This is a genomic window from Mycobacterium gordonae, assembly GCF_001417955.2.
GTDB classification, from domain to species: Bacteria; Actinomycetota; Actinomycetes; order Mycobacteriales; family Mycobacteriaceae; genus Mycobacterium; species Mycobacterium gordonae_B.
In genome coordinates this window covers 1-57,671 of record NZ_LKTM01000339.1, presented here as the reverse complement: position 1 = coordinate 57,671, position 57,671 = coordinate 1, and the positions used below count along the sequence as shown (strand labels likewise).

General features: G+C 66.8%; 50 protein-coding genes and 1 pseudogene (1 of these 51 running past the window's edge). 28 read left to right on the top strand and 23 right to left on the bottom strand.

Features of this window, described 5'->3' with window-relative positions:
• From AO501_RS23700 to AO501_RS23690, 3 genes are all read left to right on the top strand, one after another.
• Positions 1-454, top strand: partial view of an FAD-dependent monooxygenase gene (locus AO501_RS23700; RefSeq protein ID WP_055580114.1) — the 3' portion only. The gene continues 1,082 nt to the left of window position 1, outside the view; 454 of the gene's 1,536 nt are visible here — the last part of the coding sequence; the start codon falls outside the window, past its left edge; the stop codon is at positions 452-454.
• A 30-nt stretch (positions 455-484) separates the two neighbouring features.
• On the top strand, positions 485-1,888 hold the full coding sequence (locus AO501_RS23695) for a WS/DGAT/MGAT family O-acyltransferase (protein ID WP_055580022.1): 1,404 nt from the start codon (positions 485-487) through the stop codon (positions 1,886-1,888).
• A gap of 108 nt (positions 1,889-1,996) precedes the next feature.
• A complete protein-coding gene (locus AO501_RS23690; protein WP_055580021.1) occupies positions 1,997-3,469 on the top strand; it encodes an adenylate/guanylate cyclase domain-containing protein in 1,473 nt (490 codons plus the stop codon).
• Between the two features lie 19 nt (positions 3,470-3,488).
• Here AO501_RS23690 and AO501_RS23685 read toward each other — a convergent pair whose 3' ends face one another.
• The 4 genes from AO501_RS23685 to AO501_RS23670 are packed head-to-tail and all read right to left on the bottom strand — an operon-like array spanning position 3,489 to position 6,087.
• Complete coding sequence (locus tag AO501_RS23685; protein WP_055580020.1) at positions 3,489-3,872, bottom strand: DUF5073 family protein; 384 nt, start codon at positions 3,870-3,872, stop codon at positions 3,489-3,491.
• On the bottom strand, positions 3,872-4,660 hold the full coding sequence (locus AO501_RS23680; protein WP_055580019.1) for a heavy metal-binding domain-containing protein: 789 nt from the start codon (positions 4,658-4,660) through the stop codon (positions 3,872-3,874). The genes AO501_RS23685 and AO501_RS23680 overlap by 1 nt, the downstream gene beginning before the upstream one ends.
• Before the next feature lie 51 nt (positions 4,661-4,711).
• A complete protein-coding gene (locus AO501_RS23675) occupies positions 4,712-4,906 on the bottom strand; it encodes a ferredoxin (RefSeq protein ID WP_055580018.1) in 195 nt (64 codons plus the stop codon).
• Entirely contained in the window at positions 4,903-6,087 is a 1,185-nt protein-coding gene (locus AO501_RS23670) for a cytochrome P450 (RefSeq protein WP_055580017.1), read from the bottom strand. The genes AO501_RS23675 and AO501_RS23670 overlap by 4 nt, the downstream gene beginning before the upstream one ends.
• Positions 6,088-6,328: 241 nt before the next feature.
• On the opposite strand from AO501_RS23670, the gene AO501_RS23665 reads away from it, so the two are divergent.
• A complete protein-coding gene (locus AO501_RS23665; RefSeq protein ID WP_055580016.1) occupies positions 6,329-7,132 on the top strand; it encodes an LLM class F420-dependent oxidoreductase in 804 nt (267 codons plus the stop codon).
• 87 nt (positions 7,133-7,219) lie between these two features.
• A complete protein-coding gene (locus tag AO501_RS23660; RefSeq protein WP_055580015.1) occupies positions 7,220-8,959 on the top strand; it encodes an N-acyl-D-amino-acid deacylase family protein in 1,740 nt (579 codons plus the stop codon).
• Positions 8,960-8,974: 15 nt separating this feature from the next.
• On the opposite strand, the gene AO501_RS23655 is transcribed toward AO501_RS23660, so the two are convergent.
• A complete protein-coding gene (locus tag AO501_RS23655; protein WP_082658811.1) occupies positions 8,975-9,373 on the bottom strand; it encodes a hypothetical protein in 399 nt (132 codons plus the stop codon).
• 599 nt (positions 9,374-9,972) lie between these two features.
• Between AO501_RS23655 and AO501_RS23650 the strand changes: the two genes are divergently transcribed.
• Complete coding sequence (locus AO501_RS23650; RefSeq protein ID WP_197419932.1) at positions 9,973-11,223, top strand: hypothetical protein; 1,251 nt, start codon at positions 9,973-9,975, stop codon at positions 11,221-11,223.
• A gap of 21 nt (positions 11,224-11,244) precedes the next feature.
• On the opposite strand, the gene AO501_RS23645 is transcribed toward AO501_RS23650, so the two are convergent.
• Complete coding sequence (locus AO501_RS23645; RefSeq protein ID WP_055580013.1) at positions 11,245-11,835, bottom strand: TetR/AcrR family transcriptional regulator; 591 nt, start codon at positions 11,833-11,835, stop codon at positions 11,245-11,247.
• Between the two features lie 73 nt (positions 11,836-11,908).
• Between AO501_RS23645 and AO501_RS23640 the strand changes: the two genes are divergently transcribed.
• Positions 11,909-12,454, top strand: a complete 546-nt coding sequence (locus AO501_RS23640) for a class I SAM-dependent methyltransferase (RefSeq protein ID WP_055580112.1) — start codon at positions 11,909-11,911, stop codon at positions 12,452-12,454.
• A 92-nt stretch (positions 12,455-12,546) separates the two neighbouring features.
• Positions 12,547-13,380 (top strand): enoyl-CoA hydratase-related protein, encoded by an 834-nt coding sequence (locus AO501_RS23635; protein WP_055580012.1) that lies wholly within the window; start codon positions 12,547-12,549, stop codon positions 13,378-13,380.
• 63 nt (positions 13,381-13,443) lie between these two features.
• On the opposite strand, the gene AO501_RS23630 is transcribed toward AO501_RS23635, so the two are convergent.
• The 8 genes from AO501_RS23630 to AO501_RS23595 are packed head-to-tail and all read right to left on the bottom strand — an operon-like array spanning position 13,444 to position 22,040.
• Complete coding sequence (locus AO501_RS23630) at positions 13,444-15,135, bottom strand: FAD-binding protein (RefSeq protein WP_055580011.1); 1,692 nt, start codon at positions 15,133-15,135, stop codon at positions 13,444-13,446.
• Entirely contained in the window at positions 15,132-16,484 is a 1,353-nt protein-coding gene (locus tag AO501_RS23625) for an aromatic ring-hydroxylating oxygenase subunit alpha (RefSeq protein ID WP_055580010.1), read from the bottom strand. The genes AO501_RS23630 and AO501_RS23625 overlap by 4 nt, the downstream gene beginning before the upstream one ends.
• 13 nt (positions 16,485-16,497) lie before the next feature.
• Positions 16,498-18,030, bottom strand: coding sequence for an acyl-CoA synthetase (locus AO501_RS23620; RefSeq protein ID WP_055580009.1), 1,533 nt, complete (start codon positions 18,028-18,030; stop codon positions 16,498-16,500).
• A 19-nt stretch (positions 18,031-18,049) separates the two neighbouring features.
• Positions 18,050-18,919: an enoyl-CoA hydratase/isomerase family protein gene (locus AO501_RS23615; RefSeq protein WP_055580008.1), complete on the bottom strand. Its 870-nt coding sequence runs from the start codon at positions 18,917-18,919 to the stop codon at positions 18,050-18,052.
• A 17-nt stretch (positions 18,920-18,936) separates the two neighbouring features.
• Positions 18,937-19,176: a lipoyl domain-containing protein gene (locus AO501_RS23610; protein ID WP_055580007.1), complete on the bottom strand. Its 240-nt coding sequence runs from the start codon at positions 19,174-19,176 to the stop codon at positions 18,937-18,939.
• Positions 19,169-20,167, bottom strand: coding sequence for an alpha-ketoacid dehydrogenase subunit beta (locus AO501_RS23605; RefSeq protein WP_055580006.1), 999 nt, complete (start codon positions 20,165-20,167; stop codon positions 19,169-19,171). Before AO501_RS23605 ends, AO501_RS23610 begins: the two co-directional genes overlap by 8 nt.
• 14 nt (positions 20,168-20,181) lie before the next feature.
• Positions 20,182-21,120, bottom strand: a complete 939-nt coding sequence (locus AO501_RS23600; protein ID WP_082658810.1) for a thiamine pyrophosphate-dependent dehydrogenase E1 component subunit alpha — start codon at positions 21,118-21,120, stop codon at positions 20,182-20,184.
• A gap of 56 nt (positions 21,121-21,176) precedes the next feature.
• A complete protein-coding gene (locus tag AO501_RS23595; protein WP_055580004.1) occupies positions 21,177-22,040 on the bottom strand; it encodes a mycofactocin-coupled SDR family oxidoreductase in 864 nt (287 codons plus the stop codon).
• Positions 22,041-22,268: 228 nt separating this feature from the next.
• Here AO501_RS23595 and AO501_RS23590 point away from each other — a divergent pair, with 228 nt between their 5' ends.
• The 6 genes from AO501_RS23590 to AO501_RS23565 all read left to right on the top strand — a co-directional run bounded on the left by AO501_RS23590 (position 22,269) and on the right by AO501_RS23565 (position 29,302).
• Positions 22,269-23,489: a CaiB/BaiF CoA transferase family protein gene (locus AO501_RS23590; RefSeq protein ID WP_055580003.1), complete on the top strand. Its 1,221-nt coding sequence runs from the start codon at positions 22,269-22,271 to the stop codon at positions 23,487-23,489.
• Between the two features lie 135 nt (positions 23,490-23,624).
• Entirely contained in the window at positions 23,625-24,863 is a 1,239-nt protein-coding gene (locus AO501_RS23585; RefSeq protein ID WP_055580002.1) for an amino acid deaminase/aldolase, read from the top strand.
• Between the two features lie 19 nt (positions 24,864-24,882).
• Complete coding sequence (locus tag AO501_RS23580; protein ID WP_055580001.1) at positions 24,883-26,088, top strand: M28 family metallopeptidase; 1,206 nt, start codon at positions 24,883-24,885, stop codon at positions 26,086-26,088.
• A gap of 2 nt (positions 26,089-26,090) precedes the next feature.
• Positions 26,091-27,368: a D-arabinono-1,4-lactone oxidase gene (locus tag AO501_RS23575; RefSeq protein WP_055580000.1), complete on the top strand. Its 1,278-nt coding sequence runs from the start codon at positions 26,091-26,093 to the stop codon at positions 27,366-27,368.
• Between the two features lie 111 nt (positions 27,369-27,479).
• Positions 27,480-28,844 (top strand): wax ester/triacylglycerol synthase domain-containing protein, encoded by a 1,365-nt coding sequence (locus AO501_RS23570; RefSeq protein ID WP_055579999.1) that lies wholly within the window; start codon positions 27,480-27,482, stop codon positions 28,842-28,844.
• Positions 28,845-29,011: 167 nt separating this feature from the next.
• Positions 29,012-29,302: an ANTAR domain-containing protein gene (locus tag AO501_RS23565; protein ID WP_055579998.1), complete on the top strand. Its 291-nt coding sequence runs from the start codon at positions 29,012-29,014 to the stop codon at positions 29,300-29,302.
• Between the two features lie 59 nt (positions 29,303-29,361).
• Here AO501_RS23565 and AO501_RS23560 read toward each other — a convergent pair whose 3' ends face one another.
• On the bottom strand, positions 29,362-30,108 hold the full coding sequence (locus AO501_RS23560; RefSeq protein WP_055579997.1) for an IclR family transcriptional regulator: 747 nt from the start codon (positions 30,106-30,108) through the stop codon (positions 29,362-29,364).
• A 66-nt stretch (positions 30,109-30,174) separates the two neighbouring features.
• Here AO501_RS23560 and AO501_RS23555 point away from each other — a divergent pair, with 66 nt between their 5' ends.
• The 3 genes from AO501_RS23555 (at position 30,175) to AO501_RS23545 (ending at position 33,709) form a co-directional block, all read left to right on the top strand.
• Complete coding sequence (locus AO501_RS23555; protein WP_055579996.1) at positions 30,175-31,515, top strand: FAD-binding oxidoreductase; 1,341 nt, start codon at positions 30,175-30,177, stop codon at positions 31,513-31,515.
• Positions 31,515-32,333 carry a DAPG hydrolase family protein gene (locus AO501_RS23550; RefSeq protein WP_055579995.1) on the top strand — a complete coding sequence of 273 codons (819 nt, stop codon included), beginning with the start codon at positions 31,515-31,517 and terminating at the stop codon, positions 32,331-32,333. The genes AO501_RS23555 and AO501_RS23550 overlap by 1 nt, the downstream gene beginning before the upstream one ends.
• Before the next feature lie 161 nt (positions 32,334-32,494).
• Positions 32,495-33,709: a cytochrome P450 gene (locus AO501_RS23545; RefSeq protein ID WP_055579994.1), complete on the top strand. Its 1,215-nt coding sequence runs from the start codon at positions 32,495-32,497 to the stop codon at positions 33,707-33,709.
• Positions 33,710-33,739: 30 nt separating this feature from the next.
• On the opposite strand, the gene AO501_RS23540 is transcribed toward AO501_RS23545, so the two are convergent.
• Both AO501_RS23540 and AO501_RS23535 read right to left on the bottom strand, forming a co-directional pair.
• A complete protein-coding gene (locus AO501_RS23540) occupies positions 33,740-34,186 on the bottom strand; it encodes a DUF6941 family protein (protein WP_055579993.1) in 447 nt (148 codons plus the stop codon).
• Positions 34,187-34,329: 143 nt separating this feature from the next.
• Positions 34,330-36,207, bottom strand: a complete 1,878-nt coding sequence (locus AO501_RS23535) for a DUF4407 domain-containing protein (RefSeq protein WP_055579992.1) — start codon at positions 36,205-36,207, stop codon at positions 34,330-34,332.
• A gap of 203 nt (positions 36,208-36,410) precedes the next feature.
• Between AO501_RS23535 and AO501_RS23530 the strand changes: the two genes are divergently transcribed.
• Together AO501_RS23530 and AO501_RS23525 are read left to right on the top strand one after the other, a co-directional pair.
• Positions 36,411-36,971 (top strand): hypothetical protein, encoded by a 561-nt coding sequence (locus AO501_RS23530; RefSeq protein WP_055579991.1) that lies wholly within the window; start codon positions 36,411-36,413, stop codon positions 36,969-36,971.
• A gap of 125 nt (positions 36,972-37,096) precedes the next feature.
• Complete coding sequence (locus AO501_RS23525; protein ID WP_055579990.1) at positions 37,097-37,513, top strand: hypothetical protein; 417 nt, start codon at positions 37,097-37,099, stop codon at positions 37,511-37,513.
• 7 nt (positions 37,514-37,520) lie between these two features.
• On the opposite strand, the gene AO501_RS23520 is transcribed toward AO501_RS23525, so the two are convergent.
• Positions 37,521-39,077 carry a molybdopterin-dependent oxidoreductase gene (locus AO501_RS23520; RefSeq protein WP_231752595.1) on the bottom strand — a complete coding sequence of 519 codons (1,557 nt, stop codon included), beginning with the start codon at positions 39,075-39,077 and terminating at the stop codon, positions 37,521-37,523.
• Between the two features lie 369 nt (positions 39,078-39,446).
• On the opposite strand from AO501_RS23520, the gene AO501_RS23515 reads away from it, so the two are divergent.
• Positions 39,447-39,875, top strand: a complete 429-nt coding sequence (locus AO501_RS23515) for an SRPBCC family protein (protein ID WP_082658799.1) — start codon at positions 39,447-39,449, stop codon at positions 39,873-39,875.
• Positions 39,876-39,877: 2 nt separating this feature from the next.
• Here the strand turns inward: AO501_RS23515 and AO501_RS23510 are convergent, their stop codons facing one another.
• The 3 genes from AO501_RS23510 to malQ form a co-directional block, all read right to left on the bottom strand.
• Positions 39,878-40,153 carry a hypothetical protein gene (locus AO501_RS23510; RefSeq protein ID WP_055579987.1) on the bottom strand — a complete coding sequence of 92 codons (276 nt, stop codon included), beginning with the start codon at positions 40,151-40,153 and terminating at the stop codon, positions 39,878-39,880.
• A 101-nt stretch (positions 40,154-40,254) separates the two neighbouring features.
• Positions 40,255-40,725 carry a nuclear transport factor 2 family protein gene (locus AO501_RS23505; protein WP_055579986.1) on the bottom strand — a complete coding sequence of 157 codons (471 nt, stop codon included), beginning with the start codon at positions 40,723-40,725 and terminating at the stop codon, positions 40,255-40,257.
• Positions 40,719-42,890 (bottom strand): 4-alpha-glucanotransferase, encoded by a 2,172-nt coding sequence (gene malQ / locus AO501_RS23500; protein WP_055579985.1) that lies wholly within the window; start codon positions 42,888-42,890, stop codon positions 40,719-40,721. The genes AO501_RS23505 and malQ overlap by 7 nt, the downstream gene beginning before the upstream one ends.
• A gap of 280 nt (positions 42,891-43,170) precedes the next feature.
• On the opposite strand from malQ, the gene eccB reads away from it, so the two are divergent.
• From eccB to AO501_RS23475, 5 genes and pseudogenes are all read left to right on the top strand, one after another.
• Positions 43,171-44,700: a type VII secretion protein EccB gene (eccB, locus tag AO501_RS23495; protein WP_055579984.1), complete on the top strand. Its 1,530-nt coding sequence runs from the start codon at positions 43,171-43,173 to the stop codon at positions 44,698-44,700.
• Complete coding sequence (gene eccCa, locus AO501_RS23490; protein ID WP_055579983.1) at positions 44,697-48,860, top strand: type VII secretion protein EccCa; 4,164 nt, start codon at positions 44,697-44,699, stop codon at positions 48,858-48,860. The genes eccB and eccCa overlap by 4 nt, the downstream gene beginning before the upstream one ends.
• Before the next feature lie 558 nt (positions 48,861-49,418).
• Positions 49,419-50,641 (top strand): annotated as a pseudogene (locus AO501_RS39605) (PPE family protein).
• Between the two features lie 74 nt (positions 50,642-50,715).
• Positions 50,716-51,015 carry a PE family protein gene (locus AO501_RS23480; protein WP_055579982.1) on the top strand — a complete coding sequence of 100 codons (300 nt, stop codon included), beginning with the start codon at positions 50,716-50,718 and terminating at the stop codon, positions 51,013-51,015.
• A 9-nt stretch (positions 51,016-51,024) separates the two neighbouring features.
• Positions 51,025-52,251, top strand: a complete 1,227-nt coding sequence (locus tag AO501_RS23475) for a PPE family protein (protein WP_055579981.1) — start codon at positions 51,025-51,027, stop codon at positions 52,249-52,251.
• On the opposite strand, the gene AO501_RS23470 is transcribed toward AO501_RS23475, so the two are convergent.
• Positions 52,248-53,423: a cytochrome P450 gene (locus tag AO501_RS23470; protein ID WP_055579980.1), complete on the bottom strand. Its 1,176-nt coding sequence runs from the start codon at positions 53,421-53,423 to the stop codon at positions 52,248-52,250. The genes AO501_RS23475 and AO501_RS23470 overlap by 4 nt on opposite strands.
• 55 nt (positions 53,424-53,478) lie before the next feature.
• Between AO501_RS23470 and AO501_RS23465 the strand changes: the two genes are divergently transcribed.
• The 3 genes from AO501_RS23465 to AO501_RS23455 all read left to right on the top strand — a co-directional run bounded on the left by AO501_RS23465 (position 53,479) and on the right by AO501_RS23455 (position 56,273).
• A complete protein-coding gene (locus AO501_RS23465) occupies positions 53,479-53,673 on the top strand; it encodes a ferredoxin (RefSeq protein WP_055579979.1) in 195 nt (64 codons plus the stop codon).
• A gap of 148 nt (positions 53,674-53,821) precedes the next feature.
• Positions 53,822-55,021 carry a PPE family protein gene (locus tag AO501_RS23460; RefSeq protein ID WP_055580111.1) on the top strand — a complete coding sequence of 400 codons (1,200 nt, stop codon included), beginning with the start codon at positions 53,822-53,824 and terminating at the stop codon, positions 55,019-55,021.
• Positions 55,022-55,058: 37 nt separating this feature from the next.
• Positions 55,059-56,273: a PPE family protein gene (locus AO501_RS23455; protein WP_055579978.1), complete on the top strand. Its 1,215-nt coding sequence runs from the start codon at positions 55,059-55,061 to the stop codon at positions 56,271-56,273.
• A 13-nt stretch (positions 56,274-56,286) separates the two neighbouring features.
• Here AO501_RS23455 and pstS read toward each other — a convergent pair whose 3' ends face one another.
• Positions 56,287-57,390: a phosphate ABC transporter substrate-binding protein PstS gene (gene pstS, locus AO501_RS23450; protein WP_055579977.1), complete on the bottom strand. Its 1,104-nt coding sequence runs from the start codon at positions 57,388-57,390 to the stop codon at positions 56,287-56,289.
• Positions 57,391-57,671 lie beyond the last annotated feature (281 nt).

Sequence of the window (57,671 nt, the reverse complement as noted above, 5' to 3'; positions counted from 1 at the left end):
GCGCTTCGCGATTCGCACGATCCTTCGTTTCCCGCGGAGCCGTCGCACGGCAGCCCAGCGGCTCAGCGGCATCGGCATCGCCTATGCCCGCCCTTCCCGAGCCGGCAATCCCCTGGTGGGGCATCGGATGCCGGACATCGACTGCGACGGCGGCCGGCTCTACGAAGTGCTGCGCAGCGGCCGTTTCGTCCTGCTCACCGGCGGCGGTGTCACGGTCGACTGGCCCGGTGTCGAACGGGTGCAACACAGCGACGAGACGCAACCGGCCGTGGTACTGGTTCGGCCGGACGGATATGTCGCGTGGGCATCTCGCCGGGTGCCCGCACCCGCCGAAATCACCGAAACTCTCACCCGGTGGTGTGGCGAGAAAAAGGCTGGTTTAAGCGGAGAGCAACCGGGGTACGCGGTGCGGAACCTCGGTGCTCGGGAGGAGTCCAGGGGTTATCACTCATAAATGTGCACGTGACTAGTCGGGTGGGCGGCTATGGAACGACTAAGCGGTCTTGATGCTTTCTTTCTCTACATGGAGACACCGGCGCAGCCGTTGAACGTGTGCTGCGTGCTGGAACTCGATACCTCGACGATGCCGGGCGGCTATTCGTACGCCCGGCTTCGTGCGGCGCTGGCCAGGCACGTGTGCGCGGTGCCGGAATTTCGGATGAAACTTGCTGACACGCAATTCAATCCGGACCACCCGGTGTGGGTGGACGACGACAGCTTCGCGCTACGGCGCCACCTGCACCGGGTGGCGGTGCCGGCACCCGGAGGCCGCCGCGAACTGTCCGAGATCTGTGGACACATCGCCGGTCTGCCGCTGGACCGCGACCGCCCGCTGTGGGAGATGTGGGTGGTCGAGGGCGGTGCCCGCGAGAACGGGCTGACGGTGGTGCTCAAGGTGCACCATGCCGTCGTCGACGGCGTGGCCGGGGCGAACCTGTTGGCGCAGCTGTGCAGCCTCGTGCCGGACGCCCCGGAGCCAGAACCCATTGCGGGTGCCGGACGTGCCAGCGCTCTGCAGATCGCCGCGAGTGGACTGCTGAACGTCGCCAAGCGACCGTTGCGGTTGGCGACAGTGGTACCGGCAACCGTGCTCACCCTCGCGCAGACGGTGCTGCGGGCGCGCGAAGGCCGCACCATGGCCGCGCCGTTCACGGCGCCGCCCACTCCGTTCAACGGGGCGCTGACACACCACCGCAATGTCGCCTTCACCCAGCTCGACATGCGCGACGTCAAGAGGGTCAAGGACCGGTTCGGGGTGACGGTCAACGATGTCGTGGTGGCGCTGTGCGCCGGGGTGATGCGGCGGTTCCTGCTCGAGCACGACGCACTGCCCGATGTTCCATTGGTCGCCACCGTCCCGGTATCGGTGCGCGACAAGTCGCAGCGGCCCGGCCGCAACCAGACCACGTGGATGTTCTGCCGGATGCAGACCCAGGTCGCCGATCCCGCGGAGCGCATCCGCGCCATCGCCGCGGGCAACAGAGCGGCGAAAGAACACACCGCGGCGATGGGACCCTCCCTGCTGCACGACTGGACCGAGTTCGGCGGGCAGACGATGTTCGGCGCGGCGATGCGGATCCTGCCCCGAATCCCGTTGACTACCAGCCCCGTCTACAACATGATCCTGTCGAATGTGCCCGGTCCACAGGACCAGCTGTACTTCCTGGGCTGCGGCATCGAATCGATGTACCCGTTGGGGCCGCTCCTCGGTGGCGCCGGACTCAACGTCACCGTCATGTCCCTCAATGGAGCACTGGGTATCGGCATCATCTCGTGTCCGGATCTGGTCGCGGACCTGTGGGGGATGGCCGACGCATTTTCCGATGCGCTCAAGGAGTTGCTGGTCTGCCGTGATTCGTCGACCGCGGGAGGCCCGCCGGAGCACTGATCGGCCTGTCTGCTGCCTTGCGGACGCGGGTTTGTGGCACGTTATAGCCGTGCAACGCTCGCATGACGGCCCGCGGACGTGACATTGACCGGGCGCCGGAAGTTTCCGGTGCCGTGGACGACGCGCGCCCAGCTGGTTCTGGCGGCGCTGTTTCCGAACGTGCTGGGCGCCGCGGTGATCGGGGTGACGACTTTCTGGGCCCTGCCCACCGGCCACGCGCTGAGCCAGCGGCATGTCCTGCAGCTCAACGTGGTGGTGATGGCGGTCTACGTGGGTGCCGCCGCGATGACCGCCATCGTGTGCGGACTTGTGGCGACCACCTACCGCAGTGGCGGTGACGAGGGGCAGGCGCGTAAACGCGTGCTGATGGCAATCCCGTTGCGCACGGCCACCATTCACGGTGCGGTGTGGGTGACCGCCGGTGTGATCCTGGTGGTGATCAATCTCGACGCGCCGTGGTTGGCCACGACGCTGGGGGTCTCGGTGCTGCTCGGCAGCTTCGTCACCACTGCGGTTGCCTACTGGCTGTGCACACGAATTCTGCGGCCGTTCGTCGCCGAGGTGCTCACCGACAGCCCGCCGACCGCCGCGCGTGGGCCCGGCCTGCGGCTGCGCGCGGTGTCCGCGTGGACGCTGGGCACCGGCGTACCCCTGCTGCAGTTGCTTCTGGTCGGGGCCAGCGCACTGGTCATCGACTACTCGGGACGCCGGCTGGCGATCGTTGTGTTGGTCTTGGGTGGGTGCGCGGCCGTCAGCGGGCTGGCCATCACCGCGTTCACCGGTGCGGTCAGCGCCGACCCGATCGACGAGGTCCGGCGCGGGATGCGGCGCGTCGAACTTGGCGACTTCGACGTGACCGTGCCGGTCTTCGACGCGTCCGAACTGGGGCTGCTGCAGGCAGGGTTCAACACCATGGCGGGGGGCTTGCGCGAACGCGAGCGGTTGCGGGACCTGTTCGGCCGGCACGTCGGACGCGATGTCGCCCGTCTTGCCGAACAGGGCGCGTCCGAGAACGGCGCTCAGGTGACTCTGGGTGGCGCCAGCTGCGAGGCGGCGGCCCTGTTCGTCGACCTGGTCGGTTCGTCGCGGCTGGCCGAGCGGATGACTCCCGAAGCTCTCGTCGCGATGCTCAACGAGTTCTTCGCGGTTGTGGTTGATGTGGTCGAGCGCCACCGGGGGCTGGTCAACAAGTTCGAAGGCGACGCCGCACTGGCGATATTCGGGGCGCCAGTCGCGTTGGCCGACTGCGCGGGCGCTGCTCTGGCCGCGGCGCGCGAACTCGGGCGGCAGCTGAACCACTCAGAGATCAGGGCCGGCATCGGGGTGTCGGCGGGAACCGTTGTCGCGGGCAACATCGGCGAGTCCCGACGCTACGAGTACACCGTCATCGGTGACCCGGTGAACGAGGCGGCGCGACTCACCGAGGTGGCCAAGCAGCAGGGTGGCGTCGCGGCGTCCGGTGCGGCGCTGACCCGCGCTTCGGACGGCGAGGCGCAGCACTGGCGCACCCTGACCACCGCCGTCCTGCGGGGACGGGACAGCTCCACCGACATCGTCGTACCGTACGAGGACAGTGAATGACGTTGCGTTGCAGAATATCTCAGTACGGATAGCCAGTGCTGGTGCCCAGTACGTCGACGGCGGCGTTGATATTCGGGACCACCGTCGCGCCGTACCGGGTCACGATCTGATGCAGCGAGCGGGTGATGTGCGGTCCGACCGCGTCGGCCGCCAGCACGTCTTCGGCGATCACGATGCCGTTCACCACATGCCCGGCGAGCAGCCGTCCGTCACGCGCGATCTCGTAACGCCAGTCGCCGATCTGCACGCGTTCGGGGCTGGAGGAGAAGAATCCGCGCCGGGCCGGTGTGTGAATCACCCCGGGCAGCCCGGCGAACACCTTCACCACCATGGCGACGCCGCCGGGGCCGGCGAGTGCACCGGCGATGGTCCGACTGACCCGCTCGGCGTCGAACTCGTACATCAGTTGTCCATCGGCAGGACGAACGTGGGTTTGATCGTTTCCCCGCTCCCGGTGCGCCGCACCGCGGTTCCCGCGGTATAGAACTCGACCGTGTGGTGTCCCCACGCGTAGTTCGAGATTGCGAAGTGCACGCCCACCACTCCAGTTCCGCCGTCACGCTCGGCCTCGGTCTGCATACGCGACATCGCCAGCTCACGTGCCTGGTAGTTGCCCTGTGTCCACTGCGGCATTTCCATGTTGCGTCCCATTTGCCTGAGGGTTTGCATGAACCCCTGCACGGCGATGTGGAATACACAATTGCCCATCACGAATGCGACGGGCGCGTGGCCGGACCGCAGCAGCGTCACCATGTCCTGCCCGGAGAGGTGGCTGGAGAAGGCCTGCCCGTTGGGGCGCCGGAACGCTCCCGGCTTCTCGGTGTAGCGGACCGCGGTGCCCACTGCCATGAACTCCAGGTGTTCACCGCCTTCGCCGTGATGGCGCCAGGTGAGCCGGACCCCCACGATGCCGTCCGCGTGCAGTGCGTCAGCCTCGGCTTGCATGCGCGCCATGGCATTCCAGCGAGCCCGGTAGGTGGCCTCGGTCAGCACGCCCAGTTCTTGTTGTTGACGTATGTTCGTGAACTGGTATCCGACGTGGTACACCGAGACACCCATCACCAGCTCGATCGGTTCGAACCCGGCGCCGTGCAGCAGTGCGAACTCATTGATCGATAGGTCCGACGTCCACGACTTGGCGGCGTGAGACAGCCGTTCGTTTGCCACCGGGTCGAGCGAGCCTGGTTCCATGCGCGGGCGTCCCTTCTGTCGTTTGCGACAGCGTACCTATCAGCGGGCCGCTCATGGCGAAAGCGTGATCGCCTCTTCCGGGCAGTTCTGAGCACCGATCTGTGCCTGCTCCTCGAGGTCGCCGGAGACGTCCTCGACCTGCACCACGGAGTGGCCCACGTCGTCGGAATCGTAGATCTGTGGCGCCAGTGAATAGCAACGGCCGTGACCCACGCAGCGGTCCGCGTCGACCGACACGCGTGTCATCGTGCCTGCACCGGAAACGTCAGCGGCAGCGCTTCGACCGAGCGCAGCGCGGCGGTGTACTTCAGCTCGGTGCCGGGGGGAATTTCGTAATCCGGTATGCGCCGGTGGAACTCACGCAAGGCCACCCGAAGTTCCATCCGGGCCAGGTGCGATCCGAGGCAGCGGTGCGGACCCCCGCCGAACGCCCGGTGCCGGTTCGGGGTCCGGCTGAAATCCACCCGCTCGGGGTCCGGGAACTCGGCGGGGTCGGTGTTGGCCGCACCGAGCAGCGGGCTGACCCGCTCGCCCTTGCTGATGGGGCAGCCGCCGACCTCGACATCCTGCATCGCAACCCTGGCGACTCCGGGCACCGGTGTCTCCCACCGCAGCAGTTCCTCGATGGCGTGCGGCAGGATGTCGGGCTGCTCGACCAGCTGATGGCGATGCTCGGGATGCCGGGCCAGGTAGACGAAGAAGCAGTCCAGCGAGTCCGTCACCGTGTCCAGCCCGGCGATCAGGAACAGGAAGCAGATGTCGAGCAACTCCTCGCGGGACAGCGCCGCGCCGCCGTCCTCTTTGAAATGCGTCGCGATCATCGCGGACAGCACGTCGTCGCGCGGGGTGGCGATGTGGTCGTCGATGGCGCGGTTGAAGTATTCGTAGATCTGTTCGGCGACCTTGGCCGAGGCTTCGTGGCGGTCGTCGTACCCGGTGGACCCCTCGGGCCGGATCACGCCGTCCTTCCATTCCAGGAATTTGTCGAGATCTTCCAGCGGCAGGCCGAGCAGCTGCAGGAAGACGGTGCAGGGCAGGGGCACCGCGAACTCTTCGTGAAAGTCGCAGGATCCCCGGTCCGCGAAGCGGTCGATCATCTCGTTGACCAGCGCGGCGACCTGGGGTTCCCGCCGGGCCATCTCCCGCGGCGTGAAGAGTGGATCGAGGATTCGCCGGTACTTCGCGTGCTCGGGCGGGTCGACCTGCAGCGGGATCAGTGGTCGCAGGTTCCCCAAGTCGACCGCGTCCATGTTGGACGAGAACAGGTCCGTGCGCTTAAGCGCCATCTCGATGTCCGAGAGCCGGCTGAGCACCACCGCCTGGGGCGACCGGAAGACCGGAGCCGACTCGCGCAGCGCCTTGTACATCGGCTGGGGCTCGGCAAGACCCATCACGGCCTGGTCGACGAACGATTCCGCTTCTGTCATGCCTCCCAGCCTGACATCGCGCCGAGCGGCGGGCAATCCTTGTCTTGCAAAAATTAGTAAGTTAGACAACTTGGCCCGCCGGCCCGCCGTTGCACCCCTCCATCAGGCTTTGCGATGGCGGTCATCTCGAAGTTGTATAGCTTGTGGAAATAAAGAGCCGCGATTGCGAGTTACGTTTTACGCATGCTCCATCGGCACAGCGCCAACTGATCTGAATTGGCAACGACCACAAGAGGTTTGAATGATATCACCACGCCGGATCCGGGTCGGGGCTCAGCTGCGGCCGGGGGGCGCGCCCAGCTACGCCACGTGGCGTCAGGCGGTGCTCGACGCCGAAGCCATGGGTGCCGACGTGATCTTCGGGTACGACCACTTCCACAAGCCGGGCGCCCGGGCACCAGCGCCGGTGCCCGAGCGCGGCGAAGTCTCGAACTTCGAAGGATGGACGGCGCTGGCGGCGTGGGGTGAAATGACCACCCGCGCCGAAATCGGCCTGCTGGTCACCAGTGTGGGATACCGCAACCCGGACCTGCTGGCCGACATGGCGCGCACGGTGGACCACATCAGCGGCGGGCGGCTCATTCTGGGCCTGGGCGCGGGTTGGTACGAAAAAGATTACGCCGCATACGGATACGATTACCCGAGTGCGGGGGACCGGTTCCGCGCTCTGGTCGACGCGCTGGCGCGGATCGAGTATCGACTGGCGCGTCTGGTTCCGGCGCCGCTGCGTGAAATCCCGATCCTCATCGACGGTTCCGCTGATGACAGGACCCTGCCGCTGGTCGCCGGCTTCGCCGACATCTGGCACAGCGCCGAGCCCATCGATGAGTTCCGTCGCCGGGACGATCTGCTCAAGTCGTATGCCGAAGCGGCGCAACGCGATGATTCGGCGATTGAGCGTGCGGTGTTGTGGCGGGGCCCGAGCGAGGCCGACCTCTTCCGCAAAGAAGGCGCGACGCTGTTCACCGCGGAACTCACGCCGAACGAAAACGGTTACGACTTGACCACGCTCGCCGAATTGATCGCCTGGCGCGACGGGGTGTAGCGACTCAGTCCCGGATGTATGGCTGGCCAAAGATCTAACGTTGCTATTATTGCAGCAATAGAGTGCAGCCGATACCTGGAGGCGGTCATGACCTACGACCTGGTCGTTCGGGGCGGCACCGTGGTGGACGGCACCGGCTCGCCGCCGGTTACCGCGGACGTGGCGGTGCGCGACGGTGTGATCGTCGACGTCGGCCGGGTCAGCGGCAGCGCCAAGCGCACCATCGAGGCCGACGGGCTCACCGTCACACCGGGTTTCGTCGACGTCCATACCCATTTCGACGGCCAGGCCACCTGGGATCCCCACCTGACGCCCTCGTGCTGGCACGGCGTCACCACCGCGATCATGGGCAACTGCGGCATCGGTTTCGCGCCGGTGCGGCCCGATCGGCACGAATGGCTGGTCGACCTGATGGAAGGGGTCGAAGACATCCCGGGTTCGGCGCTGTCCGAGGGCATTACCTGGGAGTGGGAGTCATTCGGCGAATATCTGGACGCGCTGGCCCGGATGCCCCGGGCGGTCGACGTGGGGGCGCAGATTCCCCATGCGGCCGTCCGTGGCTTCGTGATGGGGGACCGGGCTCAAGAGTCCGCCACGGCCTCCGACATCGAGGCGATGAGCCGGATCGTCGGAGACGGCCTGCGCGCCGGAGCGCTCGGAATGTCGTTCGGCCGCACCGCCGGCCATCGCAGCGCGTCCGGGGAACCGGTGCCCGGTACCTATTCGGAGGAAGCTGAGCTCGCGGCCCTGATGGGAGTCATGGCGGACGTGGGATCTGGCGTGCTGCAAGTGGTTCCGGCCGGAGTCGGCGGCGCGATGGGCGGCGACCAACGGCATTCGATCGATGCCGAGATCGAGTGGATCACCCGGCTGGGGCGCAGGTACCGGATACCGCTGACGTTCCTGGCAATGGTCAACGAGCAGGATCCGCACGACTGGCGCAGCTGGTTCGCCGCGGTGCACGAGGCCAACGCGGACGGTGCGGCCATCCGGCCGCAGGTGGCGTGCCGTGCTTTCGGCATGCTGATGGGCCACCAATCGCGGATGAATCCCTTCCGGCACCGGGCCACCTATCGATCCCTGATGGGCCTGCCGCTCGGGCAGCGGGTGCACCGCTTGCGGGACCCCGCGGTGCGCTCCCAGATCCTGGCAGAGACACCCGAGCCGACGTCACAGCCGTCAGCCGACCAACTGAATCGGCACATCTTCAAACGGTTGTATCCGCTCGGCGCCGCCCTCAACTACGAACCCGCGCCGCAGGACAGTGTGGCGGCCATCGCGGAGCGGGAGGGCCGTGACCCGTGGGAAGTCACCTATGACGTGCTGCTCGGCGCGGACGGCCGCGAATTTCTGTTGCTGCCGTTGCTGAATTACGCCGGCAACAGCTACGACCACCTGCACGACATGATGTCGGATCCGGTCAGCCTGCAGGGCCTCGGCGACGGTGGGGCACACTGCGGAATCATCTGCGACGCCAGCATGACGACCTATCTGCTGTCGCACTGGGTGCGGGATCGGAGCAGGGGACCGGGGCTGCCGCTGGAGACGGCGGTGCACCGCCTGACCGGCGATCCGGCACGCTTCTACCGGCTGGGCGACCGTGGCGTGCTGGAGCCGGGCCGGCGTGCCGACATCAACCTGATCGACCTGGAGCGACTCGGGTTGCATTACCCGGAGCGGGTCGAGGACCTGCCCGGCGGCGACGGCCGGTTGATCCAGCGCTCGGACGGCTATGTCGAGACCCTGGTTCGGGGGCAGACCGTGGTCGCCGAGGGCGAATTGACCGACGCCAGGCCCGGTGCGCTGGTCCGGGCGTGCCGCGACTGACCGGACTGCCGCGAGTCAGCGCCGGCGGCGACGCACCAGCGAGAGGCCGGCACGGACCGCGCCCCGCACCGCGTACCCGGCGGCCACCACCGACAGCAGGATCAGCACGACGAACGTCGGCAGCCAATTCGCCCGGTTGTGGTTGACGTCCCACCAGACGACCGTGAACAACAGGACAGCGACGAACAGCACCAGGTCGCGCCAGTTGCCCCGGTACGTCGTCGCGGCCTTTCGCAACGCGTGCGTCTTGTCGGCGGCGTCGATCAGGTCATCGATCCGGGTGTCGATGCTGCGCTGCAGATTGGCGCGCCGTTCGGTGGCCTCCGGGGGGAGCCGGTCGAGCAGGTCCATGTCCTGCTTGATCAGTGACCGGTAATCCGGTCCGCGGAACTGCCCCGCCGTCAGGGCGAGCATCACCCCACCCACGACGGGCGCACTGTTCAGCGCGATCTGTCCCACACCCGCCACGCTCGGCCCTCCTTCGGCTCGTCCACGAGATTCCCCGATGAGGATTGCCGATCGCGGGGAACCGATCAACCGCCGGGTTCGGCGATTGCGTGTCACGGCTACGCATGGGTGGTGTAAGGGATTGGCCATGTCGCTGATGTTCCGCGATTCGCGCCGCCGCATGCTGGCTAGCGACTCGGCTGTTCGGCGTGCCGCAGGGCGCCTGATATCGGCGCACTCACTGCGGAAGCCCCTGGGCGAGAATGCGTTTGAAGATTTGCAGACAGGCAGTGACCGGCCCGCCTGAACGCGATCTGGCGTGTGTGGCCGGTAAAGGGCCTGGGAAGGCCCTGTGCCGCGGGGAACTGGACAGATGTCCAGAATTCCGAATGGAGGACCGGTAGACGAGCCAGTGGCGCCGCTGGCGGCACTGCGACGTGTGTCCCTACCTCGACTTCTCTTGCCTGAACCGCAGGATTCTTGCCGAATCGGAGCAAGCTCGCTACAGTCGAAACCATAATCAGACACCTGTCCATTATTTGCGGCGCCGGCTCCGCAGCCGGGACATGGACGCAGACGGAGGCCCGCCGTTGACCAGCAGATACGCAGCCCTCACCCGCGCGCAGCTCAGTACGCTGGTGCCGGAGTTGCTGCTGATCGGCCAGATGATCGACCGCTCCGGAATGGCCTGGTGCATACAGCAATTCGGCCGCGAAGAGATGTTGCAGATCGCGATCGAGGAGTGGGCCGGAGCCAGCCCGCTCTACACCAGGCGCATGCAGCGTGCGCTGCGCTTCGAGGGCGACGACGTGATCACCATCTTCAAGGGCCTGCAACTCGACATCGGCGCTCCGCCCCAGTTCATGGACTTCCGCTATACGGTGCACGACCGTTGGCACGGCGAGTTCCAGCTCGACCACTGCGGCGCGCTGCTGGACGTTGAGCCGATGGGCGAGGACTACGTGCGCGGAATGTGCCACGACATCGAGGACCCGACCTTCGACGCCACCGCGCTGGCCACCAATCGCCGCGCCCAGGTGCGCCCGATCCACCGGCCGCCGCGGGTGCCTGCCGACCGCAACCCGCACTGCGCGTGGACCGTGATCATTGATGACTCACATCCGGAGGTGGGCTTCATCCCGGAGTTGGAGATCGTCGGGCGCACCAGGGCCGCGACCACCGAACTCGGCCCGATCGACCCTTCAGAGCCCGGCCAGGCCGACTATTCCGGCCCGTTGGTGTCCGACTTCGATTTCGGAGCCTTCTCCCACTCGGCCCTGGTTCGCCTCGCCGACGAAGTCTGCCTGCAGATGCACCTGCTGTACCTGTCCTTCGCCCTCGCGGTGCACAAGCGGGCCGGCGGTGACGCCGCACTGGCTCGTTCCATCGCCACCAAGCAACTCATCGGACTGGCCGGGCTGGCGGCGGAGCGGATTCACCGCGCGCTCGGCCTGCCCGGGGGAGTCGAGGGTGCGGTGCGCGTGATGGAGTTGCATCCGTTGTTCAATCCCGCTGTCTATGTGGTGGCCGATTTCGAGTCCGACCGCGTACACCTGCGCCCGTCGCCGGCCCACGAGGACGATGCATGGCCGGCGTTGGTGTCGCCGGAAGCGGTGGCCCCATTGCAGGCGATCGCGTCCGCGGTGGATCCACACCTACATGTCGAAGTGAGCGGAACTCCCACCGAATGGACGGCGGTGGTCACCGAAACCGATTCGGCCACGGCAGAATTCTCTGAGGTGGCGGTTGCCAAGTTCAGTGGCGGTTCGAGTTTCGTCTTCCAGCCCCGTAAGTCGTTGCCGCTGACCCCGGTGTAATGGCCTTGGCCTGGCGGCATTTCAGGCGACGGAAGCACCGAGTATCAGGTTGACCGCCTCGTCGAGCTGGCCGGCGATCTCCTGATAGGTGAGGAAGCGGGCGGTCATCAGGGCACCGGCGAACGTCATCTGCAGGGTTGACTTGACCGATCGCGGCCAGCCGGGACCGAGCGCGGCGCCGATCCGGCGGGACACCTCCTCGGCGATTTCCACCCGCAACGGAACGACGGCGGGATCGTCGGCCATCAGGGCCGTTCCACACCCCGCGGTGAGTTCCGGCTCGTCGGCGACTACCAGCGCCATGTCACGCATGGTGGCGCTGACCCTGGTCTTGGTGGTGTCGTTCACGTCGGTGTGCAGCGGCAGTTCGCGGAGGAACCGTAGGTAGACCGCGGCCACCAGGGCACTCTTCGACGAGAAGTAGGTATAGGCACTGGCCGGTGACACCCCGGCTCGTTGTGCCACGGCACGCATCGTCAGATTGGCGTATGACGACTCGCGCAGCTCCTCCAGGCCGGCGTCGAGCACCTTGCGGATCGTCTGTCCCGGGCGCCGATCCGACCGGCGCGGGGCATTGGCACCGGTCGTCGGAGAAGCCGCTTCGCTAGACACCGGTTCAGTCTAGGAAACCGGGGCCGCGGATGTGGACAGCTGTCCAGAACAGCGTGCCCGTAACCTCGGATTCGTGAGCGAGCAGGATCGGCGCCGCTGGGACGAGAGGTATGCCCGCTCGGGTCCGCCGCAGTCGGGCGCCGTCGCACCGCCCGGTTTCCTGCGTCCGTTCATTGATCGGATTCCTGCCGCGGGCCTAGCGCTCGACGTCGCCTGTGGGCAGGGACTCGCCTCGATATGGCTGGCAAGTCGCGGGCTGGACGTATGGGGTGTGGACGTTTCTTCGGAGGCGATCACTCAGGCGCGAGATCTGGCGCGCCACCGAGGATTTGACGCGAGTTGCCGGTTTGACGTCGTCGACCTCGACGCCGGCCTGCCGCCGGGGCCCCAGGTGGACATGCTGCTGTGCAACAAGTTTCGCGATCGCCGACTCTACCCAGCGCTGATCGGGCGCGTGGCGCCCGGCGGCCTGTTGGCGATCTGCACCCTCAGCGCGGAGGACGCAGAACCGGGGCCGTTCCGGGCAGCCCGAGGGGAACTGCTTTCCGCCTTCGGCGAACTCGATCTGGTGGCGGCGGGCGAAGCCGACGGCCACGCGTGGTTGGTGGCGAACGCCTGAGTCCGCAAGATCATCGGTGGCACAAGCGAAATCATCAAGAATCATCGGGTGATCGCTGTGGCCGGCACCTCCCTTCGGGTAGTGTCAGCACCATGGAGCGGCGCGTCCTGGAAGCGGTGATCTACGAGCGCGAGCCACCGATCGCGCGCATCATTCTCAACCGGGTCGACAAGGCCAACACCAAAGACGCTGTGCTGGTTACCGAAGTCGACACGTGTCTGCGGGAAGCCGACCGCGACAAGGAGATCAAGGTCGTCATCCTCAAAGCCAACGGCAAGGGCTTCTGTGGCGGACATGTGGCGAGGTGGGGACCCGACGAGAACCCCTACCCCGACTTCGGAAATACCTTCGAAGATCTCTACAAAGGCACTGCCGACCTGTTCCTGTGGCCGACCCTGTACCTGTGGGAGTTTCCGAAGCCCACCATTTCTCAGATCCACGGCTACTGCATGGGCGGCGGGATCTACCTTGGGCTGCTGACGGATTTCTGCGTCGCGTCCGAGGACGCGTATTTCCAGATGCCGCTGGCCCAAAGTCTCGGCGAGCCAGGCGGTCACACCATGATCGAACCGTGGTTGCTGATGAACTGGCACCGCACCATGGACTGGTTGCTGCTGGCGCCCACCCTCTCGGCTCAGCAGGCCCTCGAGTGGGGTCTGCTCAACAAGGTGGTGCCGCGCGAGGACCTCGAGGACACCGTCGAGGAGATGGCCCGCAAGATCGCCCAGATTCCGCTGACCACCCTGATGGCGGTGAAGAACAACGTCAAGCGGGCCTGGGAGCTGATGGGCATGCGCGTGCATCTTCAGGTCAGCCACATTCTGACGAATATGGTGGGCGCGGCCACCGATGTGCAGGCCCGCCGCGCCGAACTCATGCAGTCCGGCATGAAGCCCCGCGACTTCGTCGAGGGCGCTGAGTCCTGACGCGAGCAGACGCAAAATCACCCTTTTCGTGCCGAAAAGTGGTGATTTTGCGTCTGCTCGGCACTAGTGGTGACCGGCGACGCTGCGGCCGGCGGCGTGCCGCGCGGCGACGTAGCCGAACACCATCGAGCTCGCGATGCTCGCTCCCGCTCCGGGATACGTCCGGCCCATGACCGTGGCGGTGGTGTTGCCGGTCGCGTACAGCCCGTCGATCACCCGGTCCTGCTGGTCGAGCACCTGCGCGTACTCGTTGGTGATCACCCCGCCGCAGGTGCCCACGTCCGCGGGCAGGACCCGCGTCGCGTAGTACGGCGCCCGGTCCAGGGGCCCGACCGCGGCGTTGGGTCGATACCCGGGATCACCGAGGCAGTCGTTGTAGGCGGACTGTCCCCGGCCGAAATCGGGGTCCAGCCCCTTGGCCGCGAACATGTTGAACCGCTGGACGGTTCGCACCAACTCCTCGGGCGGCAGGTCGATCTGGTGCGCGAGATCTGTCAGCGTCTCGGCGCGTTTGACGGCTCCGCTCTCGACCAACTCGGGGGGCAGGTGTTCGCGTTTGACCGGATTGGTGCCCGCGACGTAGCGCCGCACGTACCCGTCGTCGAAGATCATCCAGCACGGCACCGCCTTGTTGGCGTACATCGCCTTGCCGACCTCGACGTACGAATTCGACTCGTTGCAGAACCGCCGGCCGCCGGAATCCACGTAGATGGCGCCGGGGCGCTGGCGTCCCGACCCCAGTGAGGCAGCGGCGGCGCCACCGTTGGCGATGAACACCGACGGCAACCACCAGGCTTCGTCGAGCAGATCGGTTTTGGCGCCCAGGCGCATGGCGGTCTGCAGGACCTCACCGGTGTCGCCGGCATTGGCGATCGACCACTGTCCTTCGTTGGGCTGCTCACCGCTGTACTGGCGGCGCATCTCACGATTGTGGCCAAAGCCACCCGCTGCCAACAGGACTCCCTTGCGCGCCGCCACGTTCTGCGTCACCCCGTCACGAACGATACGGGCACCGACCACCCGGCCGTCTTCGACGATCAGGTCCTCCATCGCCGCGTTGATCCACAACGGTGGCTGGCCGTCGCTGAGGTCGATGAGCACTTTGAGCATCTGGCCGATCAGCGACGCGCCGTTGGTCAGCAGCTGTCGCCTGGCAAGCCGGGACGCCCTGGTTCGCGCGAACACCTTCGCCGCCACCGCGAATGCGCGCGGCGAACGGTTGAAGTACTGGACCGAACGCAACTCATTGGTCAGCACCGCGTACCCGTAGTTCTTGGCCAGCGGCGGCTGCACCTTGTCGTGCCAGACGCCGAGTTCGGCGGCGTCGAACGGGATTCCCTCGACTGCCCTGCCGGATTCGTTGCCGCCCTTGTGGTTCGGGTAGTAGTCGCTCCACCCCGCGCAGCGGATCATCCGAACTCCCTTGCGGAGCAGGAAATTGAGCATCTCGTAACCGGCGGTGAGGAACATCTCCCGGCGGGCGGGGGAGGACGCCGCACCGATGTCACCGACCACGTCGGCCAGGTAGGCAAGGCCGTCCTGGTGCGAGTCCGCGATGCCGTCCGCCCGCATCAGCGGGTTGTTGGGCAGCCAGACGATACCGCCGGACAACCCCGTCGAACCGCCCACGAGAGGCTGTTTTTCGACGATCAGCGGTTGCAGGCCGGCGTCGAGTGCGGCCAGTCCCGCCACCATGCCGCCCCCGCCGCTGCCGGCGATCACCAGGTCGACGGTGCGATCCCAGTTGGTGCTCATCGCGCGACCTCCTGCGTGATGCCGAGATCGGCGATCGGCACGTCGATGGTGGTGTTGGTCTTCTGTATCGCCGGCACCAGCGCGGCGGAGGGCAGACCGGCCAGGAAACCGTCGACGACGCGCTCGAAGTTCGAGATCAGGCCCTCGATCCGGCTGGACAGGCGCATGTACTCGAATCCCCTTGAGTGCAGGCCCTTCTGCTGTCTGGGCAGGTTGGAGAAGTCCTGAGCGGGAATCGGCGGCCAGCGCGGATCATCGGGGCTCATCGGCTCCGGCGGCGTCGGTCTCCCGGTGATCTGGTCCGGCGGGATCCGCGTGAGCGACCAGATCTCGAACAGGGTCTCCTCGGGCCCGAGCGGGCGGATCCGGTATGACGAGGCGCTGCTGTATTGCGGCAGCAGGAAGTAGTGCGGAAAGCAGAAACCGATGGCATCGACGATGCCGCGGCGCTGCAGGTCGTTGAGGTCGGGCATGTCACAGCCGCGGGCCCGGTGCCAGGCGACGACGGCGTCGTTGAGCGTCGTCTTCCAGACCGCCATCGCCTCGGCCGGATCGGCGGGCAGTTCGATGTTCTGCAGTCCTTCGGCGATGCGGATGTCGTTCTCGTGGGTCATGCCGGCCATGCCTTCACCGAGGGTCCGCATGAAATACAAACTGGTCTGAACCAGCCCCGGCGGTGCGGACGTAGCGGGCTGCGATGACGGCAGCAACTGCGGATGGGTCTGCGGGACGTGATAGCCCTCCATGAAGGCCGCCGTCGCAAGCTTCCAGTTGACCGGAAGACGGCACGACTGCCACCACTCGGTGCGCAGCGACTCCACCTTCCAGGCGTCGTAGATCGTGGCGAACGGCTCGAAGCAGTCGCGCAGCGGCGGAGCCTCGTCGTCCAGGTTGATCCAGGCGCACCCACCCCACAGCTCGCACCGCACCGGCACCAGCGCCAGGTCGGCAGGGTCCAAGTTGTGCTCGTCGAAAGCGTCGGCGCGCAGCACGAAGGTATTGCGCCCGTCGATGCCCCAGCACCAACCGTGGAAAGGACAGACGAAAGTGCGACGGGATCCGTTGCCCTCCACCAACTTCACCCCGCGGTGGCGGCAGGCGTTGTGGTAGGCACGCACGTTCTCGGCATCGAGGCGCACCACGATGATGGACTGGTCCAGGATCTCGTATTCGACGAAGTCGCCGGCCTTCGGTATCTCTTCCAGTCGGCACGCCATCTGCCAGACCCGCGGCCAGAACTTCTCATTCTCCAGTTCGTAGAATTCCGGATCGTAGTACCGCTGCTTGGGAATTCGGTCGGCGGACTGCACCGCCCACGGCACCTTGAGCGGTGTCCAGTTGACGTCCATGGCGTTTCCTCGTCTATAGAATCCGGGACATCCGTCCCTGCCAGTACCTGTCGCGGATGCGCCTCTTGTACAGCTTCCCGTTCGGGTCGCGGGGCAACTCGGGGTCGAATTCCACGGTGCGCGGGCACTTGTAGGTGGCCAGACTGGCCCGGCAGTACTCGATGAGCTCGGCCTCCAGCTCCGCGCCTGGCGTGATACCCGCCACTGGTTGCACAACCGCCTTGACCTCTTCCCCGAACTCGGCATTCGGCACCCCGAAGACCGCGGCGTCAACGAGTTTCGGGTGCATGATCAACAGGTTCTCCACCTCTTGCGGGTAGATGTTCACTCCACCGGAGACGATCATGAAGGTCGAGCGGTCGGTGAGGTAGAGATAACCGTCCTCGTCCAGGTAGCCCATGTCGCCCAGGGTGCGCCAGCCTCGATCGTTGAACACCGAGGCGGTCTTGGCGGGGTCCTTGAAGTACTCGAAGTCCCGGCCGCCTTCGAAGTAGAGTTCGCCGGATTCGCCGATGGGCAACTCATTGCCGTCCTCGCCGACGACGTGCACGGCGGTCATGGGAATCCCGACCGAACCCGGGTGTGCCAGCCACTCCTGCGGCCCTATCGTGGTGCCGGCGAATCCTTCGGTGCCGCCGTAATACTCATGGATGATGGGACCGAACCAGTCCATCATCTGATGCTTGACGTCCACCGGGCACGGGGCCGCGGCGTGAATGACGCACCGCAGACTGGAAACGTCGTATCTGCTGCGGACCGCTTCGGGCAGTTTGAGCATCCGCACGAACATGGTCGGCACGAACTGGGCGTGGGTGACGCGGTGTGTCTCGATCAGCCGCAGTACGGCTTCCGCGTCGAACTTGGCCATCATGATCGACGCCGCCCCGACGCGGTTGACCGCCATCGTGTAGTTGACGCCGGCCGCGTGGTACAGCGGCGCGGGGGACAGGTACACGCTGGACGGCTGCATCCCGTACTTGTGGATCAGTGCCATCTCCAGCACCGCCTGAGCCCAAGACCCGTTGCCGTCCAACGGCAGTGGGCGACGCACCGCCTTCGGCCTGCCGGTCGTGCCCGACGAGTAGAGCATCTCCGACCCGTCGCTCGCGGGCGGGGCCACCCCCGCTGCCGCCAGTGCCTCCTCATAGGACCGCCAGCCCGGCAGCCGGCCCCCCACCACCAGGCGTACCCGCACCGAGGCGTTGACCTCGCGGATGTGTGCTGCCAGCTCAGCCATCGACGCGTCGACGAACACCGCCTTGGCCTCGGAGTCGTCGATCACGTACGCGACCTCGTCCGGCGTGAAATGCGTGTTCACGGCGGTGTAGTAGAGCCCGGAAAGCTGGCAGCCCCAGGTGATCTCGAATAACTCCGGCCGGTTGGGCAGCACCAGCGCCACCCCGTCGCCCCGACGCAGACCGGCGTCGCGCAGCGCCGCGGCGACCCGTTGGCTACGGTCGTACAACGCACCGAACGAGACCGCGCCGCCATCGGTGAGCAGCGCCGGCGATAGTGGCGCGGTTCTCGCGTGGTCGGCGATGTTCACTGGCGGATCTCGGGCGGGCTCAGGTGCCGGCGCCGTCGGTCGAGGCGGCGGCCGCGGCCTGGCGCCGGGCCTGCTCGGAGGGCAGCACCTTGTCGCGGAACACCGTCTGAATCAGCTCCTGCACGTCCTTACTGATAGAGGCAAGGGCGACAAGGTCATTCGAGCTCTGCCAGTGCACCCGCATGCCCATCAGCTCCCAGGCCCGTTTGAGGTTGGCCTTGGTGGCCAGCAGGGTCGTCATGGGAGCCTGGGCGATGTGGCGGGCGATGGCCTCGACGCGGTCGTCCAATTGCTCGCGTGGCACCACCTCGTTGACGAGCCCGACCTCCAGCGCCTTCTTGGCGTCGATGACCTCGGCGAGGTACAGGTAGTACGCCGCCCGCCGCCAGTTCATGAACACCCAGGGCTCGATCGAGCACTCCCCGGACGGCATGCCGAAGCCCTGCAGTGGCGGGTAGGAGAAGTACGCGTCCTCGGCCGCGATGACGATGTCGGTGGTCAGGCCGTAGTGCGTGCCGCCTCCCACGCAGTACCCGTGCACCTGCGCGATCGTCGGTTTGGAGAACTCCCACAGATTCATCACCGGCTTGACGAACAGATCCGTCTGCGGCTTCCAGGGGGTGCCCATCACCTTCGCGGCCTCGACGAACGACGGGTAGTCGACCGCATTGTTGCCGATGGCGTGCCCCGAGCAGAAACCCTTGCCGTTTGCCTTGAGGACCAGCACCTTGATGTCGTAGTCACGGTCGGCGTCCAGCAGTGCCGCGTCGACTTCCTCGGCCAGTTTCTGGTCCTGCGCGTTGGCCTTCTCCGGCCAGTTCAGCGTGACACGCGCGATCGGACCTTCCTTTTCGTAGATGATCCGTTCGCGAGTCTCGTTGAGATCCATGACTTTTCGATTACCTTTCAGGATGAGGTGATGACGCCGATTTCGGTGCCGATGTCGTAAGTCGTTCCGGTCTGTGCGGTCCAGCGCACGGTGCCCGATGCGCCGGCTTCGATTTCCTGTTCCACCTTCTCGGTGGCTATGACGTAGATGGGTGTGCCTTCCTCCACATAATCGCCGCCGTTCACCAGCAACTCGGTGAGCTCGGCCTCCGAGACGGCGACCGACACCCGTGGAATGCGGATAATGAAGTCAGCCATGAGCTTTCGCTTTCTCCAGGGTGACTTGCGCGGCGGCGACGATGCGTGCCGGCGACGGGTAGACCTGTGACTCGAGGCCGGCCGCGGCGGGATTGGGCACGAAGCGTGCACCGACACGCTGCACGGGCGCGGCCAGTTCGCCGAACAGCTCCGATGACAGGATGGCGGCGATCTCGGCTCCCGGACCGGCGAACTGGACCGCGTCGTGCACGATCACGACTCGCCGGGTGCGGCGGGCGGATTCGACGATGGTGTCTACGTCGAGGGGAAGCAGGGTGCGCAGGTCGACCACCTCGGCGCTGACACCCTGTTCGGCAAGAGTGGCCGCCGCCGCCAGCGCGTCGTGCACCGCGCGGCCGTAACTGATCAGGCTGACATCGGTGCCGGGCCGTTTGATATCGGCCTGTCCCAAGGGAATCGCGAACCCGGGGTCCAGTGGGACCGGGCCCTTGCGGCCCTGCAGCCGGATGGTTTCGACGAACAGGCACGGGTCTTCATCGAAGATGGCCGAGGTGAGCAGGCCTTTGCCGTCCCGCGGGGTGGACGGCACGATGACCTTCATCCCGGGAATGTGCATGAACCAGGCTTCCAGGGACTGCGAGTGCGTGGCGCCGGTGGCCAGGCCCGCGTACACCTGCGTCCGGACGGTGATCGGCGCCGTCGTTCGGCCCGCGGTCATGAACCGCAATTTGGCGGCGTTGTTGATCAACTGGTCGGCGGCGATACCGATGAAGTCCATGATCATGATCTCGGCCACCGGTAGCAGCCCGTCGATCGCCGCACCGATCGCCGCGCCGACGATCGCGGCCTCCGAGATCGGCGTGTCCAGCACCCGGTCGTGCCCGTACTTCGTCGACAGCCCGGCGGTAGGCCCCGACGCGCCGGGGTCGGCGATGTCCTCACCGAGCAGGAACACCCTGTCGTCGGCCTGCAGCGCCTGGTCCAGCGCGAGGTTCAGCGCCTCACGCATCGTCATCTCTTTTTCTTCCATAGCCGGCGAATTCCTCACCCGGGGAACCTGATCGGGGCCGCGTACACGTCCCGGTCCAGTTCCTCGATCGACGGTGGATCGGCACTGAGAACAGTGCGGAGCGCGGTCTCGACGGCCGCCTGCGCCTCGGCGTCGATGCGGTCGAGTTCGTCCGCGCTGCAGATGCCCGCCGTCTCCAAGTGGTTGCGGAACCGTGGTACCGGGTCGGCCGCCAGCGCCGCGGCGAGCTGATCTTTCGGGATGTAGGGCATCCGGTCGCCGAAATAGTGGCCGCGGAACCGGAAGGTCACGCATTCGATGAACGTGGGCCCGGCACCACTGCGTGCCCGGTCCAGCGCTCGGGTCAGCTCGGTTTGGACGGCAAGGGGATCGTTGCCGTCGACACGGACGCCGGGCATCCCGTAACCGGCGGCCCGGTCGGCTACCTGGGCGATCTTCATGGTGTCGGCCGTCGGCGTCATCTCGGCGTAAAGGTTGTTCTGGCACACGAATACCAGCGGCAGGTCCCACAGAGCGGCCATGTTGGCGGCCTCGTGAAACGAGCCGGTGTTGGTGGCGCCGTCGCCGAAGCTGACCACCGTAACCCTGTCCAGGCCTTTGCGTTTGCCGGCCATGGCCAGCCCGACGGCCACCGGGGGACCGGCTCCCACGATGCCGGTCGAGAGCATCACGCCCTTATCCGGGTTAGCGATGTGCATGGTGCCGCCCTTGCCGCGGCCCGCTCCCACCACCCGGCCCATCATCTCGCCGTAGATCTCTTCCAGCGGAACGCCTTTGCCGATCAGATCATGCAGCCCCCGGTAAGTGGTGACCAGTTGGTCGTCGCTCCGCAGTGCCACCCCCATCGCCGCCGCGATGGCCTCCTGTCCACGCGATGGCCAGTACACGCACACGAACTCCCCGGTGCCGATGCCCTTGGACAGCCGGTCGTCGGCCGTCTTCATCAACACCATGAGTTCGTACAACCGGCGCTCGTTCACCTGACCTCCAATTCCTCTGCAAGACAGGACTACGAGCCCGACCAGGGTTTGACCTTCAGGAATCCGCCGGCGTCGACGCGCAGTTGCTGGCCGGTGATGTAGCGCGCCGCGTCGGAGGCCAGGAACAGCACGGCTTCGCTGATGTCCTCCGGTTCCACGTAGGGCACCGGCATCGCCTGCACCAACGGGAAGATCGGTTCGGCGTCCGCCCGGGTCGGGTTGGCCAGGTCGGGACGGAACGCCCGGTACATCGGCGCGCTGTGCAGCATGTCGGTGTTCACGTTGGTCGGGTGCACCGCGTTCATCCTGATGGAGAACGGCGCCAGGGCCCGCGCGAAGTCGTTCACATAATGTGCCGCAGCGATTTTCGCGAAGGCATAACCGGCTCCGCCGGGTCCGCCGTCGATTCCGGTGGTGTTCATCGATGACATGAAGGCGGCGTTGGATCCGATGACGATGATGGACGCGCCGGAGTGCAGATGTTTGAGGCTGCTGTGTACCAGGTTCAGCACGCCGCCCAGGTCGACGTCTACGGCGTCGGCGAAGGCCTGCGGCGGCAGTCCCGCGGTCAGCGGACAGATGCCGGCGTTGGCGACCACGATGTCGAGGTGGCCCAGCTCGGCCACCCCGTCGTCGATCGCAGCCGCCAGCGCGGCACGGTCGCGGACGTCGGCGATCGCGGAATAGACCCGCTGGCCCTCCTTCTCGACCAGGCGCTCGGTTTCCTCGAGGTCCTCCGGCCGGGCCAGCGGGTACTCATTGGTCTCGATGTCATCGCACAGGTCGATCGCGATGATGTCGGCGCCCTCGGCCGCCAGCATCCGGGCATGGGATCGGCCCTGACCCCGCGCCGCGCCGCTGACGACGGCCACCTTTCCGGTTACTCGGCCCACGTCTCGCCCCCTACCCAGATACCTGTTCGCACGACCGGCGCTGTGGCCCAACGTCCTTCGTCATGGGGAGGGTCCGGGCATCTGACCAGCGGCCGGCGTCCATCACATCTCTTCCACAAGCAGCCGTGCTCGAGCGGGCATGGCTGCGGTCGGGCTACCAATATGCCTTACAGTAGCTAGAATATCTAAAATAGCAAGGAATGAAACGGGCAACCGAGGAGGTTGACGATGGCGGGCATGCTCAGCGGTGTGCGGGTGGTCGAGCTGGCGTCCTGGACGTACGTTCCGTCCGCCGGAGTCGCACTGGCGGACTGGGGTGCCGACGTCATCAAGGTGGAAGGCGTCAGCTCCGGTGATCCCGGACGGGCGCTGGTCGTCGGCGGTTTCACCCGCCAGGCCGCACGCGCCGATGTCGATTTCATCCTGGAGCTGAGCAACCGGGGCAAGCGCAGCATCGCTATCGACATCAAGACCGAGACCGGCAGGGAGCTGTTCGGACGCCTGCTGGCTTCGGCGGATGTGTTCTTGACCAACTGGCTGCCGGGTGCCCTCGAACGGGCGAGGCTGACCGTCGAGGACATCCGCTCGTTCAATCCCCGGATCATCATCGCCAGGGGCACCGGCCTGGGAGTGCGTGGTCCGGATCGCGACAGCGGCGGCTTCGACGCGGCGACCTATCTGGCGCGCGGCGGGGTGGCGTACACACTGACCCCCTTCGGCACCGAGAACCCGGCAGTGCAGGGACCGGCCTTCGGTGACCTGCAGGGCGGGGCGACGTTGGCCGGCGGCGTCTGTGCCGCACTGTTCCACCGCGAGCGAACCGGCGAGCCGAGCATCGTGGACTCGTCGCTGCTGGCGCAGGCCATGTGGGCCATCGCGCCCTCGATCTCGGTCGCGGATCTCTTCGATATCGACGGAATACCCGGTGCGCCACCGGGATTGGCGATCAACCCGCTGGTGGCCCGGTACAAGACCAAAGACAACCGATGGATCCAACTCGTCTTTCTGCAACCCGACAAGTTCTGGGCCGGGTTCTGCCGCCGCATGGGGCTGGCCGAGCTGGCCAACGACGAGCGATTCGTGCCGTCGGCCAACCTGATCGCCAACGCCGCCGAGGCCACCGCGATCTTCGCCAACGCGTTCGCGTCACACGACCTCGCGCACTGGCGGCAGGTCCTGGATGACGAGCCGGGAGTGTGGGGTGCTCTGGCGACACCGCGCGAGACGCTCCACGACCCACAGGTGGAACCCAACGGCTACGTGATCGCCAATGTCGACGACCAAGGCGAGAAGTACCGGATCGTCGCAGCGCCAGTGCAATTCAACGAAACCCCACCGGGGCCGAGCCGTGCGCCGGAACACGGCCAGCACACCGAGGAAATCCTGCTTGAACTTGATGTGGACTGGGACCAGATAGCGCAGGCCAAGGACGTCAAGGCTATCCTCTGACCGCGCGCGGCCGGCAGTACCAATAGGGCATTCTGCACAATCTCCGGTGTCGCGGACGGCAAACTGCACAGACTGCGGACCCGGTTTCCACGAGGGTTGCCTCAATTGGGCGAATGTTCAGTAAGGTGTGACGGCGTGAATGCCGCCCACCAGCCACCTCAACAAGGGCAGGTCCGGCTCGACACCCGGGGCCGACTGCAGCGCTACGAAGAGGCATTCGCCGACCTCGATGCGCCGTTTGCATTCATCGATCTCGACGCGATGTGGAGCAACGCCGCCCAGTTGCTCGCCCGCGCCGGCGGCAAGCCGATCCGGGTGGCGTCAAAGTCATTGCGCTGCAGACCGATACAGCGTCAGATCCTTGACTCCAATGAGCGCTTCGATGGCCTGATGACCTTCACCCTGCGGGAAACCCTCTGGCTGGCCGGCCACGGCTTCCGCAATCTTCTGCTCGCCTATCCGAGCACCGACCGTGCGTCGCTGCGCGAGCTGGGCGAGATCACCGCCGCGGATCCCGACGGTGCGCCGATCGTCATGGTCGACAGCGTCGAGCATCTCGACCTGATCGAGAGTGCGACAAATCAGCCCGTGCGGCTGTGCCTGGATCTCGACGCCGGATACTGGCCGGCCGGCGGGCGCGTCAAGATCGGTCCCAAGCGCTCCCCGCTGCACACCCCCGAGCAGGCGCGTGCCCTCGCGGAGGAGATCGCGCGCCGGCCGGCGCTCAAACTGGTCGCGTTGATGTCCTATGAAGGTCACATCGCCGGATTCGGCGACCACGTGTCCGGCAAGCATGTGCAGAACGCGCTCGTCGGGCTCATGCAGCGGCGGTCGATCGCGGAACTGCGCGAGCGCCGTGCCCGCGCGGTGGAGCTGGTCCGGCAGGTGGCCGACCTGGAGATCGTCAACGCCGGCGGCACCGGCGACCTGCAACTGGTGGCGCGGGAGCCGGCAATGACGGAGGCAACCGCCGGTTCGGGCTTCTACGCGCCGACACTGTTCGATTCCTATTCGTCGTTCACGTTGCAGCCCGCGGCGATCTTCGCGCTGCCGGTGTCTCGCCGCCCCGACGACCACACGGTCACCGCGCTGGGCGGCGGCTATCTGGCCAGCGGCGTCGGCGCCAAAGACCGGATGCCCACTCCCTACCTGCCGGAAGGCCTCGCGCTCAATTCGATGGAGGGCACCGGTGAGGTGCAGACGCCGCTGAGCGGCGACGCGGCTCGTTCCCTGCGGATCGGCGACAAGGTCTACTTCCGCCACACCAAGGCGGGCGAACTGTGTGAGCGGTTCGACCGCCTGCATCTGGTTCGCGGCGCTGCCGTGGTCGACACGGTCCCGACCTACCGGGGTGAGGGGTGCACGTTCCTCTGATGCACGAACAGGAGTTGCGATGACCGCGATCAGCGCGGGCCCGACCGAGATCGACACGTTGCGCGAAGTCGTCGAGAGGCTCGCGCCCATCGAGCGGGGTGCCGGCAGCCCGGGCGAACACCAGGCGGCCCGCTGGATCGTCGAGCGGTTGCGCGCCGCCGGGGCTCGGCAGGCGCGGATCGAAGAAGAGCAGTTCTACGACGGTTACCCGCGGCTGCACGCCAAGTTGTCCGCGGTCGGGGTCGCTGCCGCGGCAGCCGGCCTGGTCAGCCGTCGGTTGCGCACGCCGGCGGCGCTGGCCGGGGTGGGCGCCGGACTGGCCATCGCCGACGACTGCTCCAACGGCGCACGGGTGGTGCGCAAGACCCTGCACAAATCGCGGACCACCTGGAACGTGGTGGCCGAAGCCGGTGACCCGGCGGGCGAGCACACTCTGGTGGTGTGCGCGCACCACGATGCCGCGCACAGCGGCAAGTTCTTCGACTCCAAGCTGCAGGAGTACGCGGTCGCGTGGTTCCCGGGCATCGTCGAACGGGTCGACACCTCGCTGCCGAACTGGTGGCCGACGATCTTCGCCCCCGCACTGGCCGGCGTCGGGGCTCTGCGCGGGAGCCGCGCCATGATGCTTGCCGGGGCGGCGGTCAGCGCCATCGGAGTGGCCGCGTTCACCGACATCGCCCGCAGCCCGATCGTCCCAGGGGCCAACGACAACCTTTCGGCCGTCGCGCTGCTGGTCGCCCTGGCCGAGCGGCTGCGTGACCGGCCGGTGCCGGGCGTGCGGGTGTTGCTGGTATCCCTGGGCGCCGAGGAACAATTGCAGGGTGGCATCTACGGTTTCATGGCGCGGCACAAGCCGGAACTCGACCGCGAGCGCACCTACTTCCTGAACTTCGACACCGTCGGCTCGCCCGAGCTCATCATGCTCGAGGGCGAGGGCACCACCGTCATGGAGGACTACTTCTACCGGCCGTTCCGTGACCTGGTGGTGCGCGCGGCCGAACGCGCGGGGGCGCCGCTGCGGCGCGGCATGCGATCCCGAAACAGCACCGACGCGGTGCTGATGAGCCGCGCGGGCTACCCCACCGCGTGTTTCTCCTCGATCGACCGCCACAAGGCCTTGTCCAACTATCACCAAATGTCCGATACGCCAGAGAATCTGGTGTATGAGACCGTGATTCACGCCGTCACGGTCGCCGAATCCGTAGCGCGGGAGCTGGTGCGATGAATATGTGGAAGAACTGGGCCGGTGACCAAATCTGCGCGCCGGCTCTGGTCGAGCGGCCCGCTTCGGAGGCAGAACTCTCCGACATCGTGGCGCGGGCGGCTGGGCGAGGTCAGCCAGTGCGAGCGGTGGGCAGCGGCCACTCGTTCACCGACTGCGCCTGCACGGACGGCGTCATGGTCGACATGACCGGCCTGCAGCGAGTGATCAACGTCGACACGGCGAACGGGCTGGCGACGGTCCAGGGCGGCGCCAAGCTGCATCCACTCTTCGCCGAACTGGCAGCCCACGGGTTCGGGATCGAAAACCAGGGCGACATCGACAAGCAGTCGATCACCGGAGCCACCGCCACCGCGACGCACGGCACCGGCGCCAAGTTCAAAAACGTTTCGGCACAGATTGTTTCGGCCCGAATCGTCACCGCTACCGGCGAGGTGCTGGAAGTGTCCGAAGGCGACGACTATCTGGCCGCGCGGGTGTCGCTCGGGGCGCTCGGCGTCATATCGGAGGTCACCCTCAAGGTGGTGCCGCTGTTCACGCTGCACCGCGAGGACGAGTTGCGCCCGCTGAGCACGACGCTGGAGCGGCTCGACGCCGACGTCGACGGCAATGACCACTTCGAGTTCTTCGTCTTTCCCTACGGTGAGACAGCGCTGACCCGCACCACGCGGCGCAGCAACGAACCACCGCGGCCGGGGCCGGCGTGGAAGAAGAGGCTCGGCGAAGGCCTCGAGAACGCCGGCCTCAACGTGATCTGCCGCACCGGGCGCCAATTCCCCAGCGCCGCACCGCGCCTCAACCGGCTGTTGACGAGCCTGATGTCGCCGTCGAGTGTCCGGGACCACGGTTGGAGGGTCTACGCCAGCGCGCGCAACGTCAAGTTCACCGAGATGGAATACGCGATTCCCCGCGAGCACGCGCAGGAAGCCGTGCAGCGGGTCATCGACCTCGTGCGCCGGCGCAACCTGCCGATCATGTATCCCCTCGAAGTCCGATTCAGCGCTCCCGACGACGCGTTCCTGTCGACCGCGCACGGCCGGGAAACCTGTTACATCGCGGTGCACCAGTTCAGCGGCATGGAGTTCGAAACGTATTTTCGCGCCGTGGAGGAGATCATGGACTCCTACGAGGGCCGGCCGCACTGGGGCAAGCGGCACTACCAGAGTGCCGCAACCTTGCGGGAGAGGTACCCGGACTGGGACCGATTCATCGCCGTGCGCGACCGCCTCGACCCCAACCGCGTTTTCCGCAACGACTACACCCGGCGCGTGCTCGGTAACTGAGTCGGCGGGCATTGACGAACGGCCCCATCTGTGGGGACCAAAGTCATTGGCTACCAATATGGTGCTGACGCCGGACGCTGCTGGTCGTAGGTTTACGACCGGGAGCCGAACATGACTGAATTCTTGCGTAACAGCGACGCCTTCACCTGGGCGATGGAAAGCGATCCACGGCTGCGGTCGACGGTGGTGAGCGTGGTGCTGTTGGACCGGACGCCGGACTGGGCCGAAGTGCGCGAGCGTTTCGACCTGATCAGCCGAAAACTGCCGATGTTCCGGCAGCGGGTGGTGGAATCCCCGCCGCCGGCGCCGCCCCGGTGGGAGTACGACCCGGACTTCGATCTCGACTACCACATGCGCCGCACGGCGGTCTCCGGATCCGGCACGCTCGACGATGTGCTCGAGATGGCGCGCCTGGCCGAGATGCAGGACTTCGACCGGGCCCGGGCGCTGTGGGAGACGACGTTGGTCGAGGGTTTGGCCGACGGCGGCGCGGCGGTGATCTGCAAGTTCCACCACGCCCTGACCGACGGGGTGGGCGGTGTGCAGATCGCGATGAACCTGTTCGACCTCTCCGCGGAGCTCTACCCGCACGAACCGCTTCCGGATGAGCCGCGGGTCTCGGCGTCCACCTGGTTGGACGGGTATCGGGACACTTTGCGCTACAACACTTCTCTGCTCGGGCAGGTACTGGTGGGCACCGTCAGAAGGGCACCGCGTCTGGTGTATGAAGGTGTTCGGCGCCCTGTTGCCACGGCGCGGTCGGCGGCTGCCAACGCCGCGTCCGTCTACCGCACGGTGCGCCCGCTGAGCCGCACCGGTTCGCCGTTGACCACCGAGCGCAGTCTGATCCGGCGTCTCAGCGTCCACGAGGTGTCGCGGCCGCAACTGCGGGAGGCGGCACACCGTTGCGATGGCGCGCTGAACGACGCGTTCGTCGCCGGAGTGGCGGGCGGGTTGCGTCGCTACCACGAGAAGCACGGTGTCGCCGTGGGTGACCTGCATCTGACGATGCCGATCAGCCTGCGGACCAAGAGCGACGACATGGGCGGCAACAAGATCACTCTGATGCGGTTCGATGTGCCGGTCGGCGAGCCCGATCCGGCGCGCCGGATCAAGTTGATCCACGAACGCGTCGGCGCGGTGCGCAACGAAAAGTCGCTGCCGCACACCCAGTTCATCGCCGGCGTGCTGAACTTGATGCCGCGCTGGTACATCGGCTCGGTGCTGCGCCATGTGGACTTCTTGACCAGCGATGTGCCCGGCATTCCCGTGCCGGTGTTCCTGGGTGGTGCCGCGGTACGCGGTCAGTACGCATTCGGCCCGACGATCGGCTCGTCCGTCAACGTCACCCTGCTGTCCTACGTGGACACCTGCGCACTGGGCATCAACGTCGACACGGCGGCGATTCCCGACTACGACGTGTTCCACGAAGCGCTGGTCGCCGGATTCGAAGAAGTGCTGGCGCTGGCCGACTGATCGGTATCAGCACCCTTACAGCTGCATATCGAAACGGGTTGTGCTCTGGCGCAATCGCTCAGAGCCGCAAATCATGGCACGGTGCGCCGATTTTGGCGCGCCTCTGGCGAGATGTCTTCACCTGCAAGAGTTTCGCCGGTGGATGTATCGGTAGGAGGTAGAAAGGTATGACGGCAAGCGGGGCTCCTACCCAGATCCCCTCCGATTCGAACTCGGGTCGCCTGCTGGACACCGCCCGCGGGATTCTGATCGGCGTGCGCCGGTGCCGCTCGGGCACGGCCTTCGACGAGTTGCACAGCGCCGCACGACGTCACCGGGTCCCGGTGTACGAGATGGCCTGGGCGCTGGTGCACCTGGCCGGGGAGGGGGAGGAGACCCCCAGTTTCATCGAAGCGCAGTCAGCGGCGCGGCATGAATGGGGCGACCTGTTCGCCGGTGCCGCCGTGTGCTCCTGCTGAATCCTTGACACCCCAAGGCCGCGGTAAAGGGAAGTACCGCGGCTTCTTCGGGGTTCAGCTCAGCGCGTCCACGCCGTGGATTCGGCCGCCGCGCGCAGTGCGGCGACGATCTGGTCCTGCTTTTCCGCGAAACGCTCGGTCGGGGTGGGCACCGAGATGGCAATCACGTTGTCTCCCACCGATCGCCGCGCGATAGCGGCTGCCGAGATGCCGGAGGTATGCTCATCACGGTCGAAAGCGATTCCAGTGGAACGGATTTCGGCGATTTCGGACCTCAGCGCGGCGGCCGCCTCCTGCGGCATCCGGGATAACGCCGCCTCCGCGTCGGCGTCGTCGAGGGCGGCAAGTGCCGCTTTTCCGTTGGCGGTGCCGGCCAGCGGGAAGCGGACCCCGACCGCCGAAACCGCCCGTAGCCGATGCGACGATTCGATCTGGTCGACGAACCACATTCGCTGCCCCCGCAGCACGGAAAGGTCCACCGTTTCACCGTCGGTGGCCGTGGCCACCCGCTCGATGGTCGGCCGGAAAATGGCGGCTATGTGCGCGCCGGTGGCGCTGCCGAAGCCGAGTAACCGATCCCCCAGGGAGAAGCGGCCGTTCGAGTCGACGCTGACCAGACCGACCTCGACCAGACCGACCAGCAGCCGCCGGACGGTCGACTTGGCCAGTCCCAGGCGCTCACCGAGATCGACCAGCCGCAGATGTCCGGGCTCGGCGGCTATTTCGTCCAGGGCGGCAGCGGCACGGCGCAGCACCTGAATTCCCTCGTCACGATTGGTCGTCGAAGTCCGTTCCGTTTGCCCCACACTTCCACTATAGTGTGCCGCATAGCGGACTGTGAAGAACCGAAATAGGGATCAAAGGAGTTCCAGATGAGCGCGCTACCTGCCGGGCGACACTACTTCCGTGGCGATGACGGCTACGAGCCCGCCCGGCGCGACAGCGTCTGGCATCAGCGGGTGCCCGACCGCTATCCCGACGTGATCGTGCAGGCCGCCGACACCGACGACATCAAAGCCGCGCTCGCCTACGCCAAGGCCCACGGACACAAGGTCAGCATCAAGTCCGGCGGGCACAGCTTCGCGGCCAGCCACCTGCGCGATGGCGCCCTGTTGCTGGACGTCAGCCGCCTCGACCACGCCTCGATCGATGCCGACAACATGACCGCCGTCGCCGGGCCCGGCAAGGGCGGCAGCCTGCTGATGGCCGACCTGCAGGCACAGAACCTCTTCTTCCCCGGTGGCCACTGCAAGGGTGTCTGCCTCGGCGGATACCTCCTGCAGGGCGGGTACGGCTGGAACAGCCGGGTCTACGGGCCGGCCTGCGAGAGTGTCACCGCACTCGACGTCATCACCGCCGAGGGCGAGCAGATCCATTGCGACGCAGAGAACCATCCCGAACTGTACTGGGCCGCACGCGGCGCCGGCCCGGGCTTCTTCGGCGTCGTCACCTCCTTTTACCTGAAGGTGTATCCGCGCCCGGCGGTCTGTGGCACCAGCGTGTATGTCTACCCGCTCGATCTCGCCGACGAGGTGTACACCTGGGCGCGCAACGTCAGCGCCGACGTGGACCGTCGCGTCGAGATGCAGATCATCGCGACGGCCAGCGTTCCCGAGATGGGGCTCGACATTCCGGCCATCGTGATGGCATCACCGGCGTTCGCCGACTCCGAGGAGGAGGCCAAAAAGGCCCTGGCGGTGTTCGACACATGTCCGGTCGTCGACCGGGCGCTCGTCAAGAATCCTTACATGCCGACGGATCTGCCTACCTGGTACGACGTCGTGATGACGCACTACCTGGAGGACCACCGTTACACCGCGGACAACATGTGGACGTCGGCGTCCGCCGAGGAGCTGCTGCCCGGCATCCGCAATATCGTCGACACGCTGCCACCGTCCCCGTCGCACTTCCTGTGGCTGAACTGGGGGCCGTCGCCGGCCCGCCAGGACATGGCCTACAGCGTCGAGGACGAGATCTACCTCGCGCTCTACGGCTCCTGGAAGGACCCCGCCGACGACGCGAAGTACGCCGATTGGGCTCAATCCAACATGGCCGCGATGTCACACCTGGCAACCGGAATTCAGCTGGCCGACGAGAATCTGGGACAGCGCCCTGCCCGTTTCGCCACCGACGAAGCCATGGCCAGGCTGGACAAAGCTCGCGCGACCTATGACCCCGATGGTTTGTTCAACAGCTGGATGGGACGACTCTGATGACCGGTGACCTCTACCTCGGCTACCGGGGCGACGACGCGGACACTCCGTTCGGCAAGTTCTTCAAACCCGAAATGGCCCCGTTGCCAGCGCATGTCGTGGAGGCGTTGCAGCACGGGCCGCAAGGAGGGATGGCGCTGCTGGCGCGCGACGACGCCGCCAGCGTGGCTGACGACGGCTACCAGCAGACCGAGAACGGTTACGGAGTTCTCGAAGACGGCAGCTATCAGGTGTCGGTGCGCACCGACATGCCCGGTGTCACGCCGGCGATGTGGTCGTGGTGGTTCGGTTGGCACGGATGCGACAGCCGCCGTTACAAGTTGTGGCACCCCAGAGCGCATTTGTCGGCCGCGTGGAAGGACGGTGACCAGAACGATGCGGCCGGCCGCCGGGGCGCACAGCGCTACATCGGGCGCTGGTCACTGATCAACGAATACATCGGATCGTCAATGCTCAGCGGCGCAATACAATTCGTCGAGCCGACGGCGATGGGCCTGCCTGCCGACAGCGAAGACGCGGTAGCCGTCTGTGCGCGACTGGGTTCCGCGGACGCGCCGGTGGATGTCGGCTGGTTCATTCACCACATCCGCACGACGCGGGACGGATCGGAGATGCGGTCCCGGTTCTGGATGGGTGGGCCGCACATCGCGGTGCGCAACGCCCCCGGTGTGGCGTCGAAGGCGGTGCGGCCCATCGCCTCCCGCATACTCGGCAACGCCGAAACCAGCGGGCGCAACCTGCTGGTGCATTGCGCCCAGGAGATGAACCACCTGGCCGGTTTTCTGCCCGAGCTCTACGACAGCTTCGGCAACGAATAGCTGATTTTCTCACGCGTGAGACGGATACCGTCATCCCTCTCACCGAATCAGCAGGTCCCGGCGCCCCGGTGAGACGACTCGCGCGGCGCCCGCACAGCAACGGATTTCGACTTCACCCGGTGCCATTGACCTGCGGGTATCGACTCAGCACGCTGGACACCATGATCGCCGTCCACGACTCCGTCGACCTGTTCGATGCCGGGTCGATCCAGGATCCCTACCCGCTCTACGAGCGCATGCGCAGCGCCGGACCGGTCCATCGGGTTGCCGACTCGGCCTTTTACGTGGTGTGCGGGTGGGATGCCGTCAACGAGGCCATCACCCGGACCCAGGATTTCTCCTCGAATCTGACCGCCACCATGACGTACACGCCCGAGGGCAGAGTTCAGGCGTTCACCATGGATGCCCTCGGCGGGCCCACGCAGGTGCTGGCGACCGCCGACGACCCGGTCCATGCGGTGCATCGCAAGTTGCTGGTTCGGCATCTGGCCGCCAAGCGCATCCGGGGCACCGAGCAGTTCACCGCGGCCGCCGCGGATCGGCTGTGGCGCCAGGGCCTGCGGGACGGCCGAATCGAATGGATGGAAGCCGTGGCCAACCGACTGCCGATGATGGTGGTGGCCGAGCTCATCGGCGTTCCCGACGCGGACATCGCCCAGCTGGTGCAGTGGGGTTACGCCGCCACTCAGCTGCTCGAAGGATTGGTGAGTCGCGAGCAGCTCGATGCGGCCGGCGTCGCGCTGCTGGAACTCAACGGCTACATCACCGACTGTTTCCGCCGGGCGGTGGCCGAGCCGCAGGCGAACCTGCTCGGTGAGCTTTCGGCGGCCTGCGCCTCGGGGGAGATCGACACGATCGCGGCACAGGTCATGATGGTGACCCTGTTCGCCGCGGGCGGAGAGTCCACCGCGTCGCTGCTGGGCAGCGCGGCGTGGATCCTGGCGACCCGCCCCGACGTTCAACGGCGGTTGCGCGAAAACCCGGCTCTGCTCACCCCTTTCATCGAAGAGACGCTGCGCTACGAACCGCCGTTTCGCGGCCATTACCGGCACGTGCGCACCGACACCAGCCTGGCCGGGGTAGATCTGCCTGCCGATTCACACCTGCTGCTGATGTGGGGCGCCGCCAACCGCGATCCCGCGCACTTCGAAGACCCCGCACAGTTCCGGCTCGACCGCTCGGGGTCGAGGGGACACCTCAGCTTCGGCAGGGGAGTGCACTTTTGCGTCGGCGCCGCACTCGCACGGCTGGAAGCGCAGCTCACGCTGCGGTTATTGCTGGACCGCACCACCTGGATCGAGGCGGCCGACGTTGGGCCGTGGTTACCCAGCTTGCTGGTACGACGCCTGGAACACCTGGAATTGGTGATCAAATAGCCTGAGGCGCAGGCGATTAGGCCTGCGGGATCAGGCCGGCGTCGGCGCTATGCCGCCCGGGGACACGATGAAAGCCTCGACGGCGGTGGCCTGCTCGAAGCCGTCGACCTCGACCCGCCATTCATAGATGCCCGGTTCCAAGGGGATTCCGCCCGGAATGTTCAGGGTCAGCGGCATCCGGACCGCGGTGCCGTGAATCGCACCCGGCAGGCGGCCCGCCTCGGCGGCCGCCTCGAACAGGATGCGCTGCGGCCCCTGTGGCCCCTGCACCACCACCGGTTGGCCGTCAGTGTCCAGCAACTGGCAGGTGAGCTTGTGCTGTTTGTTCGTCTCGTCCCAGTCGATGTCCAGAAACATCACCAATGCGAATGGGGGCGTGGGTGTTTGACACTGACGCCAGCCCAGCCCGAGGGTGTGGACCTTGCCCGATTGAACATCGGCCTGCGCCGCGTCCGCCAGAAAGAGGCTGACTTTCATGCGAGTTGCTGCCTTACGATTGCCGCCGTCACGAGATCCATAGATCCACGTCCTGTTCCCAATCCGTATGCAATTACCCGTCGCTGCCGACCCCGAAAGATACTACGCCGCGACCGACTCGCCCCGTTTGCCGCTATGCCGCCCTATGGAGCCGGCGGCAGTTGGCGCGGACCCTCGGGCCCACGCAACTCGCGCGGCCCCTGACGCTCGACCAGTTCCCGCCGGGCCTCTGCGCCCGACGCCCCGACCGCTAACCGGGCCAGGTCTGCCGGCGCCTGACTCAATTCACTCAGCGCCGGTTCTGCAACGCCGCCCAGCTGGCCATAGTCGCGGTAGTTGGGCTGAGCCGCCTGGCCGCGCGACGAATCGATCCGCTGGACGCCGGGACCGGTGGCAGCCGGGTCCGGGCCCTGCAGCGGGGACTGCGGCTGCGGCGGTTGCTGCGGGCCGGCCCCCTCGGAGGTCTCGGTGTTCATCGTCACTTTGCGGGTCCGCTTGAGCGAGAAGGCAATCTCTTCGACCTCCTCGAACACCTGCCGGGCGGACCGCAGCGGCTGCGTGGTGTTGTCGATGACCCGCGCCACGAACGGCGGCACCAGCGGGCGGATCCAACGGGCCGCGGCCTTGGTGGCGTCCGGGATCGACGGAATCAGCGGGGCGCGGTGCTCGTCGTTGACCTCGGCGGCCGGTTCCTCGTAGTGCTCGACGGCAGCCACCACGGGTTCGGCGGGCGCCGGCAGGTTCGCGGTGACAGGTGGCCGCACGTCCCGTTCCGCGGCGGGCAACTCGGCCACCGCCCGGCTTGCGGCCTCAGCTTCGGCTGCGATCGGCAGGTACATGTCTTCCTCCACTGGCTCGAACGTACGTTCCGACGACGCGTGCACCGGGGCGTCGAGCGCCTCGACGACTCGGCGGCGGTGGTGTTCCCGATCGATCTCGGCCTGTGCCTCGATGGCAAGGCGAGTCTGGGTGAGTTGATGCTCGGCCCACATGATTTCGGCCGCTCGGCGGACCTCCGCCCGCTTGATCGCGATCGCGGTATCGGCCTCGAGCTCGGCACGTTCCTGTTCTGCACGCGCGGTGGCATGGCGATCGTGGGTGGTCTCGCCCCGCCACATCCGCAGGATCAGCGGCAGCAGATACAACAACGTGAAGAACGCGATCGTCAGAATGCGCAGCACCAGGGCACCGGCGGCGGCCAGGGTCAGGTCGTTCATCGCGACCCACCGCGCACCCAGGCCACGGCCGCCGTCGGCCACCACGGCCTGTCGCGCTTCGGCCAGTGCCTGTTCGTCGCGGGAAACGGTGGCGTCCAGTGCGGGCGCCTGCCGGTCGCGTGCGGCCAGCGCGCCGTCCAGCTCGCGCTGTGCGTCGCCGAGAAGCTCGTTCGCCGTCCGGCTCTCGGGACCACGGCCCGGAACGCCGGTGATCCGCGTTTGCGGGCAGGCCGGTGTCGGGTTGTATTCGCAGCGGGCGATCACCAGGGCGTTGTCCAGTTGCCCGCGGGCCTGGTCGACGGCGCCGTCCAGCGCGCTCCGGGCCGCACGCGCCTGCTGCAGGGATGCCGAGGCCTGCGCCACCGGCGGTGCCGAATCCGCCGTACGCACCGCCCGCTCATCGAGGCGGCGGTCGACCGAACCGGAGAAAAGCACGAGTGCGGCGAGCTCGCCGACGACCACTCCGAGGGCGACCGCGACGGCGGCCCGCCCCGCGATCCCGGACCGGCCGCGGGCCGGAACACCGGCGATGGCGCGGGTGACCGCCCCGACCAGCAGGCCGAACACGAGCGTCGCCGTCACCACTGCCCACACCGGGGCCGAGGCGACCGCCGGTCTGACGGCCAGGGCAGCGACCAGCCAGGCCAGCAGGGCGCCGAGCACCACGACCGCTCCGGCGACGGCGTGCGTGGAGCGCTCGTGCCGTTCCGCGAGCTCGCGTGCGTGTCCGCCGCCGAGCCAGGTCAGCAGCGCCTCGATCCGCGTGACGGCCGAGCGCTGCTCCGAGATTTCTTGCGCGCGCATAGGATCCAAACACCTCCAGTTACGTCAAGCGTGGCAGGCCGCCGGCCGACACACCGAATCGAAGCGCCCGCTTGTGGCGTTCTTCACAGCCGGCTCCGCGGTGACGCAGATCACAACAGCTATGCCCGAGCCAGGCCGAATTTTCGGCGACTCGATCGGATCAGCGGCCCATCGGCCGGGCGGCATGAGACGGTATAAATCTTATGGAAAACCACGACTTCCTCAGCTACGAAGAGTTCGGCCGCAAATTTTTCGAGGTCGCCGTAACGCCGGACCGGGTCGCCGCCGCCCTGAGTGACATCGCCGGCAGTGAGTTTGCCATGGAGCCGATCGCCCAGGGTCCCGGCGGAATCGCCAAGGTCAGCGCGAACGTCAAGATCCAGGAGCCGCGGGTCACGCGCAAGCTCGGTGACCTCATCACCTTTGTCATTCACATCCCGCTGTCCATCGACCTGCTGCTGGATCTGCGGCTGGATAAGCAGCGATTCAAGGTGACCGGCGACATCGCGCTGCGCGCCACGGCCCGGGCGGCCGAGCCGCTGCTGCTCATCGTGGACGTCTCCAAGCCGCGGCCGTCGGACATCACGGTCAATGTCTCGTCCAAGTCCATCCGCGGCGAAGTGCTGCGCATCCTCGCCGGGGTCGACGGGGAGATCCGGCGATTCATCGCCCAGTACGTCCGCGAAGAAATCGACTCGCCGCAGTCCCAGTCGGCTCAGGTCATCGACGTAGCGACGCAGGTGGCCGCCGCCTGGGGCAGTTAACCGCGCCCCCGCAAATCTCCCGCGTCCAGGCAGCTCGAAAGTGACCTGAGCCACAGCCGGTGCGCTACCCTACGGCGGTGCAACCGCCGTCGGGAGCGGTTGGCGTACCCAGCCAGGAGGATTTGATGGGAAAGCGGTGGTGGATCGCGGCCGTAGCGATTGCGGCGACGGTGCTGACGGGTTGCTCATCGGGCAAGACCACGGTGGTGCACTCCTCAGGCGCCAGCAGCCCCGGCAAGTCGACGTCGCCGGCGGCGTCGTCGTCGAGCGAAGCCACCACCACCGAGTCGGCACCGGTCAGCACCCTGGACTCCAGCCAGTGCGTTGACGTCACCGGGGCCAACCTGGATCTGCTGACCGCGTCGGACAAGGACGCCGCCCGCAAAGCAGCCGACACCCTCGAGCGCTACAACCCGCCGTCCTCGGTCAAATCCGCGATCGAACACTTCGTGAGCACCGGTGGCGCCCACTTCGACGACCCGGACTACACCAAGAACAACCAGATCGTGAAGTCGTGGGTCGACCAGGTGTGCCCGACCTGACAGGTCGCTACAGCGTCTGGTGCCGGCCGAAGAACTTGTGATCTTCGCTGTAACCCCCGTAGCCACTGCCGATTTCGGAGTAGTGCGCGACGAACTCGATACCCTTGATCCACTTGACCTGCTTGAATCCGTGTTGCAACTCGTTGCGCAGCCGCAGCGGTCTGCCATGCAGGTAGGGGAGCGGCTCGCCGTTCATGTCGTAGGCGAGCATGCTCATGTGGTGCGTCATCTGCTCGATCGGATGCGCGTTGTAATAGATGCCTCCCGTCGCGCCAAGGCCCATCGAATAGAAGACGACCCACTTCGCTTCCGGCAGCGGCTTGACGATCTCCATGATGGTCCGCATCGACACACCACCCCATTTGGCCACCCCTGACCAGGCCTGAATGCAGAAGTGTTGGGTGATCTGGTCGTGGTACGGCAGTGCGCGCAGGTCATCGAGCGAAAACGCCGTCGGGTTCTCGACCAGCCCGTAGACCCGCAGCCGCCAGTCGGCGAAGTCGTTCTTCTCCAGCTCCTTGTACTCGACGGTCTCCGGCAACCGGCCGTTGCGCCAGTGGTACGGCGAGATGTCCTTTTCGGTGAAAGCCCCGGGCTTGGGATTCAGGCGTTCCAGCGCCCGCTGGAAAGGACCGACCAGCGCATATCCTACCCGCTGCACCACGCGCGGGTGGCGAATGGTGAACGGAGTGGCGGCGACCCATCCGATCGCCACGATCACCATTGCGACGCAGAAGACAGCAAAGCCGGCCCACCCGGTGTCGTCACGCGCCGCGAACATGTGGTTGAGGTTGCGCAGGGCCTCGGTGGCGAAAACCATCGTGACATGGGTGAGGACGAAGAACAGGAAGTACACCAGCACCAGGAAGTGCAGCGACCGGGCGTGCTGGATGCTCAATCGCTTGCTGAGCCAGTGCACCCGCTGGGACAGCGCCGGTGACATGCCGAGTCCGGTGATCACCGCGGCCGGGGCCGCGACGAACACGGTCGTGAAGTAGGCCAGCAACTGCAGCCCGTTGTATGCGACCCAGCCGTTGTCGGTGGGCCAGTGCAGTGACGCGTACTGAATGGCCACCGACGCGGCGTTGGGGAAGACGTCCCAGCTCGTCGGAACCAGGTGCCGCCACTGCCCCGTGGCGAATAGCAATACGTAGAAGACCGCGCCGTTGACCAACCACAACACGTCGACACCGAGGTGCCACCAGCGCGCCAGCCCGATGGAGTGGCGGAATCCCGGCAGCCCGAATTGCGCTGGGAGAGCCACGGTGTCGGAGTTGGCCGTCCATAACGGGTCGTCCGGGACGGGCGGTCCGACGCGCAACCACTCGTCTTTGCCGGGCGTGGCGTTGCGGCTGAAGTAAAGCCGTGGGTGATCGCACAGGATCTGGATTCCGGAACGGACGATGAACGTCATCATGAAAAGATTGAAGAAGTGGGTCCAGCCGATCCACGCGGGCCGTCCCACCACACCGGAGTGTTCCTCGGTGCCGGGATAGCGCTCGATGAACGACTGCACCGCCGGCATGTTGTGCAGTCCTTTGCCGATCGCGACGCCGGCCAGCATCAGCACGAATCCGATCGGGATCAGCCACAGCAGGTTGAACCACTTGTCGCGACCGACACGCAGGCGCGGGGCCGTGGCACGCCGCGTGAGGTCGAACCCGCCGCCGTACGACTCGACGTCGATCACGTCCTCGGCGGCGTGCACCTCGCTCGCGTAGTCCACACCCAACTGTCCGTCCGACCCTCCCGTACGGGAGCCCGCCCCCGCGTCAATGGATCTACTCACGCTGAGCAAATTTACACTATGCGGACTGTATAAATTAGAAACAATGACAAACTGATGTGTTCGCGGATGTCGGGGTTGTTTACCCGCCTATGACACCCGGGTATGTAACCGCACTGACCCCGAGGTGCAGAGGAGCGGATTGCGTTGGCGAAGGTAGAGGTTTCGACCACATCCGAGGTGGAGCCGGAAGCCGCGTGGAAGCTCGCGTCGGATCTGGGGCGGTTCGACGAGTGGATGACGATTTTCGGAGGCTGGCGCAGCGAAGTGCCGTCCACGATCGAAGAAGGCACCTGCGTCGCGTCCCTGATCAAGGTGAAGGGGTTCCGCAACGTCATCTACTGGGAAGTCACCCATTACGACGAGCCTAACGCGATTGAACTGCAGGGCCGCGGCCGCGGCGGTGTCCGCATCACGGTGGCGATGGCCGTCGCGCCCAAAGACCCCGGCTCGGACTTCCGGCTCACCGCCGACCTCTCGGGCGGAGTACTCGGCGGACCGGTGGGACGCCTGGTAGCCCGCGTGCTGCGCTCCGATGTGAAGAAATCGGTGCAGAACCTGGCCGAGCTGCGCTGAGCTCAACTACGCGAATTACGCAGCAGCGCTTCGCGTTCCGCTTCCCTGACCCGCCTGCGCTCCATGCTGAGCCAGCACAGCCCGGCACCGAACACCAGCATCCCGCCGCTGGCCACCGACACGCCCACACCGGCCTGCCCAAAGGCGAACGCCGCCACCGAAACAACGAAGGCGAGCAGCGCTCCCGCCATCACCATCAGGACGGGCCTGCGCTCCGCGGCATCTTCGAATTCCCCCAGTTCACGCTCCGCGCGAGCCAGGTGCGCGATCTCGGCCATCAGCGTCTCCCTCTACAGTCGATCGCAGCCTGCCGTCCCGAACGGCCATTTCGAGCCCCTCAAGGCCTACCCGAAATGCCATATGAACAAACGGGGTTCGGCTATTCGGGCGGCCGAAGCCGGCGCGCCGGACGGGTTTCGATGGCATTCACGGTCAGCGCCCGGCGGCTGATTCGCCAACCTGCGTCGGTCAGTCGGTACTCGTCGTCGTAGCGCAGATGCCATACGCCGTCGACGATTTCGGTCCCGCCACCCTCGGACGAACGTTGACTCCAGTGGTGGGCGATACCGGTGATGCGGCCACGGGCAAGGCCGGGACCCCCTGCCTCGTCGTACACCTCGCCGACGATCGCGTGCTCGGTGCGGACCAGGCTCGCCACCGCCCCCACCGCGTCAACGATGGCATCGCGGCCCCGATGGGTATGAACCGGTGTCAGCGCGGCCGGTGGATCGGCGACCACCAGCTCCGCGTCGTCAGTGAACAGCGTTGCCACCGAAGCGAATTGACGATCGTCGACGAGAGCGGCGTACCGGTGCACCAGATCGCTCAGGGCGACCCGGTCGCTCAGCATGGTTGTGCGGGGATGGTCACGGCGCGCACCGCCTCGAGCAACTCGGCGGCACGGCGATCGGTGAACAGCTCTTCCAGCAGCACCGGCCTGCCGTCCGGGCCGGTCAGCGGGACCCGCCAGTTCGGATACTCATCGGTGGTGCCCGGCTGGTTCTGGGTGCGTCGGTCGCCGACGGCATCGGTCAGTGCCACGCCGAGCAGCCGCGACGGCGTCCGGCCGAGGTAGCGGTAGAGGGCGAGGATCAGCTGTTCGGCACTCTCGTCGCCGTCGGTCAGCAGGCCCACCCGGCGCAACTCGGCCAACCAGGCCGTCCGTTCGCAGGCGGCCGCCTCCTGCTCAACCTCGGCAGGCCGGGTCAGCAGGCCCAGTGCGTCCCGTAGCCGGACGTGATCGCCTGCCAGGTAACCGGCTGTGGGCGGCAGGTCGTGCGTGGTGACCGACGACAGGCAGTACTCGCGCCAGCGTTCGGCGGGCAGCGGCGCGCCGGTTGCGTCATCCTTCTCGAACCACAGGATCGAGGTGCCCAGCAGGCCGCGCAGGAGTAAGTAGTCACGCACCCAGGGTTCGACGGTGCCCAGGTCCTCACCGACCACGACCGCTCCCGCCCGGCGGGCCTCCAGCGCGACGATCCCGATCATCGCCTCGTGGTCGTAGCGGACATAGGTGCCTTCGGTGGGCGGCCGCCCCTCGGGAATCCACCACAACCGGAACAGGCCGATGATGTGGTCGATCCGAACTCCGCCGGCATGCCGCAGCACGGCCTGGATCAGCGCGCGAAACGGGCGGTACTCCAGCTCGTCCAGCCGGTCGGGCCGCCACGGAGGCTGGGACCAGTCCTGGCCAAGCTGATTGAACTCGTCCGGTGGCGCACCTGCGGTCACCCCCAGCGCGAGCGCGTCCTGCAGGGCCCACGCGTCGGCGCCGGTGGGATGCACGCCGACGGCCAGGTCATGCATGATGCCCAGCGCCATGCCGGCCCGGAGGGCCTGCGACTGCGCCGCGGCGAGCTGCTCATCCAGTTGCCACTGCAGCCACCGGTGGAAATCGACGGCTGCCGCGTTCTTGGCGGCGAATGCCGCGACACCGGGGGCATCGGGGTGCCGCACCGACTTGGGCCACTGATACCAATCGGTGCCGTGTTTGTCGGCCAGGGCGCACCAGGTGGCGAAGTCGTCCAGGGCACGGCCCTCGCGGGCTCGGAAGGCGGCGTAGGCCATCTCCCGCCCGGCCGATCGCGGCACGTCGTGGATGAGCTGCAGCGCCGCGCATTTGGCGGCCCAGGCGCTGTTGCGGTCGATGGCGTCCGAGCGTGCGGCCCGCCGCTGGACCCGCCCACGCAGATCCCGGACCCGGCCGCGCTTGGGCAGGTCGGCGTACTCGGGGATGGCCTCGATCCGGAGGTAGAGCGGGTTGACGAACCGCCGCGAGGTCGGCAGGTACGGCGACGGCTCAATGCGGCCACCGCGCCCGCGTGGACCCGGCAGACAAGCGGCGTGCAACGGGTTGACCAGCAGATAGTCAGCGCCGTGCGCCCAGGCTGACCACAGCGCGAGGTCGCCCAGGTCGTGCAGGTCGCCGATGCCCCAGGACTGCCGCGACCGCACGCTGTAGAGCTGGGTGGCCAGCCCCCAGGCGCGGCGGGCGCCCAGCCGCTCCGGCAGGCCCAGCCAGTCGGGCGTGATGATCAGCGCGGTGCTGGCCCGGTGCTCGCCGGAGCGCAGCTGCACGCGGTGGTAGCCCAGCGGCAGGTCGCCCGGCAGCAGGAAACTGGCCTCGCCGACCTGGCGTCCGTCCAGATCGAACGGCGGAGTGAAGTTGTCGACCTGCACGATGCGACTTTCCGGGCCGCGGACTTCCGTTCCGTCCTCGAGCTGCAGCCACACCTCGGCGGGCTCGCCGTGTGTCACGTGCGCCCAGAATCGCAGTTGGGCGCCCGCGCGTCCGACGATGGTGGGCGGCAGCGACCGGGCCCAGTAGGAGCGTTGGTGCGTGCTGAGCGCGGCATTGCGTTCGTGCTCGGTGCTCGCGGGAACACCGAGCGCGGCCAGGACAGCTACCAGCGTCGCTTCCGGTACGAACACCTGCTGTCCGCTCCAGTCCTGGTAGCTGGTGGCGATGCCGAGCCGGCGGGCGAGTTCGACAAGCGACGGCGCTAGCTCAGTCATGGACAAACATTCTCATGTCCCGCTTCCGCGCACCGAGCTCAGCGGGGCGAGCGAACGCCGATGTGAACAGTCAGCTACTTAGCGCGCCGAGTTCGTCATTCGCAGCTAACATGCCCAGTGAAGTCACGACGACTCCACGGGGGATGGAGCACGCGGATCCGGGCGGCTCTGGCCGCCTGGCGAGGTTTGCGCAGGTGCCCTACGGTTGTCGATGTGATTTGGCGCTTACCTATCAGCGGGCGTTTCATATCCGGGCGTTATGACCGAAAGGTGATCAAGCGTGGCTGAACATAGCCGCGGACAGCGGGGGTCGGGCTACGGCCTCGGGTTGTCGACGCGCACCCAGGTGACGGGCTATCAGTTCCTGGCCCGCCGTACCGCGATGGCGCTGACCCGCTGGCGGGTGCGCATGGAGATCGAGCCGGGCCGCCGCCAGACCCTGGCGGTCGTCGCGTCGGTGTCAGCCGCCCTGGTGATCTGCCTGGGCGCACTGCTGTACTCCTTCCTGAGCCCCGCCGGCCAGATCAACGAGTCGCCGATCATCGCCGACCGTGATTCGGGCGCGCTGTACGTCAAGGTGGGGGACCGCCTCTACCCGGCGCTGAACCTGGCGTCCGCGCGGCTGATCACCCGGCGGCCCGACAACCCGCACCTGGTCAAGGGAAGCCAGATCGCCAACATGCCGCACGGCCCGCTGGTCGGCATCCCGGGTGCGCCGACGGAATTCGCGCCGAAGAGTCCCAGCACGTCGTCCTGGCTGGTCTGCGACACGGTGGGCGGCACCTCGGGTCCCTCGGGCATGCCGTCGCCGGCAGGTGTCACGGTGACCGTGATCGACGGCACACCTGACATGAGCGGTCACCGCCGGATCCTCAACGGATCAGACGCCGTGGTGCTGAGCTATGGCGGGAACACCTGGGTGATCCGCGAGGGCCGCCGGTCGAAGATCGACGCCACCGACCGTTCGGTGCTGCTGCCCCTGGGCCTGACCCCGGAGCAGGTCAGCCAGGCGCGTCCGATGAGCCATGCACTGTACGACGCGCTGCCGGTCGGACCGGAGCTGCTGGTTCCCGACGTGCCGAAATCCGGCGCGCCGGCGACCTTCCAGGGTGCGCCCGACCCCGTCGGAACGATCCTGGTCACCCCACAGATCAGCGGCCCGCAACAGTATTCGCTGGTGCTGGAAGACGGTGTCCAGACGCTGCCGCCGTTGGTGGCTCAGATCCTGCAGAACGCGGGACGGCCGGGCAACACCAAACCGGTGACGGTGGAACCGTCCGCGCTGGCCAAGATGCCGGTGGTCAACCGGCTGGACTTGTCGGCGTACCCGAACGACCCGTTGAACGTGCTGGACATCCGGGAGAACCCGTCCACGTGCTGGTGGTGGGAACGAACCAACGGAGAGAATCGGGCCCGCGTCCAGGTGGTCTCCGGGCCGACCATCCCGATCAAGAGCAGCGAGATGAAGAATGTGGTCAGCCTGGTGAAGTCCGACCTGTCCGGTCGTGAGGCCGACCAGGTCTACTTCGGCCCGAATTACGCGAATTTCGTGGCAGTCACGGGCAACAACCCGGGCGCTCAGACGGCCGAGTCACTGTGGTGGCTCACCAACGCCGGCGCGCGGTTCGGGGTGGACGACACCAAGGAAGCCCGCGACGCGCTGGGTCTGACCGGGCAGCCCAGTCTGGCGCCGTGGGTGGCGCTGCGGTTGCTGCCGCAAGGTCCCACCTTGTCTCGCGCCGACGCCCTGGTGGAGCACGACACCCTACCGATGGACATGACCCCTGCAGAGTTGGTGGTACCGAAGTGAAACGTGGATTTGCACGGCCCACACCGGAGCGGCCGCCGGTAATCAAGCCGGAGAACATCGTCCTGCCGACGCCGTTGAGCATTCCGCCGCCGGAGGGCAAGCCCTGGTGGCTGATCGTGGTCGGCGTCGTGGTGATCGGACTGCTGGGCGGCATGGTCGCCATGACCTTCGCCAGCGGTTCGCACGTGTTCGGCGGCGTCGGCTCGATCTTCCCGATCTTCATGGTCGGCGGCATGATGCTGATGATGTTCCGCGGCGTCGGCGGCGGTCAGCAGCAGATGAGCCGTCCGAAGCTGGATGCCATGCGCGCCCAGTTCATGCTGATGCTGGACATGCTGCGGGAGACCGCGCAGGAGTCCGCCGACAGCATGGACGCCAACTACCGCTGGTTCCACCCGGCACCCAACACGCTTGCGGCTGCGGTGGGTTCGCAGCGGATGTGGGAACGCAAGCCGGACGGCAAAGACCTCAACTTCGGCGTCGTTCGCGTCGGCGTGGGCATGACTCGCCCCGAGGTGACCTGGGGCGAGCCGCAGAACATGCCCACCGACATCGAGCTGGAGCCGGTGACCGGTAAGGCCCTGCAGGAGTTCGGCCGTTACCAGAGTGTCGTCTACAACCTGCCCAAGATGATCTCCGTGCTGGTGGAGCCCTGGTACGCACTCGTCGGGGAGCGTCCGCAGGTACTGGCCCTGATGCGCTCGATCATCTGTCAGCTGGCGTTCTCGCACGGCCCCGACCACATCCGGCTGATCGTCGTCAGTTCCGACCTCGACGAATGGGACTGGGTGAAGTGGTTGCCGCACTTCGGCGACTCACGGCGCACCGACGCCGCGGGCAGCGCGCGGATGGTCTACAGCTCGGTCCGCGAATTTGCGGCGGAGCAGGCCGAACTGTTCGCCGGTCGCGGGTCGTTCACGCCCCGGCACGCGAGCTCGTCGGCGCAGACCCCGACCCCGCACCACGTGATCATCGCCGACGTCGACGACCCCCAGTGGGAGTACGTGATCAGCGCCGAGGGCGTCGACGGCGTGACGTTCTTCGATCTGACCGGCTCCGAGATGTGGACGAATGTCCCCGAACGCAAGCTGTCGTTCGACAAGATCGGCGTGATCGAGGCGCTGCCCCGCGACCGCGACACCTGGATGGTGATCGACGAGAAGGCGTGGTTCTTCGCCCTGACCGACCAGATGAGCACCGCCGAGGCCGAAGAGTTCGCGCAGAAGCTGGCGCAATGGCGTCTGGCCGAGGCGTACGAGGAGATCGGTCAGCGGGTCGCGCACATCGGCGCCCGGGACATCCTGTCCTACTACGGCATCAGCGATCCGTCCGCGATCGATTTCGAGGACCTGTGGGGGAGCCGTACCGACACCATGGGGCGCTCCCGGTTGCGTGTCCCGTTCGGTAACCGCTCCGACAACGGTGAGTTGCTGTTCCTCGACATGAAGTCGCTGGACGAGGGCGGCGATGGCCCGCACGGCGTCATGTCGGGCACCACCGGTTCCGGTAAGTCGACGCTGGTGCGAACCGTGATCGAGTCCTTGATGCTGGGCCACCCGCCCGAGGAGTTGCAGTTCGTGCTGGCTGACCTCAAGGGTGGGTCGGCGGTCAAGCCGTTCGCCGGGGTGCCGCACGTCTCGCGCATCATCACCGACCTCGAAGAGGACCAGGCGCTCATGGAGCGCTTCCTGGACGCTCTGTGGGGTGAGATCGCGCGCCGCAAGGCGATCTGTGACAGCGCCGGTGTCGACGACGCCAAGGAGTACAACTCCGTGCGGGCCCGGATGCGGGCCCGGGGCCAGGACATGGCGCCGCTGCCGATGCTCGTGGTCGTCATCGACGAGTTCTACGAGTGGTTCCGGATCATGCCGACGGCGGTCGACGTGCTCGACTCGATCGGTCGTCAGGGCCGCGCCTACTGGATCCACCTGATGATGGCGTCGCAGACCATCGAAAGCCGCGCCGAGAAGCTCATGGAGAACATGGGTTACCGCCTGGTGCTGAAGGCCCGGACGGCCGGCGCCGCGCAGGCGGCCGGTGTGCCCAACGCGGTGAACCTGCCGGCTCAGGCCGGACTGGGCTACTTCCGGAAGAGCCTCGAGGACATCATCCGGTTCCAGGCCGAGTTCCTCTGGCGGGACTACCTGCGCATCTCCACCGTCGACGGTGAGGAAGCGCCGGTGCTGGTGAACACCATCGACTACGTGCGACCGCAACTGTTCACCAACTCCTTCACCCCCATGGAGGTGAGCGTGGGAGGCCCCAGTGTCGACGTGATCGCGAGCTACGCGAACGGCGAGGTCGTCGACGCCGGCGAAGAGGTCGAGGAGGAAGAGGAAGCGATCCGGACGCCGAAGGTCGGTACCGTGATCATCGACCAGTTGCGCAAGATCAATTTCGAGCCGTACCGGTTGTGGCAACCGCCGCTGACCGAGCCGGTCGCCATCGACGAGCTGGTCAACCGTCTGCTCGGACGTCCCTGGAACAAGGATTATGGAACGGCGCGCAACCTGGTGTTCCCGATCGGGATCATCGACCGTCCGTTCAAGCACGACCAGCCACCGTGGACGGTGGATGCCTCCGGGCCCGGTGCCAACGTTCTGATCCTGGGCGCGGGTGGGTCGGGCAAGACCACCGCGTTGCAGACGCTGATCTGCTCCGCGGCGCTGACCCACACCCCCGAGCAGGTCCAGTTCTACTGCCTGGCCTACAGCAGCACCGCCCTGACCACGGTGGCCCAACTGCCGCACGTCGGCGAGGTGGCCGGTCCCACCGATCCCTACGGTGTGCGCCGTACGGTGGCCGAGCTGCTGGCGTTGGTGCGCGAGCGCAAGCGCAGCTTCCTCGAATACGGCATCGCATCGATGGAGATGTTCCGCCGGCGCAAGTTCGGTGGGGAAGCGGGCCCGGTGCCCAACGACGGGTTCGGCGACGTCTTCCTGGTGATCGACAACTACCGGGCGCTGGCTGAGGAGAACGAGGTGTTGATCGATCAGGTCAACCTGATCATCAACCAGGGTCCCTCGTTCGGTGTGCACGTCATCGTCACCGCCGACCGTGAGTCGGAGCTGCGCCCGCCGGTACGGAGCGGATTCGGCTCCCGCGTCGAATTGCGTTTGGCCGCAGTCGAAGACGCCAAACTGGTGCGCTCGCGTTTCGCCAAGGACGTTCCGGTGAAGCCCGGACGCGGCATGGTGGCGGTCAACTACGTGCGGTTGGACAGCGACCCGCAGGCCGGCCTGCACACCCTGGTGGCCCGGCCGGCTCTGGCCAGCACTCCGAACAACGTCTTCGAGTGTGACAGCGTTGTCGCGGCCGTCAGCCGGCTCACCACCGCGGCGGCCCCGCCGGTGCGTCGCCTGCCGGCCCGCTTCGGCGTGGAACAGGTGCGCGAACTGGCGGCACGCGACACCCGCCAGGGTGTCGGCGCCGGCGGAATCGCCTGGGCCATCTCGGAATTGGACCTGCAGCCGGTCTATCTCAACTTCGCCGAGAACTCGCACCTGATGGTCACCGGCCGCCGCGAGTGCGGTCGCACCACGACGCTGGCCACAATCATGTCCGAGATCGAGCGGTTGTATGCGCCCGGCTCCAGCAGTGCTCCGACACCTCCGCCCGGACGGCCGTCGGCGCAGGTGTGGCTGATCGACCCGCGCCGTCAGCTACTCACCGCGCTGGGCTCGGACTACGTGGAGAAGTTCGCCTACAACCTCGACGGCGTGGTCGCGATGATGGGCGAGCTGGCGGCGGCTCTGGCCGGACGCGAACCTCCGCCCGGCCTGTCCGCCGAAGAGCTGCTGTCCCGGTCGTGGTGGAGCGGTCCGGAGATCTTCCTGATCGTCGACGACATCCAGCAGCTCCCGCCGGGCTTCGATTCGCCGCTGCACAAGGTGGTTCCGTTCGTGAACCGGGCCGCCGACGTCGGGCTGCACGTGATTGTCACGCGCACCTTCGGTGGTTGGTCGTCCGCGGGCAGCGACCCGATGTTGCGTGCCCTGCATCAGGCCAACGCGCCACTGCTGGTGATGGACGCCGACCCGGACGAGGGCTTCATCCGCGGCAAGATGAAGGGCGGTCCGCTGCCCCGCGGTCGAGGCCTGCTGATGGCCGAGGACACCGGCGTATTCGTTCAGGTCGCCGCGACCGAGGTGCGCAAGTAGCCCGCGCCACGTCATAACCGAAGCAAAGCCGCCGCGTCGGTGACCGGCTCCCTTACGGGGAGCGGCCCGACGCGGCGGCTTTTGTTTGTCGGGCGGCGCCGGGCGACATCTCGGTGAACATTGCCCTCGGAAACAGTGTCGCTCGCTTATTCGCTGCCCGATCCGCGCTGCCGTTGGCCCAGGTCAGGCGAGTGCGCTGACTCAATTGTTTAACGCCGACTGAACAGCAGTTTGCCGGGAATGAATAGTCGGTGTCATCGGTATCCCGGGCCGATCTCGGGTTCTAATGTGTTTTCTATGTGCCGGTGCGAAAACGAACCGAACATCGACTGACGATGCTACTATCTTCAACCTTTTCGCGGGTTGAAGGTCCGTTTCGTTCGGTGGCTGTCTGCTATCACCGCGCCGGCGCAATATGACCGACCCGCCCTGTGAACAGGCCGGGTCGACCGGGGGAGCAATTGCAGCAAAGCAGCTGCGTGGGCCGGGTACGGCCCGATCAATGCCAATGCCAACACGGGGATCGCCGTTGCGGTCTCGGCTGGCCGAGGAGGGGTGGTGTTGGACTTCGGAGCTTTACCGCCCGAAATCAACTCGGGACGGATCTATGCCGGCCCCGGCGCGGGGCCGATGCTGGCCGCCGCGGCAGGCTGGGATGGCCTCGCGGCCGAAATGAGCACGGCTGCAACGGGATACGGCTCGGTGATCACCGAGCTGGCCGGCTCACCGTGGGTGGGACCGGCATCTCAGTCGATGGTGGCCGCCGCCGCGCCGTATGTGGCATGGATGACCGCCACCGCGGAGCAGGCCGAGCAGGCCGCGATGCAGGCGCGGGCGGCCGCCGCCGCCTACGACGCCGCGTTCGCCATGACGGTGCCGCCGCCGGTGGTCGCGGCCAACCGGGCCTTGTTGGCCACACTGATCGCCACTAACTTCTTCGGTCAGAACACACCGGCGATCGCGGCGACCGAGGCGCACTACGCAGAGATGTGGGCTCAGGACGCCGTGGCGATGTACGGCTATGCGGCTTCCTCTGCGACCGCGTTGCAACTGAGTCCGTTCACTGCGCCGCCGCTGACCACCAACGCCGGCGCGGAGGCCGGGCAGGCGGCCGCCGTCGGCCAGGCTGCAGCAACCCCGGCCGGCAACGCCGCGGCACCGTGGCGCCGGCCCTGGCAGCGGGCTCCACGTTGAGCGGGCTGGAATCGTCGGTGTCCACCGCGGCGCCGTTGAGCGGCATCGAGGAGATCCTGACGGGTTTGGGATTCTCCTTCACGCCCGACTCCGTCGCGCTCCCATCGTGGTTCCTGGGACCGAACGGGCTGATCGCGACGGCATTCGGAAACTCCACGAACATCTGGAACTCGGTCACCAACTACCCGTACTTCGCACTGGGCTCGGTGAACTCACTCGTCGCATGGGGCGGCGGCCTGCTTCCCGGCGCACCCGCTCCCAACCCGGCACTAGGTGGGGCCCTGCCACCCCCGGGTGCCATCGGCGCCTGGGGGACTCCGGTATCCGCGGGCTGGGGCCAGGCCGGCGCGATCGGCAAGCTGTCGGTCCCGCCGACCTGGGCCGCGAACACCGTCTCGCAAGTCACGCCGCTGCCGCCGGGTTCCGCAGGTTTCGACGGCCTCGGCGCCACGGCAGCCAAATCCACCACCAACGGCATGCTCAGCGGATTGCCGGGCAGCGGAATCGGCCGTCGCGCCGCCGGCGGCTACACCAACAAGTACGGGTTCAAATACAACGTGCTGACCCGCTCGCCGTCGGCCGGATAACCCGAAGGAGTCCGAGGAACCGTTCAACTGCAACGAAACCTGTTCATTCGCAGTCTTACTCGAGGAGGAAACAGATGTCATACGTAACCACGCAACCAGAAGCACTGTCGTCGGCCGCGGCGAGTTTGCAAGGTATCGGCTCGTCCGTCAGCGCTCAGAACGCGGCGGCCGCCGCCGCGACGACCGGAGTGGTTCCGGCCGCCGCGGATGAGGTATCGGCGCTGACGGCAGCACAATTCGCCGCGCATGCCCAGATGTACCAGGCGGTCAGCGCCCAGGCCGCGGCCATCCACGAGATGTTCGTGAAGACCCTGGGTACCAGCGCCGGATCATATGCAGCCACCGAGGCCGCCAACGCGGCCGCGAGCAGATAGGACCACACCATGGATTTCGGGGCATTGCCGCCGGAAGTCAATTCGGCACTGATGTATTCGGGCCCTGGCTCGGGGCCGATGGTGGCCGCCGCGTCCGCCTGGAACGGGCTGGCCGCGGAATTGAATGCCTCCGCCCTTGCCTACGACAAGGTGGTCACCGGGCTCGCCGGCGAGGAGTGGATGGGGCCGGCATCCGCCTCGATGACAGAAGCGATCACGCCCTACGTCGCATGGATGAGCACCACCGCGACACAGGCCGAACAGGCCGCCGGGCAGGCCACCGCCGCGGCTGCCGCCTATGAGAATGCCTTCGTCGCCACGGTTCCGCCGCAACTCGTGGCGCTCAACCGCGCCGAGTTGGCGCAGGCCATGGCCACCAACGTCTTCGGGCAGAACAACAACGTGATTGCGGCCCTGGAAGCGCAGTACGGCGAGATGTGGGCGCAGGACTCCGCCGCCATGTACCAGTACGCGGGATCGTCGGCCTCCGCAGCCAAGGTGACCCCGTTCGCCGCGCCCCCGGAGACGGCCAACCCGGCCGCATCGGCCGTCCAGGGTGCCGCGGTGTCCCAGGCCACCGCGACCGCGGCCGGGTCGGCGCAGCAGACGTTGTCGGACCTGCTCGGTGGAATCCAGAGTCAGCTGAACAATCTGGCGTCGCCGGGAAACATGGCCCTGCTCGGCCTGAATCCGACCAGCGAGTCGCTGACCGGCATCACGTTCAACCCGAACTCCGTGCTGGGATCCGCGCTCACCGGGATCGGCGGCAACAGCACGCTGAACCCCCAGTGGCTCATCACCGCGTTCCGGAACTTCGCCGGGCCCGTCTACAACATCGAGGGTTTGCCGTACTTCTCCACCGGTATGGCCAACACGCTGCTGTCCTTGAGCAAGGGGCTGGCGCCGGCAGCTTCGTCGGCCGCCGCCGGCGCCGCGCACGGGCTCGGGGGACTGGGCAGCCTGCTGGGCGGCGGTGGCGGACAGGTCGCTGCCAGCCTCGGGCAGGCCGCATCCGTCGGCAAGCTGTCGGTGCCGCCGGCAATCGCGACGCTCGGTCCGGCCGTCAGTCACGCGGCGCCGATCCCGATCAACACCGTCAGCGCTGCCCCGGAAGCTACGGGAAACCTGCTGGGCGGCATGCCGTTAGGCGGTCTCGGGGCCGGCGCGGCCGCCGCCGGTGGACAGAAGTACGGCTTCCGCCCGACCGTCATGGCGCGACCGCCGTTCGCCGGTTAGCTGAAGATCAGCGGCAGTGAGGTGAGGGCGAATGTCTTGGATGGGAAGGCGATTTCGGGCCGATAAGAGTCCGGAAGCCCGAATTCGGGGATCTGGCGCAGCCATTCGGCGACGACCACGGTCAGTTCCATCCTGGCCAGATGCGAACCCAGGCAGCGGTGCGGTCCACCTCCGAAACCCCAGTGGCGGTGCACCTTTCCGTCCACCAGCAGCTCGTCGGTAGATGTCGCGTCGCTGCCGTCGCGGTTGATGGCAGCAAGGCACAGCCGCACCTGCGACCCGGGGGGCAAGGTCATTCCGCCGACGGTGACGAATTCGGTGGTGACCCGCGGGGCCACTGGCGCCGACGGCTCCAGCCGCACCACTTCTTCGATGAAGACTCTGATCTGGCGGGGGTCGTCGCGAAGCTCAGCGCGTAACTGCGGCCTGCGGGCCAGTTCCAGCAAGGCGAATCCGATGGCCGCGGTCACCGTGTCGAGACCTGCCAGAACCAGCAGGTGGCTCATGCCCAGCAGTTCGAGATCGGACAGGTCTCCCGGCCCGGTCATGATCGCGGACAACATGTCTGGGCCCGGCTGCCGCCGGCGCTGCTGAATCGCGTCGGTCAGATATTCGAACAACTCGACCTGACCCTCCTGGGCCTCGGCCAGGGTGAGAAAGGGTTTGTCACCGACGATCGAGTCCTTCCACGCGATCAGCCGATCACGATCGCGCAGTGGTAGCCCGTAGAGGTCCAGGAACACCTGGAAGGGATACAAGCGCGCGAAATCCGCCATCGCGTCGCACTGTCCCTGTTCGGCGAGCTCAGCGATCATCGCGGCCGCGTGGCGCTGCAACACCGGCCGCGACCTGCTCAGGGCATGCGGGCTGAAATAGGGCTGCAAGATCTTGCGGTAGCGGGTGTGCTCGGGGGGGTCGAACGAAAGCGGAAGCACCGGAAGCGGATTGGTAGGCGGCTGCAACAGGCGCGAGGAGAACACCTGGGGGTTGCGCAAGGCGGTGAGCACGTCCTCGCGCCGCGTCAGGTAGTAGGAACCGTTCATGAACACCACCGGTCCGGCGTCTCGCAGCTGCCGCCAGCCGACCCCCCGGTCATCGGTCAGCGGCAGCGACGAGTATTCGAGCCTGGGCAGGTGGAAAGACCCTGACCGGTTACCACCCGGAGCGCTCATGAGGCGAAGTCTCCCATGCGCCTCCCTGACGTGCCTGACGACTAAGCTTCCCCCGGTGAAGGTGCGTCTGGACCGGTCGAAATGCGTTGGACACGCACAGTGTTACGCCGTGGACCCGGAGCTGTTCCCGATCGACGAGTCGGGGTATTCGACCCTCGAAGAACACACGGTGGCACCCGGGGACGAGGAACGGACCCGCGACGGGGCCGCCTCCTGCCCGGAGATGGCGATCATCCTGGAAGCGGACTGAGATCTGAACTGTCGATTAACAGACATCGACGGGCAGTGAATAGTTGGCATTGGCCGATCCAAATCCCGAACCCCCCCTCTAAATTCCAATCAGCCCAGATTCGCGAGGCTGCTCCGCGCGATAGCGACGCCGATCGTCAGGAGGGGTGTTGTTCGACTTCGGGGCGCTGCCGCCTGAGATCAATTCCGGCCGCATGTACAGCGGCCCGGGACCCGGTCCGATGCTGGCCGCGGCCACCGCCTGGGATGGCATCGCCAGCGAGTTATTCTCGGCTGCAACAGGTTACGAGTCCGTCATTACCGAATTGACCAGTTCGCCCTGGGTCGGTCCGGCGTCGCGCTCCATGCTCTCCGCGGTGACCCCCTATGTGGGCTGGCTCAACGCCGCCGCGGGTCAGGCGGAGAGCGCGGCCACCCAGGCCCGGGCAGCGGTGGCGGCCTACGAGACCGCGTTCACCCTCACGGTGCCGCCGCCGGTGATCGCGGCCAACCGGGTCCTGTTGATGACGCTGATCGCAACCAACTTCTTCGGTCAGAACACCCCGGCGATCGCGGCGACCGAAGCCGATTATCTGGAGATGTGGGCCCGGGACGCCGCCGCCATGTACGGGTATGCGGCGGCATCCGCGCTGGCCACCGAACTGCGCAGGTTCTCGGTGCCCCCGAACACCACAAATCCGGCGGCGGCCGACGCTTCCGCGCAGAGCACCGCGCCGACGATTCCGCAGCTGCTGTCCTCGGCTGCGCTCCCGCAGGCGGCGCATCTGGCAACGGCCGAGGCCGCCGGCACTCCCGATGTGGTGATCATCGCCGACACTCCGATCAGCACCGTTCCACTGCTCGGCTGGCTTCCGACCCCGGAGAACAACTGGGCCGGACTGTACCCGGGCATGTACACCGCTATCAGGCAGACGTTGCAGGCCTACTTCGGAGTGGGCATCGGCAACTTCGGCTGGTCCATTGCACAACAGCTGCAGCCCGGCCTCGGCACGACCGCGGGTTCGGGTGGCGCCTGGTACCCGACACCGCAGTTCGCCGCTCTGGGTGCCGGTGGCTGGAACTTTCACAGCGGGGCAAATCTGTCCGCAAGCGTCGCGTCGTCCAGCAAGATCGGCGGGCTTTCGGTCCCGGCGAGCTGGGCCGGTGCGCCCGGCGCCGAACACGTGGCACCGAGCGTGACGAGCACCCAGTTCACGGCGTCCCCCGGCGAGCCGGGCCACGTCAACGGCGTGAACGCCGCACTGCGCGGATTCCCTTCCGGAGCGCGCGGCGGCCAGCGCGCGGGCAACATGGGCGTCCGCTACGGACTTCGTTACACCGTACTCACCCGACCACCGTCAGCCGGATGAATTGTCCTGATTCGCAACGTTATTGAGGAGTCGCAAGATGGCAACCGATTTTGGGGTGCTGCCGCCCGAGGTCACCTCGGCGATGATGTATTCCGGTCCGGGAGCGGCAACCTTCGTGTCCGCGGCGTCCGCCTGGAATGCGCTGGCAGCCGAGCTCGCGTCGACAGCGCAGGCCTACGAAGCCGTGCTCAGTGGGCTGGTCGGCGAAGAGTGGCTGGGACCGGCTTCGGCGACGATGGCGCAGGCCACCCAGCCGTATGTGGACTGGCTGACGGCTACCGCCGCGCAGGCCGAACGTGCCGCTGGCCAGTCACAGTCAGCGGCGGCCGCCTTCGAGACCGCGTTCGCCTCGATCGTGCCGCCGCCCCTGGTAGCGGCCAACCGTGCCGAACTGGCGGAAGCGCTGCAGACCAACATCTTTGGTCTGAACAACGGCGTGATCGCCCAACTGGAAGCCCAGTACGCGGAAATGTGGGCGCAGAACGCTCTGACGATGTACGGGTACGCGTCGTCCTCCGCGCTCGCGTCGAAGCTGGAATCGTTCACGTCGGCTCCGCCGATCGCCGCGGGTACCACCACGCAGGCCGCAGCGGTAGCCGCGGCGCAGGCCGCGCCGGCGGCTTCCGTCCAGGAGGCACTGCAGAGCTTCTTCAGTCAGGTCACCGGCCGGCTGGGCCTGCTGGCCACCCCAGCCGGCACCCAGCAACTGCTGACCGAGACGGCGACCCAATTCCCGATTCTCACCGAGATCTGGTTCCTGCTGACCGGTCAGACCACACTGCCGAACAACCTGGGCACCTTCATGCAGGGCTACTCGAACTACGCGAGCTTCTTCTACAACACCGAAGGCCTGCCGTACTTCAGCGTCGGCATGGGCAACTTCGGTGTTCAGATGGCCAAATCGGCGGGCTTGCTCGGCGGCGCGGCTCCCGCCGCCGCGGCCGCGGTACCGGTGCCCCCGCTCACCGCGGGACTCGGTGCCGGCGGGCAGGTGGCAGCCGGCCTGGGCAACGGCGCCCACATCGGCCACCTCGCCGTACCCTCGTCGTGGCCGGGCGCGTCGGCGGCTCCGGCCGTCCGCCCGGCCGTACAGATGATCAGCGAACCCATCACCGCCGCCGAGTCCGCGGGAAGCGGAAATGTGTTGGGCGGCATGCCGGTCGGCGGCGGAGGCAACACTCGTGGAGCGGGGGCGGCCCCGCGCTACGGGATCAAACCCACCGTCATGCCCCGCCAGCTGCCGGTCGGCTGAAACGTCTTCGTTCTCAGGAGATGGCGTTGACCGCAGCCGACAGTCGAGACTTCAACGCGTCCGGGATCGGGATGTAGCCGTTGTCCGCCAACCCGTTCTGACCCGATCCGATGGTGCTCTGCAGGAATGCCCGGACCCCCGCACCGACCTGGGCATCGGGGTACTTCGAGCACACGATCTCGTACGTCGCCAGCACGATCGGATAGGAACCGGGCTGGGTGGGCCGGTAGAACGAGATGGTGTCGAGAACCAGGTCGTTGTTCTTGTTGACGATGCCGGCCGAGGCGATCGTCTTCGCCACCGAGTCGGCGCTGATTTCGACCGGCTCGGGACCGGCGGAGGTGACGATCCTGGCCATGTCCAGCTTCTGCTCCTGGGCGAACGACCATTCGTTGTAGCTGATCGCACCTTCGGTGCGTTTGACGACCGTCGCGGTGCCCTCGTTGCCCACGGCCGCCTCTCCGACCCCACCCCTGAACTGTTTGCCGGCACCTTTACCCCAGGCGCTGCCGCCCGCCGTGTCGAGGTAGCGCTGGAAGTTGTCCGACGTTCCTGAGTCGTCGCCGCGGAACACCACGTGAATCGGTTCGCTGGGCAGCTTGGCGGCGGGATTCAGCGCCACGATCGCGGGATCGTTCCAGGTGACGATGGATCCGTTGAAAATCTTCGCGGCTGTCGGACCATCCAGGGTCAGCGCCGGCACCCCGTCCACGCGATAGGTGATGGCGACCGGTCCGAACACCACCGGCAGGTTCCACGCCGGCGCACCGCAACGCCGCTGGGCATCGGCATACTCGCGCGGGCTCAGCGGCGAGTCCGAGCCGCTGAAGTCGGTTTGATTGTCCAGGAATGCGCGGATCCCCGCTCCGGACCCATCCGGGGTGTAATCCGTCGTCTGCCCGGGACATGCCCCCTCGAAAGCCTTGACGAACCGGGTCATCGCGTTCGCCTGCGCCGTTGACCCGCTGGCCTTCAGGGTCTTTTTCCCGCCGCAATTCACCGCGCTTTCGCCGCTCCCGGGTTCCGGCGCGGTCCGATTCTGACCACCACATCCGGAGGCCAGCAGAACGGTGGCAGCAAACGCCGCCCAGAAAGGGCCGATTCGATTGATGAGCAATTCATTTCCTCGTATTCAGAAATAGAAACTCGGTATTCTGCGGTGCTCGCTATAGCGCAGGATGAAACCCTACTGGTACTGCCTCGGTCGCAAATTAATGGCGAGTGGCGTCGCCGCGACTCGAATGTGAACGGCAGGTCACAGGCACCGCCTCCCGCCGCCACGTCCACACGGCGTGCCACCGAAGTGGCCGGCGGGTAAACAGGCTCTTCGCAATTGAGGGTGTAGGGCGGTCAGCTGTTTTCGACTGGTGATCGGGGGGTCTGGTTGGCTGGGGGTGT

What these genes read in the sequence shown, in the direction of transcription:
- AO501_RS23535 (WP_055579992.1), bottom strand. Translation starts at nt 36,207, where the DNA reads ATGCGCGCGCAAGAAATCTCGGAGCAGCGCTCGGCCGTCACGCGGATC.
- AO501_RS23470 (WP_055579980.1), bottom strand. Translation starts at nt 53,423, where the DNA reads ATGAGCGCTCCGGGTGGTAACCGGTCAGGGTCTTTCCACCTGCCCAGG.
- AO501_RS23655 (WP_082658811.1), bottom strand. Translation starts at nt 9,373, where the DNA reads ATGCTCGCCCTGACGGCGGGGCAGTTCCGCGGACCGGATTACCGGTCA.
- AO501_RS23555 (WP_055579996.1), top strand. Translation starts at nt 30,175, where the DNA reads ATGAGCGCGCTACCTGCCGGGCGACACTACTTCCGTGGCGATGACGGC.
- AO501_RS23695 (WP_055580022.1), top strand. Translation starts at nt 485, where the DNA reads ATGGAACGACTAAGCGGTCTTGATGCTTTCTTTCTCTACATGGAGACA.
- AO501_RS23610 (WP_055580007.1), bottom strand. Translation starts at nt 19,176, where the DNA reads ATGGCTGACTTCATTATCCGCATTCCACGGGTGTCGGTCGCCGTCTCG.
- AO501_RS23580 (WP_055580001.1), top strand. Translation starts at nt 24,883, where the DNA reads ATGACCGCGATCAGCGCGGGCCCGACCGAGATCGACACGTTGCGCGAA.
- malQ (WP_055579985.1), bottom strand. Translation starts at nt 42,890, where the DNA reads ATGACTGAGCTAGCGCCGTCGCTTGTCGAACTCGCCCGCCGGCTCGGC.
- AO501_RS23540 (WP_055579993.1), bottom strand. Translation starts at nt 34,186, where the DNA reads ATGAAAGTCAGCCTCTTTCTGGCGGACGCGGCGCAGGCCGATGTTCAA.
- AO501_RS23665 (WP_055580016.1), top strand. Translation starts at nt 6,329, where the DNA reads ATGATATCACCACGCCGGATCCGGGTCGGGGCTCAGCTGCGGCCGGGG.
- AO501_RS23525 (WP_055579990.1), top strand. Translation starts at nt 37,097, where the DNA reads ATGGGAAAGCGGTGGTGGATCGCGGCCGTAGCGATTGCGGCGACGGTG.
- AO501_RS23615 (WP_055580008.1), bottom strand. Translation starts at nt 18,919, where the DNA reads ATGGATCTCAACGAGACTCGCGAACGGATCATCTACGAAAAGGAAGGT.
- AO501_RS23605 (WP_055580006.1), bottom strand. Translation starts at nt 20,167, where the DNA reads ATGGAAGAAAAAGAGATGACGATGCGTGAGGCGCTGAACCTCGCGCTG.
- AO501_RS23590 (WP_055580003.1), top strand. Translation starts at nt 22,269, where the DNA reads ATGGCGGGCATGCTCAGCGGTGTGCGGGTGGTCGAGCTGGCGTCCTGG.
- AO501_RS23675 (WP_055580018.1), bottom strand. Translation starts at nt 4,906, where the DNA reads ATGACACGCGTGTCGGTCGACGCGGACCGCTGCGTGGGTCACGGCCGT.
- AO501_RS23505 (WP_055579986.1), bottom strand. Translation starts at nt 40,725, where the DNA reads ATGCTGAGCGACCGGGTCGCCCTGAGCGATCTGGTGCACCGGTACGCC.
- AO501_RS23575 (WP_055580000.1), top strand. Translation starts at nt 26,091, where the DNA reads ATGTGGAAGAACTGGGCCGGTGACCAAATCTGCGCGCCGGCTCTGGTC.
- AO501_RS23545 (WP_055579994.1), top strand. Translation starts at nt 32,495, where the DNA reads ATGATCGCCGTCCACGACTCCGTCGACCTGTTCGATGCCGGGTCGATC.
- AO501_RS23635 (WP_055580012.1), top strand. Translation starts at nt 12,547, where the DNA reads ATGGAGCGGCGCGTCCTGGAAGCGGTGATCTACGAGCGCGAGCCACCG.
- AO501_RS23455 (WP_055579978.1), top strand. Translation starts at nt 55,059, where the DNA reads ATGGCAACCGATTTTGGGGTGCTGCCGCCCGAGGTCACCTCGGCGATG.
- AO501_RS23600 (WP_082658810.1), bottom strand. Translation starts at nt 21,120, where the DNA reads ATGGTGTTGATGAAGACGGCCGACGACCGGCTGTCCAAGGGCATCGGC.
- AO501_RS23670 (WP_055580017.1), bottom strand. Translation starts at nt 6,087, where the DNA reads ATGACAGAAGCGGAATCGTTCGTCGACCAGGCCGTGATGGGTCTTGCC.
- AO501_RS23650 (WP_197419932.1), top strand. Translation starts at nt 9,973, where the DNA reads ATGGACGCAGACGGAGGCCCGCCGTTGACCAGCAGATACGCAGCCCTC.
- AO501_RS23480 (WP_055579982.1), top strand. Translation starts at nt 50,716, where the DNA reads ATGTCATACGTAACCACGCAACCAGAAGCACTGTCGTCGGCCGCGGCG.
- AO501_RS23680 (WP_055580019.1), bottom strand. Translation starts at nt 4,660, where the DNA reads ATGGAACCAGGCTCGCTCGACCCGGTGGCAAACGAACGGCTGTCTCAC.
- AO501_RS23550 (WP_055579995.1), top strand. Translation starts at nt 31,515, where the DNA reads ATGACCGGTGACCTCTACCTCGGCTACCGGGGCGACGACGCGGACACT.
- AO501_RS23685 (WP_055580020.1), bottom strand. Translation starts at nt 3,872, where the DNA reads ATGTACGAGTTCGACGCCGAGCGGGTCAGTCGGACCATCGCCGGTGCA.
- AO501_RS23570 (WP_055579999.1), top strand. Translation starts at nt 27,480, where the DNA reads ATGACTGAATTCTTGCGTAACAGCGACGCCTTCACCTGGGCGATGGAA.
- AO501_RS23530 (WP_055579991.1), top strand. Translation starts at nt 36,411, where the DNA reads ATGGAAAACCACGACTTCCTCAGCTACGAAGAGTTCGGCCGCAAATTT.
- AO501_RS23630 (WP_055580011.1), bottom strand. Translation starts at nt 15,135, where the DNA reads ATGAGCACCAACTGGGATCGCACCGTCGACCTGGTGATCGCCGGCAGC.
- AO501_RS23625 (WP_055580010.1), bottom strand. Translation starts at nt 16,484, where the DNA reads ATGGACGTCAACTGGACACCGCTCAAGGTGCCGTGGGCGGTGCAGTCC.
- AO501_RS23475 (WP_055579981.1), top strand. Translation starts at nt 51,025, where the DNA reads ATGGATTTCGGGGCATTGCCGCCGGAAGTCAATTCGGCACTGATGTAT.
- AO501_RS23520 (WP_231752595.1), bottom strand. Translation starts at nt 39,077, where the DNA reads ATGCTGGCCGGCGTCGCGATCGGCAAAGGACTGCACAACATGCCGGCG.
- AO501_RS23660 (WP_055580015.1), top strand. Translation starts at nt 7,220, where the DNA reads ATGACCTACGACCTGGTCGTTCGGGGCGGCACCGTGGTGGACGGCACC.
- AO501_RS23565 (WP_055579998.1), top strand. Translation starts at nt 29,012, where the DNA reads ATGACGGCAAGCGGGGCTCCTACCCAGATCCCCTCCGATTCGAACTCG.
- AO501_RS23510 (WP_055579987.1), bottom strand. Translation starts at nt 40,153, where the DNA reads ATGGCCGAGATCGCGCACCTGGCTCGCGCGGAGCGTGAACTGGGGGAA.